Annotated in this window: 60 protein-coding genes and 12 tRNA genes (2 of these 72 only partly in view); 19 read left to right on the top strand and 53 right to left on the bottom strand. The window is 50.2% G+C overall.

Features of this window, described 5'->3' with window-relative positions; all coding sequences use genetic code 11:
* On the bottom strand, positions 1-281 hold the 5' portion of the coding sequence (locus GL2_RS14290; protein WP_232053628.1) for a cytochrome c-type biogenesis protein. The gene continues 247 nt to the left of window position 1, outside the view; the window shows 281 of its 528 coding nt (coding positions 1-281); the start codon lies at positions 279-281; its stop codon lies off the left edge, out of view.
* Between the two features lie 177 nt (positions 282-458).
* Here GL2_RS14290 and GL2_RS14285 point away from each other — a divergent pair.
* The 4 genes from GL2_RS14285 to GL2_RS14270 all read left to right on the top strand — a co-directional run bounded on the left by GL2_RS14285 (position 459) and on the right by GL2_RS14270 (position 1,351).
* A tRNA-Val gene (locus GL2_RS14285) sits at positions 459-534 on the top strand.
* 48 nt (positions 535-582) lie between these two features.
* Positions 583-659, top strand: a tRNA-Asp gene (locus GL2_RS14280).
* A 491-nt stretch (positions 660-1,150) separates the two neighbouring features.
* Positions 1,151-1,226 (top strand) — tRNA-Val (locus GL2_RS14275).
* A gap of 48 nt (positions 1,227-1,274) precedes the next feature.
* A tRNA-Asp gene (locus GL2_RS14270) sits at positions 1,275-1,351 on the top strand.
* A 104-nt stretch (positions 1,352-1,455) separates the two neighbouring features.
* On the opposite strand, the gene GL2_RS14265 is transcribed toward GL2_RS14270, so the two are convergent.
* From GL2_RS14265 to GL2_RS14255, 3 genes are all read right to left on the bottom strand, one after another.
* Complete coding sequence (locus GL2_RS14265; protein WP_143731285.1) at positions 1,456-1,914, bottom strand: GFA family protein; 459 nt, start codon at positions 1,912-1,914, stop codon at positions 1,456-1,458.
* A gap of 148 nt (positions 1,915-2,062) precedes the next feature.
* The gene (locus tag GL2_RS14260; RefSeq protein ID WP_172621158.1) at positions 2,063-2,590 is read right to left on the bottom strand and encodes a GNAT family N-acetyltransferase; all 528 of its coding nucleotides are present in this window, start codon (positions 2,588-2,590) and stop codon (positions 2,063-2,065) included.
* A gap of 75 nt (positions 2,591-2,665) precedes the next feature.
* The gene (locus GL2_RS14255) at positions 2,666-3,553 is read right to left on the bottom strand and encodes a patatin family protein (protein ID WP_143731283.1); all 888 of its coding nucleotides are present in this window, start codon (positions 3,551-3,553) and stop codon (positions 2,666-2,668) included.
* A gap of 187 nt (positions 3,554-3,740) precedes the next feature.
* Between GL2_RS14255 and GL2_RS14250 the strand changes: the two genes are divergently transcribed.
* The 3 genes from GL2_RS14250 (at position 3,741) to GL2_RS14240 (ending at position 5,655) form a co-directional block, all read left to right on the top strand.
* Positions 3,741-4,238 (top strand): PH domain-containing protein, encoded by a 498-nt coding sequence (locus tag GL2_RS14250; protein ID WP_143731282.1) that lies wholly within the window; start codon positions 3,741-3,743, stop codon positions 4,236-4,238.
* A gap of 90 nt (positions 4,239-4,328) precedes the next feature.
* Positions 4,329-5,048, top strand: coding sequence for a triacylglycerol lipase (locus GL2_RS14245; RefSeq protein WP_143731281.1), 720 nt, complete (start codon positions 4,329-4,331; stop codon positions 5,046-5,048).
* 148 nt (positions 5,049-5,196) lie between these two features.
* Positions 5,197-5,655 carry a GNAT family N-acetyltransferase gene (locus tag GL2_RS14240; protein WP_143731280.1) on the top strand — a complete coding sequence of 153 codons (459 nt, stop codon included), beginning with the start codon at positions 5,197-5,199 and terminating at the stop codon, positions 5,653-5,655.
* Between the two features lie 23 nt (positions 5,656-5,678).
* Here the strand turns inward: GL2_RS14240 and GL2_RS14235 are convergent, their stop codons facing one another.
* The 6 genes from GL2_RS14235 to GL2_RS14210 form a co-directional block, all read right to left on the bottom strand.
* On the bottom strand, positions 5,679-7,187 hold the full coding sequence (locus GL2_RS14235) for a PepSY domain-containing protein (RefSeq protein WP_143731279.1): 1,509 nt from the start codon (positions 7,185-7,187) through the stop codon (positions 5,679-5,681).
* Between the two features lie 27 nt (positions 7,188-7,214).
* Positions 7,215-7,802: a hypothetical protein gene (locus tag GL2_RS14230; RefSeq protein ID WP_143731278.1), complete on the bottom strand. Its 588-nt coding sequence runs from the start codon at positions 7,800-7,802 to the stop codon at positions 7,215-7,217.
* Between the two features lie 104 nt (positions 7,803-7,906).
* Positions 7,907-10,123, bottom strand: coding sequence for a TonB-dependent siderophore receptor (locus GL2_RS14225; protein WP_143731277.1), 2,217 nt, complete (start codon positions 10,121-10,123; stop codon positions 7,907-7,909).
* 439 nt (positions 10,124-10,562) lie between these two features.
* Positions 10,563-12,134, bottom strand: a complete 1,572-nt coding sequence (locus GL2_RS14220) for an AbgT family transporter (RefSeq protein ID WP_143731276.1) — start codon at positions 12,132-12,134, stop codon at positions 10,563-10,565.
* A 105-nt stretch (positions 12,135-12,239) separates the two neighbouring features.
* Complete coding sequence (locus GL2_RS14215; RefSeq protein WP_143731275.1) at positions 12,240-13,250, bottom strand: tryptophan--tRNA ligase; 1,011 nt, start codon at positions 13,248-13,250, stop codon at positions 12,240-12,242.
* Positions 13,251-13,352: 102 nt separating this feature from the next.
* Positions 13,353-14,345: a helix-turn-helix domain-containing protein gene (locus GL2_RS14210; RefSeq protein ID WP_232053627.1), complete on the bottom strand. Its 993-nt coding sequence runs from the start codon at positions 14,343-14,345 to the stop codon at positions 13,353-13,355.
* A gap of 171 nt (positions 14,346-14,516) precedes the next feature.
* Here GL2_RS14210 and GL2_RS14205 point away from each other — a divergent pair, with 171 nt between their 5' ends.
* From GL2_RS14205 to GL2_RS14200, 3 genes are all read left to right on the top strand, one after another.
* The gene (locus GL2_RS14205) at positions 14,517-14,930 is read left to right on the top strand and encodes a rhodanese-like domain-containing protein (protein WP_143731273.1); all 414 of its coding nucleotides are present in this window, start codon (positions 14,517-14,519) and stop codon (positions 14,928-14,930) included.
* 93 nt (positions 14,931-15,023) lie between these two features.
* The gene (locus GL2_RS21535; protein WP_172621157.1) at positions 15,024-15,194 is read left to right on the top strand and encodes a hypothetical protein; all 171 of its coding nucleotides are present in this window, start codon (positions 15,024-15,026) and stop codon (positions 15,192-15,194) included.
* Positions 15,195-15,437: 243 nt separating this feature from the next.
* Positions 15,438-16,169: a 4'-phosphopantetheinyl transferase gene (locus GL2_RS14200; RefSeq protein ID WP_143731272.1), complete on the top strand. Its 732-nt coding sequence runs from the start codon at positions 15,438-15,440 to the stop codon at positions 16,167-16,169.
* Positions 16,170-16,190: 21 nt separating this feature from the next.
* On the opposite strand, the gene GL2_RS14195 is transcribed toward GL2_RS14200, so the two are convergent.
* From GL2_RS14195 to GL2_RS14185, 3 genes are read right to left on the bottom strand one after another with little or no spacing between them, the layout of a single operon-like run.
* Positions 16,191-16,709, bottom strand: a complete 519-nt coding sequence (locus GL2_RS14195; RefSeq protein ID WP_143731271.1) for a MaoC family dehydratase — start codon at positions 16,707-16,709, stop codon at positions 16,191-16,193.
* Positions 16,710-16,741: 32 nt separating this feature from the next.
* Positions 16,742-17,269, bottom strand: coding sequence for a MaoC family dehydratase (locus GL2_RS14190; protein ID WP_143731270.1), 528 nt, complete (start codon positions 17,267-17,269; stop codon positions 16,742-16,744).
* Positions 17,270-17,311: 42 nt separating this feature from the next.
* A complete protein-coding gene (locus GL2_RS14185) occupies positions 17,312-18,157 on the bottom strand; it encodes a CoA ester lyase (RefSeq protein WP_143731269.1) in 846 nt (281 codons plus the stop codon).
* 290 nt (positions 18,158-18,447) lie between these two features.
* On the opposite strand from GL2_RS14185, the gene GL2_RS14180 reads away from it, so the two are divergent.
* Positions 18,448-19,647 carry a CaiB/BaiF CoA-transferase family protein gene (locus GL2_RS14180; protein ID WP_143731268.1) on the top strand — a complete coding sequence of 400 codons (1,200 nt, stop codon included), beginning with the start codon at positions 18,448-18,450 and terminating at the stop codon, positions 19,645-19,647.
* On the opposite strand, the gene GL2_RS14175 is transcribed toward GL2_RS14180, so the two are convergent.
* From GL2_RS14175 to ccmA, 8 genes are all read right to left on the bottom strand, one after another.
* Positions 19,648-20,253, bottom strand: a complete 606-nt coding sequence (locus tag GL2_RS14175; protein WP_143731267.1) for a YigZ family protein — start codon at positions 20,251-20,253, stop codon at positions 19,648-19,650. It lies immediately after the preceding gene.
* Positions 20,204-20,788 (bottom strand): DsbE family thiol:disulfide interchange protein, encoded by a 585-nt coding sequence (locus tag GL2_RS14170; RefSeq protein WP_143731266.1) that lies wholly within the window; start codon positions 20,786-20,788, stop codon positions 20,204-20,206. The genes GL2_RS14175 and GL2_RS14170 overlap by 50 nt, the downstream gene beginning before the upstream one ends.
* Before the next feature lie 17 nt (positions 20,789-20,805).
* Positions 20,806-22,791, bottom strand: coding sequence for a heme lyase CcmF/NrfE family subunit (locus GL2_RS14165; RefSeq protein WP_143731265.1), 1,986 nt, complete (start codon positions 22,789-22,791; stop codon positions 20,806-20,808).
* Positions 22,788-23,237: a cytochrome c maturation protein CcmE gene (gene ccmE, locus GL2_RS14160; protein WP_143731264.1), complete on the bottom strand. Its 450-nt coding sequence runs from the start codon at positions 23,235-23,237 to the stop codon at positions 22,788-22,790. Before ccmE ends, GL2_RS14165 begins: the two co-directional genes overlap by 4 nt.
* Positions 23,238-23,338: 101 nt before the next feature.
* The gene (ccmD, locus tag GL2_RS14155) at positions 23,339-23,563 is read right to left on the bottom strand and encodes a heme exporter protein CcmD (RefSeq protein WP_143731263.1); all 225 of its coding nucleotides are present in this window, start codon (positions 23,561-23,563) and stop codon (positions 23,339-23,341) included.
* Between the two features lies 1 nt (position 23,564).
* Positions 23,565-24,308 (bottom strand): heme ABC transporter permease, encoded by a 744-nt coding sequence (locus GL2_RS14150; RefSeq protein ID WP_143731262.1) that lies wholly within the window; start codon positions 24,306-24,308, stop codon positions 23,565-23,567.
* Positions 24,309-24,321: 13 nt separating this feature from the next.
* On the bottom strand, positions 24,322-25,035 hold the full coding sequence (ccmB, locus tag GL2_RS14145; protein ID WP_143731261.1) for a heme exporter protein CcmB: 714 nt from the start codon (positions 25,033-25,035) through the stop codon (positions 24,322-24,324).
* The gene (gene ccmA, locus GL2_RS14140; RefSeq protein WP_172621156.1) at positions 25,022-25,696 is read right to left on the bottom strand and encodes a cytochrome c biogenesis heme-transporting ATPase CcmA; all 675 of its coding nucleotides are present in this window, start codon (positions 25,694-25,696) and stop codon (positions 25,022-25,024) included. Before ccmA ends, ccmB begins: the two co-directional genes overlap by 14 nt.
* A 310-nt stretch (positions 25,697-26,006) precedes the next feature.
* Between ccmA and GL2_RS14135 the strand changes: the two genes are divergently transcribed.
* Positions 26,007-26,714: a 2OG-Fe(II) oxygenase gene (locus GL2_RS14135; protein WP_143731260.1), complete on the top strand. Its 708-nt coding sequence runs from the start codon at positions 26,007-26,009 to the stop codon at positions 26,712-26,714.
* Positions 26,715-27,047: 333 nt separating this feature from the next.
* Here GL2_RS14135 and GL2_RS14130 read toward each other — a convergent pair whose 3' ends face one another.
* A complete protein-coding gene (locus GL2_RS14130) occupies positions 27,048-27,230 on the bottom strand; it encodes a PA3496 family putative envelope integrity protein (protein WP_143731259.1) in 183 nt (60 codons plus the stop codon).
* A 443-nt stretch (positions 27,231-27,673) separates the two neighbouring features.
* On the opposite strand from GL2_RS14130, the gene GL2_RS14125 reads away from it, so the two are divergent.
* Positions 27,674-27,749, top strand: a tRNA-Arg gene (locus tag GL2_RS14125).
* 34 nt (positions 27,750-27,783) lie between these two features.
* Here GL2_RS14125 and GL2_RS21530 read toward each other — a convergent pair.
* The 4 genes from GL2_RS21530 to GL2_RS14110 form a co-directional block, all read right to left on the bottom strand.
* Positions 27,784-27,921 (bottom strand): hypothetical protein, encoded by a 138-nt coding sequence (locus tag GL2_RS21530; protein ID WP_172621155.1) that lies wholly within the window; start codon positions 27,919-27,921, stop codon positions 27,784-27,786.
* A gap of 166 nt (positions 27,922-28,087) precedes the next feature.
* The gene (hdeA, locus tag GL2_RS14120) at positions 28,088-28,507 is read right to left on the bottom strand and encodes an acid-activated periplasmic chaperone HdeA (protein WP_197736460.1); all 420 of its coding nucleotides are present in this window, start codon (positions 28,505-28,507) and stop codon (positions 28,088-28,090) included.
* Between the two features lie 430 nt (positions 28,508-28,937).
* Complete coding sequence (locus GL2_RS14115) at positions 28,938-29,618, bottom strand: hypothetical protein (RefSeq protein ID WP_232053626.1); 681 nt, start codon at positions 29,616-29,618, stop codon at positions 28,938-28,940.
* A gap of 762 nt (positions 29,619-30,380) precedes the next feature.
* Positions 30,381-32,318 (bottom strand): aconitate hydratase, encoded by a 1,938-nt coding sequence (locus GL2_RS14110; protein ID WP_197736459.1) that lies wholly within the window; start codon positions 32,316-32,318, stop codon positions 30,381-30,383.
* 236 nt (positions 32,319-32,554) lie between these two features.
* On the opposite strand from GL2_RS14110, the gene GL2_RS14105 reads away from it, so the two are divergent.
* Positions 32,555-33,130, top strand: coding sequence for a DUF4440 domain-containing protein (locus GL2_RS14105; protein WP_143731256.1), 576 nt, complete (start codon positions 32,555-32,557; stop codon positions 33,128-33,130).
* Between the two features lie 484 nt (positions 33,131-33,614).
* On the opposite strand, the gene GL2_RS14100 is transcribed toward GL2_RS14105, so the two are convergent.
* From GL2_RS14100 to GL2_RS14090, 3 genes are all read right to left on the bottom strand, one after another.
* Positions 33,615-33,875: a hypothetical protein gene (locus tag GL2_RS14100; RefSeq protein WP_143731255.1), complete on the bottom strand. Its 261-nt coding sequence runs from the start codon at positions 33,873-33,875 to the stop codon at positions 33,615-33,617.
* A 279-nt stretch (positions 33,876-34,154) separates the two neighbouring features.
* Positions 34,155-34,242, bottom strand: a tRNA-Ser gene (locus tag GL2_RS14095).
* Positions 34,243-34,383: 141 nt separating this feature from the next.
* Positions 34,384-34,950, bottom strand: coding sequence for a nitroreductase family protein (locus GL2_RS14090; RefSeq protein WP_143731254.1), 567 nt, complete (start codon positions 34,948-34,950; stop codon positions 34,384-34,386).
* Between the two features lie 239 nt (positions 34,951-35,189).
* On the opposite strand from GL2_RS14090, the gene GL2_RS14085 reads away from it, so the two are divergent.
* Positions 35,190-36,584, top strand: coding sequence for an adenylate/guanylate cyclase domain-containing protein (locus GL2_RS14085; RefSeq protein ID WP_143731253.1), 1,395 nt, complete (start codon positions 35,190-35,192; stop codon positions 36,582-36,584).
* A 1-nt stretch (position 36,585) separates the two neighbouring features.
* On the opposite strand, the gene cyoD is transcribed toward GL2_RS14085, so the two are convergent.
* The 17 genes from cyoD to msrB all read right to left on the bottom strand — a co-directional run bounded on the left by cyoD (position 36,586) and on the right by msrB (position 47,950).
* Positions 36,586-36,906, bottom strand: a complete 321-nt coding sequence (gene cyoD, locus GL2_RS14080; protein WP_143731252.1) for a cytochrome o ubiquinol oxidase subunit IV — start codon at positions 36,904-36,906, stop codon at positions 36,586-36,588.
* Positions 36,899-37,531: a cytochrome c oxidase subunit 3 gene (locus GL2_RS14075; protein WP_143731251.1), complete on the bottom strand. Its 633-nt coding sequence runs from the start codon at positions 37,529-37,531 to the stop codon at positions 36,899-36,901. The genes cyoD and GL2_RS14075 overlap by 8 nt, the downstream gene beginning before the upstream one ends.
* Before the next feature lie 8 nt (positions 37,532-37,539).
* On the bottom strand, positions 37,540-39,609 hold the full coding sequence (locus GL2_RS14070) for a cbb3-type cytochrome c oxidase subunit I (protein ID WP_143731250.1): 2,070 nt from the start codon (positions 39,607-39,609) through the stop codon (positions 37,540-37,542).
* A complete protein-coding gene (locus GL2_RS14065; RefSeq protein ID WP_232053625.1) occupies positions 39,606-40,631 on the bottom strand; it encodes a cytochrome ubiquinol oxidase subunit II in 1,026 nt (341 codons plus the stop codon). Before GL2_RS14065 ends, GL2_RS14070 begins: the two co-directional genes overlap by 4 nt.
* Positions 40,632-40,872: 241 nt before the next feature.
* Positions 40,873-41,292, bottom strand: a complete 420-nt coding sequence (locus GL2_RS14060; protein WP_143731249.1) for a hypothetical protein — start codon at positions 41,290-41,292, stop codon at positions 40,873-40,875.
* A gap of 139 nt (positions 41,293-41,431) precedes the next feature.
* Positions 41,432-42,853, bottom strand: a complete 1,422-nt coding sequence (locus GL2_RS14055) for a DcaP family trimeric outer membrane transporter (protein ID WP_143731248.1) — start codon at positions 42,851-42,853, stop codon at positions 41,432-41,434.
* A 221-nt stretch (positions 42,854-43,074) separates the two neighbouring features.
* Positions 43,075-43,905 (bottom strand): NADPH-dependent 7-cyano-7-deazaguanine reductase QueF, encoded by an 831-nt coding sequence (gene queF, locus GL2_RS14050; protein ID WP_172621154.1) that lies wholly within the window; start codon positions 43,903-43,905, stop codon positions 43,075-43,077.
* An 8-nt stretch (positions 43,906-43,913) separates the two neighbouring features.
* Entirely contained in the window at positions 43,914-44,687 is a 774-nt protein-coding gene (locus GL2_RS14045) for an ABC transporter permease (RefSeq protein ID WP_143731247.1), read from the bottom strand.
* Positions 44,684-45,619, bottom strand: a complete 936-nt coding sequence (locus GL2_RS14040) for an ABC transporter ATP-binding protein (RefSeq protein ID WP_143731246.1) — start codon at positions 45,617-45,619, stop codon at positions 44,684-44,686. The genes GL2_RS14045 and GL2_RS14040 overlap by 4 nt, the downstream gene beginning before the upstream one ends.
* Before the next feature lie 211 nt (positions 45,620-45,830).
* A tRNA-Gly gene (locus GL2_RS14035) sits at positions 45,831-45,906 on the bottom strand.
* A gap of 39 nt (positions 45,907-45,945) precedes the next feature.
* Positions 45,946-46,021: transfer RNA gene (locus GL2_RS14030), tRNA-Glu, on the bottom strand.
* 119 nt (positions 46,022-46,140) lie between these two features.
* Positions 46,141-46,216: transfer RNA gene (locus tag GL2_RS14025), tRNA-Gly, on the bottom strand.
* A gap of 34 nt (positions 46,217-46,250) precedes the next feature.
* A tRNA-Glu gene (locus GL2_RS14020) sits at positions 46,251-46,326 on the bottom strand.
* Positions 46,327-46,446: 120 nt separating this feature from the next.
* Positions 46,447-46,522 (bottom strand) — tRNA-Gly (locus tag GL2_RS14015).
* Position 46,523: 1 nt separating this feature from the next.
* Positions 46,524-46,599 (bottom strand) — tRNA-Glu (locus GL2_RS14010).
* 134 nt (positions 46,600-46,733) lie between these two features.
* Positions 46,734-47,540 (bottom strand): DUF1499 domain-containing protein, encoded by an 807-nt coding sequence (locus GL2_RS14005; protein ID WP_143731245.1) that lies wholly within the window; start codon positions 47,538-47,540, stop codon positions 46,734-46,736.
* The gene (msrB, locus tag GL2_RS14000) at positions 47,537-47,950 is read right to left on the bottom strand and encodes a peptide-methionine (R)-S-oxide reductase MsrB (protein WP_143731244.1); all 414 of its coding nucleotides are present in this window, start codon (positions 47,948-47,950) and stop codon (positions 47,537-47,539) included. The genes GL2_RS14005 and msrB overlap by 4 nt, the downstream gene beginning before the upstream one ends.
* Positions 47,951-48,079: 129 nt before the next feature.
* On the opposite strand from msrB, the gene GL2_RS13995 reads away from it, so the two are divergent.
* Positions 48,080-49,294 carry a pyridoxal phosphate-dependent aminotransferase gene (locus GL2_RS13995; RefSeq protein ID WP_143731243.1) on the top strand — a complete coding sequence of 405 codons (1,215 nt, stop codon included), beginning with the start codon at positions 48,080-48,082 and terminating at the stop codon, positions 49,292-49,294.
* Complete coding sequence (locus GL2_RS13990; protein ID WP_143731242.1) at positions 49,294-49,695, top strand: hypothetical protein; 402 nt, start codon at positions 49,294-49,296, stop codon at positions 49,693-49,695. Before GL2_RS13995 ends, GL2_RS13990 begins: the two co-directional genes overlap by 1 nt.
* Positions 49,696-49,717: 22 nt before the next feature.
* Here the strand turns inward: GL2_RS13990 and GL2_RS13985 are convergent, their stop codons facing one another.
* From GL2_RS13985 to GL2_RS13965, 5 genes are read right to left on the bottom strand one after another with little or no spacing between them, the layout of a single operon-like run.
* Positions 49,718-50,656 carry a class I SAM-dependent methyltransferase gene (locus tag GL2_RS13985; RefSeq protein ID WP_143731241.1) on the bottom strand — a complete coding sequence of 313 codons (939 nt, stop codon included), beginning with the start codon at positions 50,654-50,656 and terminating at the stop codon, positions 49,718-49,720.
* Entirely contained in the window at positions 50,657-51,805 is a 1,149-nt protein-coding gene (locus GL2_RS13980) for an ATP-NAD kinase family protein (protein ID WP_143731240.1), read from the bottom strand.
* On the bottom strand, positions 51,796-52,926 hold the full coding sequence (locus GL2_RS13975) for a 4-phosphoerythronate dehydrogenase (RefSeq protein ID WP_143731239.1): 1,131 nt from the start codon (positions 52,924-52,926) through the stop codon (positions 51,796-51,798). Before GL2_RS13975 ends, GL2_RS13980 begins: the two co-directional genes overlap by 10 nt.
* On the bottom strand, positions 52,923-53,816 hold the full coding sequence (locus GL2_RS13970) for a 5'-3' exonuclease H3TH domain-containing protein (protein WP_143731238.1): 894 nt from the start codon (positions 53,814-53,816) through the stop codon (positions 52,923-52,925). Before GL2_RS13970 ends, GL2_RS13975 begins: the two co-directional genes overlap by 4 nt.
* Entirely contained in the window at positions 53,813-54,397 is a 585-nt protein-coding gene (locus GL2_RS13965) for an elongation factor P hydroxylase (RefSeq protein ID WP_232053624.1), read from the bottom strand. Before GL2_RS13965 ends, GL2_RS13970 begins: the two co-directional genes overlap by 4 nt.
* 292 nt (positions 54,398-54,689) lie before the next feature.
* Between GL2_RS13965 and GL2_RS13960 the strand changes: the two genes are divergently transcribed.
* A complete protein-coding gene (locus tag GL2_RS13960) occupies positions 54,690-55,376 on the top strand; it encodes a hypothetical protein (protein ID WP_143731237.1) in 687 nt (228 codons plus the stop codon).
* A 110-nt stretch (positions 55,377-55,486) separates the two neighbouring features.
* Here the strand turns inward: GL2_RS13960 and tusA are convergent, their stop codons facing one another.
* Positions 55,487-55,717 carry a sulfurtransferase TusA gene (gene tusA, locus GL2_RS13955; protein WP_143732900.1) on the bottom strand — a complete coding sequence of 77 codons (231 nt, stop codon included), beginning with the start codon at positions 55,715-55,717 and terminating at the stop codon, positions 55,487-55,489.
* A gap of 113 nt (positions 55,718-55,830) precedes the next feature.
* Between tusA and GL2_RS13950 the strand changes: the two genes are divergently transcribed.
* Complete coding sequence (locus GL2_RS13950; RefSeq protein ID WP_143731236.1) at positions 55,831-56,118, top strand: antibiotic biosynthesis monooxygenase; 288 nt, start codon at positions 55,831-55,833, stop codon at positions 56,116-56,118.
* Here GL2_RS13950 and GL2_RS13945 read toward each other — a convergent pair.
* Positions 56,093-56,642, bottom strand: partial view of an alpha/beta family hydrolase gene (locus GL2_RS13945; RefSeq protein WP_143731235.1) — the 3' portion only. The gene runs 89 nt beyond the window's last position; only the last 550 of its 639 coding nucleotides appear in the window; the start codon falls outside the window, past its right edge; it ends in the stop codon at positions 56,093-56,095. The genes GL2_RS13950 and GL2_RS13945 overlap by 26 nt on opposite strands.

Here is a 56,642-nt window from a genome sequence, read left to right as displayed (position 1 = left end):
TAGCGTGCCACCATGTAGTCAACGATTTCCTTGTCCGAGAACCCCTCTTCCAACAACCGGCGAATCTCCCGGCGCAGGTCTCCCGAGATGGATGCATCCGAATCGGCCAGGTTCTGGTTCTGGCACTTTGGACAGCGCATCTCCTCAATCAGCACCCGATAGCGTGCCTCCAATTCCGGTGAGGACAATTTTTCGGTCTCCACCACTGCCTGAACTGCAACGGACAGGCACAGAGCCGCCATTGCTAAAAGGATTTGGCCCAGCCAACTCTTTTCTCTCACAGCTTCTCTCACGCGTTAATCCATGGGAAATTTGGCTGATTATAACAGTGTCGTCTCTCGCCGGACACGCCCACGATTTCACAGTTAATCGCCTTAACTCATTGAAAGACAAAAAAAAATTCAAAAAAGGCGTTGACGCCGGGAAGAATATCATTAAGATACGCAGCTCCTGACACGGGGTGGTTAGCTCAGTTGGGAGAGCGACGGCCTTACAAGCCGTAGGTCACAGGTTCGACCCCTGTACCACCCACCACTTCTCTTACTCTTGCCAGGCAAGATACTTAAAGAGAAGCAGGAATGCGGACCGGTAGTTCAGTTGGTTAGAATGCCGGCCTGTCACGCCGGAGGTCGCGGGTTCGAGTCCCGTCCGGTCCGCCACATACAGAAAAGCCCTGCTCGAAAGAGCGGGGCTTTTTTGTATGTGAATATAATTTTTATCCCTCCCCCCTTCCTCGACACTGCCGCTAAAACCACACCCAAAAGAAACAAGCTGCGCTAAAGGCTGGCAATCAAAATTTCATACCAAAATAAATCCACTCTCAACGGATGTTAGCTAACCCCACAAATCATTTTTTGATGTTTTTTCCAGCTGTAAATAAATCTACTGCAACCAACAAACACCCAAGAACAATTCGAAATTTAACTTTTATCGTTTTTGAAAATTTTTCCTGCCGTCTTTAAGTATCAGCCTCCCAAAAGCATAAAAAACTCTCACTTTTTCGCCGGAAAATTAGCCAGGCGAATTACCGGTAATTATTTTCTGAACAGAAACTGATGCTTTTTTATTCCATTAATTATTTTTGGTATTTTTTTGTGGAAACCTGTTGACCGTTAAAAAAATATCATTAAGATACGCAGCTCCTGACACGGGGTGGTTAGCTCAGTTGGGAGAGCGACGGCCTTACAAGCCGTAGGTCACAGGTTCGACCCCTGTACCACCCACCACTTCTCTTACTCTTGCCAGGCAAGATACTTAAAGAGAAGCAGGAATGCGGACCGGTAGTTCAGTTGGTTAGAATGCCGGCCTGTCACGCCGGAGGTCGCGGGTTCGAGTCCCGTCCGGTCCGCCACATACAAAAAAGCCCTGCTCGAAAGAGCGGGGCTTTTTTGTATATGTTTAACAGGAAAAACCTCTGTCGGCTTTAATATTTCAAGCGCATTAATACTCTCGCTGTCAGCCTTCAACCAGATCAGTTTCCGCTTTTTCAAGGTCAGCGTGAAGCAAGCGGGTTAACTCTTCAATATCAGGCATCTCCGCAAAACGCTCTCCAGATCCACCAATATCATCCCAAGCCGCCTTGGAATCCACATGCAGGTGAGCAACCACTTGGCTCTCAAGGCCGCCCTCAATTAACCCGGCGGGAACCCAAAAGTGCGTGGTGTTACTCATCAGGTGTGGGACCGTGCTACCGCAGCCACTACAAAAATCTGAGCGATACCCGGTTGCTGTACGGTAAGAGGAAACCTTGTCCAGTCCCCGCACCCAGCGAAACTGGCTACGCTCCACAAACATCGCGGTATCTGATGCAGAACCACTCAACTTTCTGCACAGTGAACAGTGGCACTGATAGAGGCTAGGCACCGGCTCTTCCAGCTGAAACTCGACAGCCCCGCAGAGGCACTTTCCATTCATACCTTCCTCCTTCCCATAAGCTGATGTAATTCAGTATCTTGATTTGAAATCGCAATAGGTTAGCAACAATAGCTCAACACTACCTAAGACTCCTACAATGGAACGAGGAAGTAAATGTCAGCTGGCACTCGAATTACCCTGTAAAAAGCTAGGAGACGCCTCCTCCCTTCACTCGCGCAGCCAAAACATGATCCTCCCAGCAGCCGTTAATCAACAAATAACGCTTTGCAGCACCCTCCACCACAAACCCGAGGCGCTTGAGGAGGGCTGCTGATCGATGATTTTCAGGCATGTAGTTAGCCATAACCCTATTAAGTCCCAACTCCCTGAAGGCGTAAGTAATTACATGCTCACACAGCAGGTGCATAACCCCCCGCCCCTCGAAAGCTCTATCTACCGCATACCCCATATTGCATGCTTGAAAAGGCCCACGAATAATATTTGTCAAAGAGCATGTGGCAACTATGTGGGAGACCTCTGGTAGGGCAACCAGAAAATGGGCCGCCCGCCCCTCTTTGTATTCAAGCTGCCAATCCAACAATCTTTGATACCATGCACTGAAACTATGGTAATCACTACTTCTGGCGGGCTCCCATCGCCGTATATGATCCGCATTCCTATCGTGGAAATCTGAAAGCCCCTGCGCATCCTTCAATGTCACCAACCTAATTTCCACCCCACCTCCAAGCAGAACAAGCAATCGCGAGACCTCATCATTTAAAATCAAGGGAGCACACGCAACCATTTAATCTTATTCTGCTGTAGGCGCCAGGGAAGTCGTGCTCACCCCGCCCCGCAGAAAATGCCAGCCGAGCGATCTGCCACAATCATACCCCTCCTTCAGTAACTCAATTTCCTGGGTAAAACGTTTAACCGGAAAACCCTCCGGTGGCGCAATAGCCGATACACGACAATCTGCTGGCGGTGAATGAATGAAGTCCAAAGCACGGTTGTAACGCTCACCTCTTTCCAATACCGCCTCAAACAATCGGGCATGATCATGGAAAAACTGCTTGATGAATTTTGGCGCAGCCCCAACCGGCTTTCGATAACCCAGCGGGCGTGACAGCACAACAGTGATATCCCTTGCGCCCAGCTCATAAGCGCGAATCACGGGAATGGAGTCCGCAAGTCCCCCATCTGTCATAGGCTCACCATCGACAATGGGAAACTCCCGGTATGCCATCGGAATCGCGCAAGATGCGGGAAACACTTCATGCATATTCTCTTCGGTCACCTGCACATAGTGCGCCTCACCACTATTGATACTGGTAGTTACCGCATAAAGAGGTACAGCACTTTCTATATAATGCTGAATATTCAACGGTACATCCTTGTATGAGGCATGCCAAAGCCAACTGATATCGCAGAAATGCCCTCCTTTCAGGTAGCGTCGCCAATCGATAAAATCACTGCGGCGCGCATGGTCAAGCAGAATCTGACGACTGCGCCCATGATCTCCAGCCAGATACCCGATTAAATTGGTTGAACCTGCAGAGACACCTATTGCGAAATCATAGGGACAGAAATTGGCCTCGATAAAGGCATCCAGCACGCCCGCAGCAAAGATACCCCGCATAGCGCCACCCTCCACAACCAGGGCAGATAATGATTCCCTCTCAGTACATTCACTTGCCATAGGTAAACCACCACAAAGATTCCAAAACTCTACACATTATGGACTGACGTATGGCTTAGCAGTCACGCAATCCTCAAATATCCCACCAGTCCCGATGCCAATGACTTATGACAAGGCCTTTGCCAAGTCGATTCCATCAGCACTATGATTGGACCATTCTGACTATTTGTCTTTCATTGAGTAATTTATGCCATCCGCTGTTTTTCAAGCCCCCTGGAGCCGCCAGCTAAAAATAATTAGCGCTATAAGCGCCGCAATGCTGTTGGCAATCCCCTTATTCCTGATGACCAAAGCTCCACCGGAGCACTCAATACTCTTTAGCATCGCTTTAGCCCTACCACCCACCATACTGCTGCTGGGCGCCCTGTTCATGGTTAGGGGCTATGTCATTCAAAGTAATAACCTGCTTGTCCTTCGCCTGGGCTGGAAAACCACAATTCCGTTACAGGGATTAAATAAAGCTTCAGCAGATCCTGAATCTATGCAAGGATCGGTCCGCATATTTGGCAACTCAGGGCTGTTTGGCTACACCGGCCTCTTCCAGAATAAGAAATTGGGGCGCTACAGGGCCTTCGCCACCGACCAAGAAAAAGCTGTAGTACTGCAATTTCCCACAAAAACGCTGGTTATTACCCCGGACAGACCCGAGCGAATGGCCGAAATGCTGAACCGACACGCCTCCTGACGACAGCGCTGACGCCTCATCTATGATGACTTGGCTTTTTGTAAAGGGGGAAGCATACTCCTGCAAAATGACCCACCTGAAAGAAAATCAATGAAAATATTTGTTGCCACTCTGGCATTTTCGTTGGGCGCCCTGTCAGTAAATGCCCACTCTGCCTGCGTTATATTACTCCACGGCCTAGCCAAATCTGATAGCTCAATGGCCAAGATGGAGCGGGCAATCAGCGCTGCTGGATATAAAACTGTCAACGTCGACTACCCCTCCACAAAATTTCCCATCGAAAAGCTGGCCGGTAAAGCCATTGCACCAGCACTGGATGCATGCAGCGGTGAAGAAGAAATTAACTTCGTCACCCACTCCATGGGCGGTATTTTGGTTCGCCAGTATTTGAGTCAGGTTAAAATTGAAAATCTGAACCGTGTAGTGATGTTGGGGCCACCCAACAAAGGTAGTGAAGTCGTAGATAAATTGGGAGACTTTCCAGGCTTCCAATTCGCGTTTGGCGACGCCGGATTACAGTTAAGCACCGGAGCAATGAGTGTCCCCAACAAGCTGGGAAAAGCTGATTTTGACCTGGGCATAATCGCCGGCACACGCAGCATCAATCTAATCCTGTCACAAATGATCCCCGAGACCGATGATGGCAAAGTCTCAGTATCCAGCACTAAACTGGAAGGCATGAATGACCACGTAGAACTGCCGGTTACCCATGTATTTATGATGAAGGATAAAAAGGTAATCTCTCAAGTTCTACACTATTTGCAATATGGTGCCTTCACCAAAAATAAGAAAAGTATGACGGCTAAATAAAGTGCTCAATGCGGCCAGGGTAGAGTATTTTAAATCCATTAATACCCTACAAAACCTTTATATTTAATTCACTCCTGGCCACAGCAAGGCCCCTGGGCCCACAAATAAGAAAGAAAACATAATCTCCAAAACTGAGGGAGTTAACAAGATGCAATGGCAGTGGTGCAAATTTAATGAACTCTCGATCAACCAGCTCTACGAAATCCTGCGCGCACGTCAGGAAGTTTTTACTGTAGAGCAGGACTGCCCCTATCAGGACGCCGACGGCAAAGACCAGCACGCATGGCACCTGATATGCTGGGACGGGAATAGTGAAGCCCCTTTACTGAAAGCTTATTTGCGTGTTGTGTTTCCCGGGAAAAAATATAAGGAACCCTCAATTGGGCGGGTGCTCACCGCAGAGTCCAGCCGCGGAACCGGCCTCGGCAAAGAACTGATATACCGTGCAGTCCAGCAGATTCCGAATGAATACCCAGATGCAGGAATCCGAATTTCTGCACAGGAACACCTGGCCAAATTTTATGGGGAATTTGGGTTTGAGAAAGTAGCCGGCCCTTACGATGAAGACGGGATACCCCACATAGAAATGCTGCGCCCGGCATCATAATTGATACCGGGCAGCCTTAGTGACTAGCTACTGCTGATCACGCCACTGACCGAGGAGGCAAAATTACTATCACGACGGCGTATCCAGGTATACAGGCAGGAGGCGGTAATACCCGCAGCGGTCAGCAACCATACTGAGTTAGCCACCAGCGAGGCACGTACAAAAGAATCCGCACCAAACATAGAGGCATGTACTATCACAGCCAGCAGACATGTAACGACGGTAGCTACTCTAAGTAACAGGGACCATCCTGCAACAGTGCCCGCAAAGGCGGCAACGACACTTAAAATTAGTGTGGTTAACCAGAACACTTGTACTGCAGACGCTGCAAAAGCTAAATAAGTCACTGCACTTAATGCTATAGCAAAAGGTATACCCCAAACCTGAGCCATCCACACACGCTCAAGTCGCACCGCCGGCGAGCCTCGCTGACGCTTACGCACCAACCAGATATTGATTCCAGAGACCACCAGCACACACATAGCGATCCCCAAGAGAAAATAGGCAATTTTCACCGGGAAGCCGGAGAAGTGGCCGAAATGCAGCCGGAATGTGGAGAGGTAAACCTGCTTGGCGCTATCACCTTCAGACCATCCTTCTTTCTCTATCAGGCTGCCATCTGGATTAAAGTGATAGCGCTCCCCCCAAACAAGGCGCTCTGGTACACGAGTCCAAACCTCTACAGCCTGGCCTTCACGGCCTGGAAAGGCTACCTCCAGCCTGGTTCTTTCCTCTTCCGGAGCTATACGCTCCATTTCTGCAAGAACCGCAGCAAAATTCGGCAATGGAGTTTCAGGAGCACGCTCTTCCATCACCGGATGTTCGCGATACAGAATATGCTCGACTTTTTCCGTATCCCCATCAAAGAACAGGCCCGCAATTGCGAAGGCAGCAACCTGGGAGAGCCCGATAAAGGCACCGGTAACCGCTATTGCCAGATGGAAAGGCGAGGCCCAGACACCTAGCCGGTTATGCAGATCCACCTGCTGCAGGCGCTTGGACCCGGACAGACGGAAAGAGAATGCGTCTTTAATAATTTTTGGATGCGCCAATAATCCAGAAACTATCAAGGCCGTCATCAAAACACCTATCAGCCCAACTAGAGGCACCCCCAAGCCCAAAGGCAGGTTAAGGGCAAAATGCAAATAGGCTAGAAAGTGTGTCCACTCATGTTTCACTTCACCCAAAAGAGAACCGTCTTCGTTTACATAGCGCTCAATATCTCCGACCTCAACAACCAGCCTGGGCATATCTGTATTTGGAATGGTGAATTTTACTGAGTCAAACTCTTCATTTTGCTGTTTTGCCAGCGCAATTGCCTGTTCAGTAGCAGTCTGGTACACAGACGCAGCTACGTTGAGATTTTCCAGTTCGGAGGCTTGCTCCCAACGCTCAAATTCATTGTAAAAAACTGCGAGTGTTCCGCTGACACAAACAATGTATAAGAGTGTCGATATCGCCAGACCGAGAACTGAGTGCCCATCGGTCATATCACGTACAAAAGCCGGCGTCGGCTTAAAGGATAATTTCACGTTAGATCCCTACTCCGGTCCGTTTTACTAGGCTGTTACAGCCGGAATGGCAAGTTTCAATATCAAGCCACTGAGCACTGAAAATGCCAGCAGACCTGCGGAAGGACGCAATAACTTCTTATCGGCGCAAACCCAAACCAATGCCAGAGTCCAAATGGTCACCGTAACAAATGCGCCACCGACCAATCGCCAGCTATCAGAGAAGTCGGTAAAGCCAAAGAAGAGCAATCCGGCAATAAGCCCACTCGCAGTGGGCAAAAGTACGGCGCCTAAAAAACGAAAAATACCCCGCAACCACAATTGGCGCAGGGCCCCAGGTTCCAGGGTATTTCCCGATCGCTGCTTTACTACTGGCCGGGGACCACTGGGCCAATCTCCCGTTAAGGCAAGCAATATAAAGACTGCAACTATTACTATCAGGGTGGCAATGCTGATCCCATACTCCACACCAACTACCGAACTCCAGCCAGCAGCCGAAAGTACCAATATCCCCCAGCCAAGCCACTTGCGCAGTGGCTGGGTACCTTTACTGGACCATGCCAGGTACAAGGTATAAACACCCACCAGGGAAAAAATGCTGGCTAACCCAGCAATGAAATAAAAGGAATCTTGCATAACCACCACACTGGGAAATTCAGCTCCCGGCTGATTGTTAAAACGTAAAAAAGGGAGCCTGCCCACAGACTCCCCCTGCAGACAAACTCCCAGTCTACACTAGCTTAAAAAGTGTAACGTGCCTCAGCAGTTACATAACGGCGCTCACCGTAGAAGCAATCACCACGGCTCAGGCAAGAAGTCGTGTGAATTTCGTCAGTCAGGTTCTTCACATTTAGCTGGAACTTCCAGCTTTCCAGAGTGTAACCGATGGTTGCGTCATATAAGGTGTAAGATGGGTTTTCCGTAGGGAAATCCGCGAAAACATAATCGTAATAAGCTGCCTGCTCAGGATCAACAGCTACGTACAATGCATGTACTTTATCAATGCCAGTATAACTTTCACCAACATGACGAGCACCCACCCCAACACTTAGACCGGGAACCCAATCACTTAAGTCATAGTTCCCCCAAAGAGAGAATTGCTCCTCAGGTACAGTCTCAATTTCAGTACCAACCTCAAATGGATTGCTGCTTTCTAGCACTTCAGTATCCATCTGGCTGTAATTAGCCACTAGTGTCAGATTGCCCCACTGCCCACTGGCCTCAAGCTCAAATCCATCAATCTGCGCCTCACCGATTTGCCGGAAAGTTCCGTCGAGACCGTAAGTTAGGCGATTTTCCTGCTTAATCTCAAAAGCAGAAGCAGTCATCAGAATATTAGTACCTTCTGGCTGGTATTTAATACCGGCTTCAACTTGCTCCCCTTTAACAGGCTCGTAGGCACCGCCCTGGCTATTCGGATCTGCTAAAACAGCCTCAAAAGACTCTGAATAGCTAACATAAGGCGATACACCACTGTCGAAGGCATACATTAAGCCAAATCTTTTAGTGAGTTCCGTCTCTCTCTGCTTGCCACTTACATTTTTAGGAACATTACTTTGTGTTCTCGATGATAATCTATCTTCACGCAAGCCCAAGTTAAAAATAAAGCTGCCAAGGCTAACTTGGTCTTGGAAGTAAATACCTACTTGCTCAGCATTGACATCGGTATTTTCTCTCTCCAGCTCTTCCAGTCCTTCTGGTACATAACCATAAACTGGATCAAAAATATCAACGACACCACCGTAGCCACGCTTTCTCAAAATGCTGTTATCGATTTCTGCATTTTGGCTATCAATACCAGCTGAAATCTGATGCTCAAAAGAGCCAGTAGTCAGCTCTCCAGACAAGCGCAGATCAAAAATCAAAAGGTCGCTTTTCGCATCCTTCATATAGACAGTCCGTGATACTTCACGGAGATCTTTTTGTAAGCGCAGTCCAGAAGTGTAGTCAGCATACATTGAGTTATAGTCGACATCCCCTTTTGAATAGCGGAGGCCTGCATTGATTCCCCAGCTATCATTTAAGCGATGATCAACCCATAAGCTATAAGAGGTTTGCTCAGTGTTGTACTTATCCCAACCTGGCTCACTAATAAATGTATCGGTTGGAATTTCACCATTTATGTTATCAACAATGGTGCCGCCCCAGGGTAGGAAGGCTGCAGTTGTTCCAGTCTTCTCTTCTTGATGGTTTACCAAGAAAGTAATCTCGGTATCCACGTTGGGGCGCCAGGAAATGGAAGGCATAAACAGAGTGCTGTCATCATCGACATGATCAACCTGAGCATCGGCATCGCGGGCGTAACCCACTACACGGTAGAGCCATTCTCCATCACTATCCAAGGCCCCGGTAACATCGCCAGCAATTACTTTGCGATCATAGTCACCGCCCTGCACCATCAGTTCACCACCAAACTCCTCTTTGGGGCGCTTGGTAACCAAGTTGACTATACCGCCTGTAGAGCCCTGCCCATAAAGGACAGAAGAAGGCCCCTTGAGGATTTCCACACGCTCGAAGGCATAAAGGTTTGCACGTGAACCGGTATAACTGCCGAAAGTAGTTTTTAGTCCATCGACAAACATGATTGGCTCAACCGCACGAACGGTAGACCAGTCACCGCGAGCATCAACACCAAATAAGCCACCATTCACACCGGCAGAGTACTGCAGGATATCTTGCACAGACTTAGAGCCCGTAACATCAAAAAAGTCTTTATCACGCAGAGAGATAGAGAACGGCGTCTCATCAACAGGAATATTCTGCTTACCGATAGAAGTTTGGCGGGACAGGTTCAGCTCACCAGTTACATTGACCTCCTCGATACCCTCATTTTTGTCGTCGGCAGCAAAAGCCACAGAGCTACCCGAAGCAATAGCCAGCGCTAACAAGGAACGGCTAAGCCCAGAGAAAACAGGAGTGGCGTTTTGGCGTAAACCTTGGATTCGAGCGGTGCCCATGGAGATCCCTCAAAATTCAGTGGAAGTATTATCTGCCGCAGCAGGCGCTACCGACATAACTGACGCGGATCTTAATAGGAATCGTTATCACTTACAACATTATTAGAACATTTTTTTACTAACGATGTCCGCCCTGTAGCCTTGACCCAAAACAAAGGTGAGTAAACACCCACACTAAATGGCCCGACTGATATCGTTGAAAGGGGGAAAGACAGCCAACGGCGGCATAAAGACCGCGCCAGGCTCTTCGCAGTAGAAAAGAATAGCTACTAAATATTTTTCTATTTAGCTGGAAACCGTAGCTAGAATCACTTAGCGCGCAGATTATTTTTCAACCAGCACAATCAATAAAGACAAGGTGCCTCAAAATCTGAGACACCTTAATGGGCATTGTGAATCTACCTCTTCAAAGCGGGCAGCTCCACATCAGGGCTAACTATTAAGGAGTTGGATAGGTATAGCTGGCCTGAAGGCCGAGGGGCATGCCCAGATTCCAGTAGAGCACCAGGAATATGGACCAGCAGATCAAGAACACCACCGAGTAAGGCAGCATAATAGATACCAGGGTGCCAATACCCGTACCCTTCACGTACCGCTGACAATAGACAACCACTAGTGGGAAGTACGGCATCAGTGGAGTAATGATATTGGTTGAAGAATCACCAACCCGATAGGCTGCTTGAGTCAGGTCTGGGGAAAAGCCAATCTGCATCAACATAGGCACGAAGATTGGCGATAACAACGCCCATTTAGCCGAGGCCGACCCCACAAACAGGTTAATAAATGCTACCAGCACAATAATCCCCATCAGGGTGATCGGGCCAGGAAGGCTCATAGCGGCAAGCAGGCTACCCCCCTCCACCGACAACAGAGTTCCCAGGCCAGAGCGGGCGAACTCAGAAATGAACAGCGCACAGAAAAATGCCATCACGATGTAATAAGCCATGGAGCCCATGGTCTTGGACATCGCATCAATCACATCCTTACTTTTATGGAAAGTACCGGCGGCAAAGCCGAAAATGACTCCGGGAATAATAAATAACAAGAAGATCAATGGCACAATAGACTTCATTACCGGCGCACCAAAAGAGGCGAGCTCCCCTTGGGCGTCACGTAACGCGGAGGTCTCTGGCAGCATCCAGGCAATAAGCCCCACAATCCCCGCAACCATTACAGTAACCGCCAGATACATGGCCTTTTTCTCGCGGACGCCCAGCTCCTGCATTACCGGCATATCTTCTTTTTCGCCATCAATAGCGACATTCTTCAAGCGGGGCTCAATCACCTTATCGGTCAGCCACCAGCCCAACATAGTCACCACCAGACAGGAAGCCGAAGTAAAGAACCAGTTGTTGAGGGGGTTTACTTGAATCTCGGGGTCAACAATCTGTGCCGCGGTTTGGGTGAAGCCCTGAAGCAGAGGGTCGATAGCTGAGGGGACAAAATTTGCCGAGAAGCCACCTGATACTCCGGCAAAGGCTGCAGCAATACCTGCTAATGGATGACGACCAGCCGCATAAAAGATCACTCCCCCCAAAGGAATCACCAGTACATAACCCGCATCTACAGCGGTATGGCTGACAATCGCCACCAGGATCAACATGGGTGTAAGCAGCATTTGCGGAGTCACAGCAAGCAGCTTCTTCAGTACGGCATTAATAAAACCACTCTGCTCAGCCACCCCAACACCCAGCATAGCCACAAGCACTACGCCTAGTGGGGCAAAGCTGGTAAAGGTAGTCACCATACTGGAAAGGAAGCGGGCTAACTCGCCGCCGGAAAGCAGATTGGTAATCTGGATCGCCTCACCTGTTGCCGGGTGTAATGTCTCGAAGCTCATTCCAGACAGCATCCACGACAGCACCCAGATAGCCAACATCAACACAAGAAAGAGCACTGCCGGATCGGGAAGCTTGTTTCCCACTACTTCAATAAAATTAAGTGCCCGGTTGATCCATCCATTCTTGTTGGTATCAGTACCCGCAGCAGGCTCTGCTTGAACATTTTCCATAATGAAGCCCTGTATTTTGGTTATTTTTATATTCGTTTTTTTTATTGACGTTCTTATATATAAGGGACGGCTATGGAAGCCATAGCCTCCCAAATTTTTGAAGCTCTAGCGGCCGATCTTGCGAATACCAACCGCATGACGCAACTTCTCGATAAATGGAGCAGAGTAAGCGCGAGCTTTAGCTGCTCCCTTCTCCAACTCTTCCTCAATCTGCGATGGGTTTTCAAGCAGCTCATTATAACGCTCGCGGGCATCCCCAATCTGCTCACTTACCAACTCAAATAACTGCTTCTTGGCCTCACCCCAGGCGATTCCATCTTCAAACGCTTTACGCATCTCCGCCGTCTGCTCTTCAGAGGCAAAGGCCTGCCAGATCTGGAAGACTGTCGAAGTATCGGGGTCTTTAGGTTCGCCCGGCTCAAGCAGGTTGGTCTTGATCTTATTAATATGCTTTTTCAGCCTCTTCTCAGGCAAAAATAGAGGGATGGTATTGCCATAGCTCTTGCTCATTTTTCGACCATCAAGCCCCTGAAGCACCGCAACATGATCATCCACCACCGCCTCAGGCAGCGCGAAGTGCTCCCCATAGTGGTGGTTAAAGCGCTGTGCGATATCGCGGGCCATCTCAATATGCTGAACCTGATCCTTACCCACCGGTACTTTATTGGCATTGAACATCAGGATATCGGCAGCCATCAGGATGGGGTAGCTGTAAAGGCCCATGGTGACACCAAAATCAGAGTCTTCACCATCCGCGCGGTTGGCATCCACCGCAGCTTTGTATGCGTGGGCCCGGTTCATCAAGCCTTTCCCGGTCATGCAGGTAAGCAGCCAGGTCAACTCAGGAATTTCATGGATATCTGACTGACGGTAGAACACCACATTTTCGGTATTCAGGCCCAAAGCCAGCCAGGTCGCGGCAATCTCCAGAGTAGATTGATGCACCTGCTCTGGGTCCTGGCACTTGATGAGCGCATGGTAATCGGCGAGGAAATAGAAAGACTGGTTATTTTCATCCTGGCTCGCGGTAATAGCTGGGCGGATTGCGCCAACATAGTTACCCAGATGAGGTGTACCGGTGGTCGTAATACCGGTCAATACGCGCTGCTTGGTCATAATTCCTTCGTTATCCGTACTAAATTCAGGCGATAAAGGGCGAATCATAACCTGTTCAGGGCCGCGGTTGTAACAAGCAGAACTCGAGTTGGCGGCCACCAATTAATAATCTATAGCGGTAGCCTGGCTCCCTCCCCCCTCAAGCTCCATATGCGGGGCCCGTGTGCCAAATTGCTGTTGATATTGGCTTGGGGAAATACCAAAGGCTCTGCGGAAATGGTGGCGCAAGGTGACGGCACTCTCAAAACCAGCCAGGTGTGCAACCCTATCAACAGATTCCTTACCAGACTCCAGAGCTTTCTGTGCCGCTCGCAAGCGCTGCTGGATCAGCCATTCCTTTGGTGCAACGCCCATAGACTGGCGGAACTTACGATCAAAGCTACGGCGGGAGAGATGAGCTCGATCGGCCAAATCATCAATTATGATTGGGTGCTGCAGGTTGGCCAGCGCCCAATCCAAGGCACTGGCAAAATGATCTGGACGCTTTGAAACCGGGGCCTCCACAAACTGAGCCTGCCCGCCCTGCCTGTGGGGCGCCATTACAAGACGTCTGGCCACAGAGTTGGCCAACTCAAAACCATGGCGTCGCCGCAGAAACTCTATGCTCAGATCAATCGCAGCGGAGCTGCCAGCAGAACAGGCAAGCGCCCCCTGCCATACATAAAGTACATCCCCCACATACTCCACTGCCCTAAACCGCTGCTTAAACATTCCCGCATAACGCCAGTGGGTAGTGGCCTGCCGGCCATTGAGTAAGCCGATTTCCGCCGGCAGGAAGGCTCCCGAGCAAAATGTCAGTATTTGCCGCCCAGTTGCGGCGAACTCCTCGACTGCCTTATACACAGAGCTTAAATAATCATCCTTTGGTTGAGCGATAGTCGACCAACAGGGAATCACCAATAGTTCATAGTCCAGCAGGCTATTCACCTTCTTACAATTGAGGGAAAGACCGCCTACTGCAGCTGGGGCAGCTTCAGAAAAGGTCACCACCTCTCCTCTATAAAACTCCCCGAGTTCCGGTCGGGGAAGACAGAACAACTCCGCAGCACACCCGAGTTCGAACATCGCTACCTCACGATGTGCAAGGATAGCCACGCTGCCTGACCCTCCCTTTTTGCTCTCAACCCGCCTCATAGACCCAACATTCTCTATTAATGGATTTGGCGTAAAGTTAACGCTAAATGGCCTTTAAGCCAATCGTAAATCAATTACCAAAATAGCAAACTAGTCACGACTCAATACAAACAGAAACGTGTAGGAGCAACCATGAGTTCAATAGTTAGCCGTGTACCTGCCGCCAGCAGTGAAAAGGCCCTGCAGCACTTTGAGGATCTGATGGCTTATGAAACCGACTGCTGGGATGTCCACCATTCCATAACCAATGATCGTAAGGATTTTGTATTACTGGATGTAAGGGGTGAGAACGCCTATCAGAAAGGACATATTCAGGAGGCAGAGTCTCTGCCCTACCAGCGTATCACTGAGGAAAAACTGCTCAATTATGCCGCAGATACCCTCTTTGTCATCTATTGTGCAGGACCACACTGTAACGCCACAGAAAAGGCGGCTATCAGGCTGGCCAAGCTTGGCCGCCCAGTGAAGAAAATGATTGGTGGTATTACCGGGTGGATTGATGAAGGCTTTGCCCTTGAAAAATGTGTAACGGCGAGCACCAATTAAATTTAATGGGGCTGCTGCTGGATTCTTATGGGCATATGAAAGTGTTCTTTTCAATATGCAGCCACTAAAACTATATTCATAGAAATAGAAAATATGCAAATTCGCAAAGCAGCACCCAGCGATAGTTTCCAACCCCTAAAGTTAATACGTGATCTAGCAGAATTTGAAGGTTATCTCCCCAACTTCATGGTCACCGAACAGGAGCTAGAAAACAGATTGCTTAAACGCAATGACTTTCAATGCTTGGTTGCCGAGAAACGCTAGCACCCATAGAATTGTTGTTTCGAACAATAAGTGCAAATTGTAAATCAGGATTGCACTTACTCAGGGTAACGGGATAGAATTTCCATTCGGATTTATTTTTCAAGTGCATAATTAGCTTACTGATAAAACCAATGCAGTACCGACCTGGCATTTAATTTCGAGCACTAACACATTCACTATCCAGTTTACTCAAAATTTGAAAGAACTATTTAGTTAATTTTCTACGATAAAAGCTTCACTCTAATGGCAACAGACATTCCACCTAGTATCGGCTGTGACTCTAAGTTTATTTCAGCAGATCAACCCATTGTTATCCCGGGTCTCCCTGGAATAATTCGTGAATACCAATATTTTCCAGAGCATTATCACGACTCGCTGTTTTGCTCTCTAGGGATTCACTTTCCGGAAGATATACAGAAGGCAGTTACTAAGCGCAAAGCGGAGTTTCTCGCAGGGAGATACTCTGCACAACAGGCCCTACGTCAAATAGGTTGTAGCAATTTTCAGGTCCCCATTGGTACTCAACGTAGCCCTCAGTGGCCAGAAGGCATCAAGGGTGCCATTACCCATTCAGGTAATCGAGCCTTATGCGCTCTGAGCAAAAACTTAGAGCTACTCGGTATCGACTATGAATTGCCAATACCCTCTCCAACGGCCATTGAAATACAAAGAAATATAGTAACTGATAGCGAGGCACAGAGGCTTTCGCGGTTAGACAAAGAGATGAGCCACTGGTTAACTATCGCTTTTTCTATCAAGGAAAGCCTATTTAAAGCTCTACACCCTATTGTTAACCAATATTTTGACTTCCTCGACGCAGAAATTATTGAAGTTATTCCTGAAAGTCAAAGTATCTCATTATCTTTGACACGAACTCTCTGCCCTGAAGCCAAGCGAGGACAAGTATTACATGGCTCCTACCACCCTCATCGGGATGGATTTTTTACACTAGTCGGATACTCTCCAAAAAACTAAAGAGTAACTGGTAGAACTTACTCAATATCCCGCTGCGGAATAAGGCCCGAGGCCTCGACGATACACCAATAATTTTCTCTCGAATGAACAGACCAAGTCTCCCTGCTGGTTTTTCGCTCGGGAGCTGACGTGTAGCAATCCCTGGTCAGGGCGGGATTTTGATTCACGCTTCCCCAAAATTTCAGATTCGAAATACAGCGTTTCTCCAACATAAACAGGTTTAACTTTACAGTCTGTCATGCTCAAATTTGCCACCACCTTGCCAAAGGTTTTAGTGGTCATTGCCATAGCACTGAGCACAAAGGTTTCTACAACTTTTATCCTTTCCCCATAAACTTTTCTTGAAAAGTGCAGGTCTGCACAACCAGGGCTAAGATCAAACCCGTGATTTACATAGTTCAAACTAGCGGCCTCAGTAAAAGTGTGCCCTGGTCGGTGCTCAAATATCTGGCCTACTTCAAAATCCTCAAAATCAACACCATAGGTTTCGATGTAGACGCCCGGTTTATCTTCCCTAAGAAAATGAAATGATTCCTTCACGATCTTTCTCAATCTGCACCCAAGTTGAGAGGTCAGTAATTATTGACTGAAAAAGGAAGTCGATCTCGTTTGTAAATCGACATACTACAGCGCATCTCGCAGGTCTGCTCTCCCCGCTGGTTATTACTCCGAACAGCCACTTCGATCATTCCAGATTCAGAGTCTCTAAAATCACTATCGACCGATAGCACCTCACTTTCTGCATACAAAGTATCTCCGCCATAGACCGGCAACAACATGTCAATACATCCCCACTGCAAAATACTTTTCCTGCGGTTGTACGTTTTCCAGGTCATTCCCATCAGGCGTTGTACTATCAAAGTGGTATCTATTAGCGGCTTTTTAAACTCTGTTTGTGCGGCGTAATGGTTATCGAAATGAATCATTGCCTGGTTATAGGTATTGATACATTCTTCAACATTATCCTGCTGACTGATAGTAACCCCAGGCCGGTGATGAAATACTTGTCCGGGTTTAAAGTCCTCAAAATTTAGGCCATAGCGCTCCCTATAACGGTTATCACCAACTTGGATATAGGCACTAAAACAGAAGCGGGACATTAATACTCCTTATTTTAAATTCCTTTAAGGGACCTTTCCAATCTAACGTCTGCCTGCCAATTCAATCAGTCTTTGCGCTCTCTCTACTACGGGCATATCCACCATCCTGCCATCTACCACCAATACCCCATCCTTATTGGCTCTATACGCATCCACAATCCTTCGCGCTCGGTTAAGAGCTTCTTCCGAAGGAACAAACCCTTTGTGGATCCACTTCAGCTGCCGAGGGTGCAAGGCAATTTTTCCACTAAATCCCATTGCTGCCGCCCGACGGGTATCTTTAAGTAGGCCTTTGTCATCATCCAGCTGTAACCAGGGTCCATCCACCGCGGCAATATCGGCATAGCCAGCTGCTTGCAGGATACGCCCCCTTGCGTATATCAATGATTCCCAACTCATATCCGCCCCTACATCAGCCGCGTAATCAGCTGTACCAAAACCGATTGCCCGCACATTTGGCGCCCTGGCAATGTCGATGGCGTTTTGTAATCCTTTAGCGGTTTCAATCAAGGGGATTAAACTGACAGGCCGATCAATGGAGGCTGTCACCTCATTAAACCAAGCAATCTCCTCTGGTGATTCCACCTTCGGGATTAGAACGATATCCGGCAACTGCTCCAAAGCCAATACCAACAGCATGTCCTCCAGGCCCTGTTTACAGGCCAGTTGATTAATACGCAATGCGCGCTGTAGAGGAGTGGTAACAGGCATTTTAAAAAAATCGGTAACTATTTCACGCGCCACATCTTTCTGATCTGGCGCCACAGAATCCTCCAAGTCCACACATGCGACATCAGCCCCACTGCCCAAGGCTTTCTCGTACCTGTCTGAACGCGTAGCGGGTAAAAATAAAATACTGCGAAAAATATTAGCTTTCTCGCTCTCCATTATCTCCACCACCAACCTGCCAGAGGCACTTTATTAGTTATTTGGCTATTTCTTTTGCAACACACACGCACAATTAATTCACCCAAGCATATTAGCAGCCATTTATAACCTGAAATCAGATACCTATAAAAAGTTTGAAATCCGACCCCAAAAAACAATTGGCATAGCATTAAGGGGGGAGGTGAATGAACCTTAAAAATCTACAAACAAGCTGCTTTCCAATAACACCCACTATCTTTATCTGTCCTAAGATTGGTGATAATAGAATACAGTGACTGGTAGTTTATTTTATGCTCCCTCTATCTGGCGTACGAGTGATTGCTGTCGAGCAATACGGCGCAGGACCATTTGGAACTTTATTCCTCGCCAACTTAGGCGCTGAAGTCATAAAAATTGAAGATGTTTCCCATGGTGGAGATGTATCCCGCAGTGTCGGCCCATATTTCCTGCAAGGCGAGGAATCCGATAATCACAGCCTCTTCTTTCAGGGGCTTAACCACAATAAACGCAGTCTGTCCCTTAATCTCACGACAGAAGAAGGACAGAAAATTCTTCATAAGCTTGTTGAAACCGCTGACGGCCTGACTGATAACCTGCGTGGTGATGTACCAGAAAAATTGGGAATAACTTACCCAGCTCTGGAGCAAGTCAACCCGGCAATTGTCTGCGCACATCTTACTGCCTTTGGCAGAAGTGGAGAGAGGGCAACCTGGCCAGGTTACGATTACCCGATGCAGGCAGAAGCCGGTTACTTCAAGTTGACCGGAGAGCCAAGCGGCCCCCCTGCCCGCTGTGGTTTGTCGCTGGTAGACCTATCGACCGGAGTGGCCATGGCTCTCGGGCTGGTATCAGGCATTCTCAATGCCAGGAAGACAGGTAAAGGGAGGGATATCGATGTCAGTTTATTTGATAATGCACTGTATAACCTGAACTATGTAGCAATGTGGCAATTAAATGCCGGGCACAACCAGCAGCGACCACCTCGTTCCGCTCACTTCTCTTTAACTCCCTGTCAATTATATAGGACCAAGGATGACTGGATTTACCTCATGTGCAATAAGGAAAAATTTTGGACGGAGTTATGTAAGATTATTGGACGTTGCGAATTGATAACTGACCCCAGATTTTTAACCTTTAAGTCGCGCCTGAAAAACCGCGATCAACTCACTGAAATTCTGGACATAGCTCTCGCCGGAAAGACTACTGATGAATGGCTTGAGGTGTTTTCCGGACGTGTACCATCCGCCCCCATTTATGACGTTGAGCAGGCATTAACAAACCCTTTTGTCACAGAAAACGGGAGGATTCAGTCTATATACAGGAAAAATGGCGAGGAAATTAAAATTCTCAAACCGCCGATTCACTGTGACAATGAGTTACCGGAATTTAAACAGGCTCCAGAAATGGGTCAGGACAACTACAACATTCTCTCCGAGCTAGGATATTCTGCAGCAGATATTAAACAGTTGAAGAGCAATGGGGTTATTTAATTAGTCCAGTATGTCAAAGCTTTCAGCCTTAAGCTGAATTCGCAGAGACCGCCATTCATTTCTCGGTAGGGAGATAGGAACAATTACTTTAGTCGCATATTCCGCGACTCCACAATTGCCCTGATGCCGCCCAACCAGAAAGCGCAGGCGGGATTCCTGGGCAAAATCACAGCCGACAGAAACATTCTCCAGCGGTACATAGGTTTCGAGATTCACTTTCTGCAGAGCCATGCCCACAGAGCCGCGATAGGCCCGCATCAAACCGCCTACCCCTAGCTTGGTACCACCAAAATATCGGGACACTATTGCCCCCACATTGCCGATACCCTGTTTGAGTAACAGCTCCAGCATCGGGCGGCCCGCACTGCCACCAGGCTCACCATCGTCATCTGCCTGCATCACTTCCGGGTTGTCAGGGTTACCGATAACAACTGCCGTGCAATGGTGGCTAGCATCGGGGTATTTACTGCGAATCAGGCCGAGCTGGCCTTGAAAATCCGCCTTATCTTCAATTGGCCCTAACCAACAGATAAAGCGGCTTTTCTTTTCTTCAGTCTCACTGACAACGGGAAATGAGGGAATCTGATAAGTCACCGGCAAATTCATCCCAACGCTGGCTCTTCAGCCTTTCGTAAAGTGGCTGCAGCTTGGTTTGCCACACTTTATTATCCACCACCCCCACATGCTTACAGCGGATTGTGCCCTCGGCATCTACCAGGAAAGTTTCCGGAGCACCGAAAACACCCAAGTCGAGGGCCAGGCGCCCTTCCCTATCGGCGAGACTATAGAGATAAGGATTGTGGAATTTATCCAACCACTTGATCGCAGCATCATCCTCATCCTTCATATTGATCCCGATGATAGGGACGCCCTGTTCCGCCAAGGCATTCAGGTAGGGGTGTTCCACTCGGCAAGCTACACACCAGGTTGCCCAAACGTTGAGCAGATGAGGCCCCTTGGGCAGGTCGCCTTTTTGCACCAGCTGGCTGTTATCAGCAACCTTCTCAAGGGAAAAGTCTGGCACCGGCTTATTCAGCAGTGCCGAGGGCATTTCCTGTGGGTTCAGGTACAGGCCACGCCAAAAGAGCGTGGCCAACGCAATAAAAATAATCAGCGGCAAGAACAGTTTCAATCTGGACATAGCACCTATCCCAAAAACTACGCAGTAGCTACATTGCTTGAAATCGGCACCTGGCGAGCCGCTTTGGCCTTACGGTAGCGCTTATCCGCAACTGCAATACCACCGCCAATAGACATCAGCATGGCACCGAGCCAAATCCACACAACGAATGCCTTATATTGCAGGCGCACAGCCCAATCTCCACTGGGATTACTGCGATCCATCGGTTCACCCAATGCTACGTAAATATCGCGAAACAGGCCGGTATCGATAGCCGCTTCCGTCATAGTGTTGCCACCAGAAAAATAATTGCGCTTTTGCGGGTGCAATTCGGCTACAGGCTCACCGTTTTTACGGACGTGCAGTACTCCCTCAAAGGCACGGTAATTGGGGCCCTGGGCCAAGCGCACGCCGTCAAACCGGAAATCGTAACCAGCCATTTGGTAGCTGTCGCCGGCCCCCATACGCAGGTCCTCTTCCACACTGTATACCGTGGTCAATACAACCCCGAGTACCGCTACAGCCAAGCCGATATGAGCGAGGTGCATACCGTAATAACTGGCGCGCTGACGCCCTAAGCCGGCAACAAAAGATTTTGCATTGCGGGTCTTGGACACGATGTCGGCGAGGCTTGCACAAAATACCCAGGCGCCGACAAAAATCCCAAACACTGCGCCCCAATGATAATGATCAAACGCCAATGGCCAGACCAGGGCGATTACCAACGCTGCCAGGAAAGGCAAACGCCATGTGCTCAACAGTTTGTCCCAACGGCTGTCTTTCCAGTTTGCATGTACTCCCATACCCAGCAGTAAGCACAAGGCCACCATTAAGGGAACAAAGAACAAGTTGAAGAAAGGCGCTCCCACACTGATCTTGCCCAGGTTCAAGGCGTCCGCCACTAAGGGATATAGAGTACCGGTCAGTACCATCCCCATAATCAGGATCAGCAAAATGTTATTGCCGAGCAGGAAGGTCTCCAGGGAACGGAAGGAAAATACGCTGCGTGCGCTGACAGAAGGAGCACGCAGGGCAAACAACAATAAAGAGAGACCGACAACCAACGCCAGGAATCCCAGAATAAAACTGCCGCGCAGCGGGTCGGTCGCGAAGGCGTGAACTGAAGTAATAACACCGGAACGCACCAGGAAAGTACCCAGCAGGCTCAGGCTGAAGGCGAATATCGCCAATAAAATGGTCCAGCTCTTGAACAGGCCACGTTTCTCTGTCACAGCCAGGGAATGCAGTAGAGCTGTACCCACTAACCACGGCATCAGGGACGCATTCTCCACTGGGTCCCAGAACCACCAGCCTCCCCAGCCAAGTTCGTAGTAGGCCCACCAGCTTCCAAGGGCAATACCCAAAGTAAGGAATGCCCAGGCCACTGCTGTCCAGGGTCTGGCCCAGCGAGCCCACACTGCATCCAGCTGCCCTCCGAGCAAGGCCGCGATAGCAAAGGCAAAGGCAACCGAGAATCCCACATACCCCATATACAATAGAGGTGGGTGGAAGATCATACCGGGATCCTGCAACAGCGGATTCAGATCTGAGCCCTCCATTGGTGGGAATGGCAGGGTGCGGTCAAACGGGTTGGAGGTAAGCAGAATAAACAGGAAGAAGCCGATCAATATCATGCCCATCACAGACAGCACCCGAGCGGACAACTCTGGCGGCAACTGGCGGCCAAACATCGCAACTGCTGCCGCCCAACCAGCCTGAATCAGGAGCCATAAAAGTATAGAGCCTTCATGGCCACCCCAAACTGCGGTTACTTTATAGTAAACAGGCAGGATGCTATTGGAGTTCTTGGCAACGTAATTAACCGTGAAATCGCTCTGTACAAAGGCAACGGTCAGGCAGGCAAAGGCGATCAATACAAATGCAAATACCCCCAATGCCAAAGGACGTCCCGCGTCCATCCACAGGGGGCGAGAGGTGTAACTGCCGGCTATGGGCAAGGCCGCCAGGGCAATGGAAAGCAGCAGGCCTGCAACCAGTGCAAAATGGCCTAACTCAGGAGTCATATTTTCGCTCCATCAGTGCAGCCCTTGTGGGAAACCATACTTTCCGCAACTTCTGGCGGAGTATAATTTTCATCGTGCTTGGCCAGCACCTGGTCTGCACGCATAGTACCGTTCTGCATCAGCTGCCCGGTAATAACCGCAGCCTCACCTTCGGCAAACAGGTCCGGCAGGATCTTGTCGAATACAACCGACAACTCAGCTTCACCATCGGTAATAACAAACTGCACATCCAGGCTATCATCAGAGCGCTGCACACTACCCGGTACCACACAGCCACCCGCGCGAATACGCTTCTCAAAGGGTACTTCCCCGGCCGCAAAAGCGCTTGGCGCATAGAAATAATCCATATTTTCACGCATCGCATAGGTTACAAAACCCACTGCGACACTAGACAAGGTGACCAGGACAAGTACCAGGATCAGGCGTTGCTTGCGTACAGGATGCATTGTCTTAGTTGAACTCCATAAATTTAAGTTTTGATCTTGTTAGCTGGGTTGCGGTTTCGACCGGACAAACAACTAAATCTAAAACTGCGAGGCGGCACTGCCTATGCCGTCTCCTCCACAACTTGCCGTTCCTCTTTCATCCTACGACGGCGCTTCGCAATACGCTGCTGGTACTGCAACTCCCGCTGCAGGCGACGACGGGTAAGCAGAGGGTAAAGAGCCATAGCGGCAAGCGCGGAAAAAGTGATGGCGTAGGAAACCCACACATAGATGCCGTGCCCATCCATCGCCATAAAATCTGCAAAACTGGTAAATTGAAACTGCATATTATTTTCCCCCTGCCAGTTCCTGCTGTACCCAATTAGTGCGTATCTCACGACGTAGCAGCAGGGTGCGGGTGTGGGTCAGCAAGATCCAGGCATACATACAGTAGAAGCCGATAATCATTGTCAGCAGCGGATAGAACATGCTTGGGTCAATGCTGCTGGACTCTGTCAGGCGGATAGTGGCGGGCTGATGCAGGGTAAACCACCAATCCACCGACTTGTAGATAATCGGGATATTGACTGTGCCGACCAACGCAAGCAGCGCACAGGCTTTGTCAGCCACTTGCTCGCGGCTGACTGCCTGGGACAGTGCCATTACGCCGATATACAGGAACAGCAGAATCAACATCGAGGTGATACGTGCATCCCACACCCAGTAAGTACCCCAGGTGGGCTTACCCCATACGGCACCGGTAAAAAGGGAGATAAAAGTTAGCACCGCGCCGATAGGCGCTGCGGCCCGCATCACAGCAAAGGAGAGTTTCATCTTCCAGATAAGGCCAATAGCCCCACTGATCGCCATGATGTAATAACCGGCCAGGGCCAGGAAGGCAGCTGGGACATGAATAAAAATAATGCGGTAGCTATTGCCCTGCTTGGCATCTTCCGGAGCAAACCCGAGCCCCCACACAGTACCCACTGCCAACAGTACAACACTAGCCAGTGCCAACCAGGGAAGCCATGCACTGGTCTTCTGGTAAAACCAACGCGGCGAACCTAAACGGTGAAACCATTGCCAAGCCAAGAAGACCTCCGAATCAATTATCCAGGCTGATACGTATTGCCCCAGCAGCAGCGAGCGGGGCCAGAGCCGCAGCAGCAGCCAGTAGGGCCGCCAAAATCGCCAACTGTGCGCTGTAGGCATAGCCATCAATAGCCGCCTGTACCGCGCCGGTGCCGAAGATTAGCACGGGCACATACAAGGGCATAACAATTAGCGCCAGCAGTAAACCGGGGCGACGCAGAGCCACTGTAAGCGCCGCACCAATTGCACCAATCAAACTAAGGCTCGCCGTCCCCAGGAACAGCGAAATAAACAGGCAAAAATACCCCTCAGCGGGGAGGTTCAGCATCAGAGCCAACAAAGGCGACAAAAGTGCCAGGGGCAAACCGGTGGCTATCCAGTGCGCCAAGGACTTCGCCAACACGGCGAAATACAGCGGCTGTGGCAGCAGGGTTAGCTGCTCCAGAGTCCCATCCTCAAAGTCTCCGCGGAACAAACTTTCCTGGGAGAGCATGGTAGCGAGCAGGGCCATCACCCAGATCATGCCGGGGGCCATCTTCGCCAATAATTCGGGCTCCGGTCCTACCCCCAGGGGCAGAAGCGCAAGCACTGTGACAAAAAACAGCAGGGGATTGGCAATATCTGCCCGCTTGCGCAGGGCCAATAGCATTTCAATCCTGAAAAGAGCAATAAAGCCAGGGCTTATACGGGCACCACTCACCGGGGATTGGACATCAGTTGAAGACATGCGCTCCCCCCATATCGGCAAAAGATTCCTCGACCAAAAAGTCAGAAAGGTCAACGAAATCAAGCCCTGCCAAAGCCAAGGGCTGGTGAGAGGTCAGCAGGATGGAACCACCTTTTTCGATATGTGCGGACATCTGTTTTTCCAGCGCCGCCACCCCGGCAATATCCAATGCTGTTAAGGGCTCATCGAGAATCCACAGGCACGGCGCCTGCGGCAAGAACATACGCGCCAAAGCCACGCGACGATTCTGGCCGGCAGACAGGCTGTGGCACAGGCTATGTTCAAAACCGAACAGGTCTACTCTGTCCAAAGCCAGCAGGGCTGACTCATGATCCGCACCATACCAGGTGAGGTTCTCCAGGGGTGTCAGCCCCGCCCGTATACCACCACGATGGCCGATATATAGCAGGGACTCGCGCATGCTACGCAATGCCGTTGGGAATGGATTACCACACCAGAGTATCTCACCACTGAATTCACTGGCACTGCCAATCAAGGTGCGCAGCAGCGTAGTTTTGCCCGCGCCGTTACTGCCTTTCACCTGAATTGCAGCCCCTCCAGGGAGTGAGAAATCAAGGCCCTCAAACAAACGCCGGCCATCCCTTTCACAGGCGAGGTCGCGCACTTGCAATACAGCTGGGGACTTGGGAGTCACAGACATTGCTTAGATAAAACCACTCTGACGAAAATCTGATCGGCATTATACCGGCACTTGCACCAATTGCATGGTATTCAACACAACCTATCTCACAGGCTGTTGATTTCAAGCAAGGCCAAGCCTGAAATTGGACAGATATTTGTACGCTGGTATTGGCCCCGGTGCCTACCTCTGATATTTTCACACTGTCGTGAGGCGGTACCAAGTGCCGTATGCCCGGACGGATAAGGGCTGAAACTCTGCGGTCGACATCATAAGAAACTTCGATGTGATTCGGTGGCCAAACCAGCCCCGTTTGTAAGGATGCACGATAATGACTAGCCCTGCTGCTGAAGCCAGCCGCTGGCTCAATGCCAGCTCTCTGACCGGCGAAGATATCCTGATTAACCGCCAGCCCTTCCCATTCTTTGTAGCCCGGAAAGTTTTGAACGAGGAAATGATGTCCTCATTCATTGAGGACTTCCCTCATCTTAAGGGTGCTGGCTACTTACCCCATGAAAAGGATGAGTGCGGGGCTTCCATTAACTCTTTGATTACCCAATTTACCGACCCGAAATTTGCCGATACTATCGGTGAAAACCTGGGTATTGAAAAGCTCTCCCAATACCCGACTTATGTCTCCATCAGCCGTACTTTGAAGAAGCGCCACGGCAGGATACATACCGACGGTAAATCAAAAATCGCCACTGCCCTACTCTACCTCAACCCTGAGTGGACTGTAGATGGGAATGGCTGCCTGCGCTTTCTGAAGCGCATCGACGATTTTGAAGATACCGTTGCCCCTGAAGTCTCACCTGTTTACGGGACCCTTGCAGCCTTTAAGCGCGCGGAAAACTCTTTCCACGGCCACTTGCCTTTCGAAGGCCAACGATTGGTTATCCAGGTAGCTTGGTTGGTGAGTGCTGCCGACATGGAGAGGAAAGCCAAGCGCGGCAAATTGTCCCACAAGCTAAAGCAACTGCTTGGTTGGTTTGGTGGTAGACAAGGAAAAGATGCCGAAGGCACAGCTGGCCAGATGTAGCTGGCCTTCCGGAAAGCGGCCCCAGAGCCGCTTTCTGTCCACTGCGATCAACAATGAAATTTTTATCTTCACGCTTAAAGATAAAATTAAGCCCCATTCTCAAAGGCATAAACACTTCTGTCTTTTAGTGAAGGAAATTAAAATGCCCTTCCAGCTGGAATAAGCATCAATATACTTGCTCACCAACCAGCTCTTGTTACAGCTGCCCCTGAAAACACTTTTCGAGAAAACTATCTAAAGAAAGGAAACCAGGCAGGTAATTTTCCAGTCAGGTTGCACGGAGCATTATCAAATACCCCGTACACCCCTTAAAGCTATCAACTATTTATAGTTCTAATTTTCAAATTCATAATCCATTAACTCTCGCCTCAAGCGTATCTCCTCCAGTTTATCCTCCACCATCCTGCGCGCATCGCGCGGCGGCTGCGAGGTAGCCTGCCGTAGTACTTCAGTTGCAATTTGTGGAATGTCCACATTGTCAAAATCCATGTACTTTTCGTTAACGTTACCGCTCATACGAAACTCCATAATCTTGATCCGCGAAAGCAGAAATTTCCTTATTGCACTCAAGGTGCATCCGCAGATTAGCGATGTAAAACAACCGTGGTCAAGCAGAAATTTACACCTGAACAATGACAAATTGACTTCAATCAGAATTGAGCCTGGCAAGCGCAAAAGCATCCGCCAAATAGAACTTTCCCAATAGGAATCTAATAGGCCAGCCCCTTAAATTTATGAAAAAATTTCGGAAAAAGGCCAAACTAGAAACAGCGAGTAAAGTGGTAACTAGATAGCTTTCCTGTTACCTAGAGTGACAAGCTAAATGCCTCTGGCCGACATGGAATGCAGTTGGGAAAGGAAAAATTTACAAAGCAGGATGGCATGACATTTGTCGCCATACCGGATAGAATGGCCGCCCTCCACACCACAGTCAGCCATACAGCTCGACCAAAGTGCATGCCCCCGTCGGTTAACAGGATAAACCACGGACCTCCTAAGTCCGGACTGGTGGTTCGAGTCCACCCGGGGGCGCCATCTCCCAACACCCCGTGAGAGCTACAGGAATGCCTTACAGAGTAAGTGCTTTAGCCGAATGCATAAATAGCGCCAGGAACAGGCCCGCCAACAGCACCCCACCCCAAAACAGCCTAGCCTGACGGTTGATGTTCCGCCCGCGCTTTACACCTTCCCTAACAGCCTTTCCCATAGTACAACTCCTTTTGACTACCTGATTACCCGGCAACGATAGCAGCTTAGGCTCAAGCCGGCCTGAAACTCACCAATAGCTTATCGTCCGCCACAGGCAAGCTTCAAGACCAGAATAGACGAAGCCCGGCCAAAGCCGGGCATCGCCTATAGAAATGCAGTTACTGTTACTGCTTCTGCTTTTGTTTCTGCATATTACTGTTGCCATTGGTGCCGCTTTTATTGTCGCCACCTTGCATATTCATCATCTGTTTCGCCTTATCTTTGCCATGGTGACGTCCCATTTTATGCCACTCATCCTTAAACTTGGCCCAGAAAGACTCTTTAGGCGCATTGGTGCAGGCGGTGATAATCATTGGTGTCACCTTCTCGGTGCCTTCAATGTCCAACATATCCCCTTCTTCCTTACCTCGCTTTGAATATGCTGCAGCCCAGTAAACCGCTTTAGGCTTGATTTCATCATCTATGGCCAGGAAGTCTGCACAGGTCCAGTCCTTAGCTGGCTTCTTGGGATGGGAATCCGCAAGGGCAGCAGAAGCAGCAAGACTGGCAATTACCAAAGGAAGGATGTACTGCTTGCTTTTCACAATAAGATCTCCAAGGTATCCAGGGGTGTAACCCTGTGAATCAACTGCAGGTAATGTGCAATCCGCTCGCTTCCCAGGAGCTGGCAAGCTGAGACCAGCAATTCACAGCCCAGACTCAGCAACACCAGGCATTTCATGAACCCAGTCTCTAAACCAGTCCTATGACAGCGGAAACGCTAACCAGGGCACCCGATCAAAGAGTGCCTGGCCCATTGAAAGAATAGACGCATTTTTCATTTTTTGGCGCAAAAACGAAAAAACACCCACATCAACTGTCAACCAACCTCGATGAAGCCAAAGCCTAAGATAAGGGTTACAAACCAACGCTTAAATCGACATTAATTGCGGAAGCAGAAAGAGATATCGATTGCATACACTCCCTATAGGAGAATTCACCTACTCACTTTAACTGTTAATAGGCGCTATCAAGCTATTCAGTAGCCCTGTATATTGAATTTGTAGCCTCCCAGGACTGACTGCTACTTTCACCCCGCAAAAAGGAAACACCAATCCAGATAAACCATCCTATTTGTGTAATGCCAAATATTTCTGTGAAAATGTCATCTGGATAGATAGTTGCAATTCCAGCCATCCCCACTAACAACCCAAGAAAATTTAATGGGCGAGGAAAAACCTTAGCCTGCAATCCCACAATGCTGATCAAAAGAACCCAAAGTCCTCCCGCCAACTCATTACCTCCCCCGAGACTCTCAACCATCAGGTAAATAATTCCCCAAGCATCAAAAGCTTTTTCCAAACTGACTTCCATAATATCTATGACATAGGAAAGGCCAATATTTGCAATCATACCGCTCGCAACCACTAAGCCGACCCAAACAGCTCCAAACAGGGAACCTACGGCAGTAATAGCCCTACTCCTTCTCTTAAGCTTCTCATGTAAGCCAACCACTAAACAGCCAAGAAAAACTGCAAACACCAGATACATAAAAGTATAAACCACACTAAATTGAATCTGGTTCCCCTCCAGAAACATCATTTTTTCAGCGGGACTCCCTCCTGATGGAAATGCCCAAAAAAAACCAAAAAATAGAAATGCAGCAATATATAGAAAACCCATACATATTGCTGAAACCCCAGCAACCCTATCCATACTCTTCACCTATTTGCCTCAAAATAAATAAAAATACTTCCCCTAACCCAAAAACATCAAACAATTATCGAGCTGGTTCAATTATGCAGCCTAAATATCATCACTTGACAGCATCCTACCTCGGTGACAAGTCAAGTGGCCGCAGGAATAAACATCCATACCAACAAACAAAAGGCACAACCTGTACCATTGTTGATATTAGCGTCAAAACCCTAGAACCCTGCACTCCTCATGAGTCAAGCCGGATCCACCATAATGACCAACCCACGTTTCTGGCACAATTTATTCAACTTTTAGGCCCGAGGCCCTCCGTATAAACTTGCCACTAACTATAGGGAGCTACCAATAAATCCGAAATCACCTTACAGCTATCCTTATCAAGGACCGTAACTGGTGTAAGGTAGGGGTGGATTAACAGTTCTCGGTAGATACTTTCACAACTTCCAGTAGTCACATCCCCCCTCAGGCACTCTCCCCATGACTTTCTGGATGGGACGCAACCCCATAGCAACCATTAAGAGAAAAATATTAAAAAGACCGGAGTAAGGTGAAACACCATAGAGGGTTTCGACTACAGCTAACGAATAATAGCTTGAGGTAAAGATTAAACTATGACGACTATTTGATTCGAAAAAAATACAACCTTTATATGCTGTGCATTTTTTAATGCTGCCTATGCAGGCTCAATTTTTAAACTCTAACCACTACTGTTTTAAAACGAGGCATTCAACTTAACCATTAGCTTAAATTGGCCCCACATCCTCATGTGAACCCACCCATAACACTTTTCATATAATTAACCCTCCCCCCAAACTTTATTATTTCTACCTCCCTATCAGAAAGATCATTTCTCAACCATATAGTCCTATTTTTGGTAAGATTCCTAAGCTCCAAAAACTCATTATCTCCGGTGCAACTCATGAGATCAAAAAACTGAAGCTTATCCCCCTCACTAAACACGTCATAGTCGCCTTGGCTTCCCAAAGTTAATATCAAAACCCCATGGTCAATAAGATTTTTTCGATAATGCATAGTTACACTTTTTGCAATCACACAACGCACACCCAAAAAGCGCAATGTAATAGCCGCATGCTCTCTCCCAGATCCATACCCCAAGTTATCCCCCGCAACAAGGAAAATATCCTCTTCAACTTCCTGTGCCCGGTCATAAAAGGTGTCATCAATCCGGGACAATGCATGGCGACTCAGTTCTGGCACATTTGACCACAAGGGCAGCGCCTCAGCACCACCGGGGATAATATCATCCGTAGAAATATTATCTTCCAGCTTTAACAATACTGGCCCAGCAATAACACTGAGCATTTTACCCAAAACAGGTAGTGACTTAATATTAGGCCCTTTCTTCAACTCTACTTTTACCGGAATTTCCTGAGGAGGCTCCATTAGCGGCCGCATATCCATTAAAGTTTCCGGCTCTTCGAAGTCAGGATAACTCATATCCAAACTTCTGGGATCAATAATTTTCCCAGTGAGAGCACTTGCAGCAGCGGTTTCTGGACTACACAAGTAAACCTGATCCTCCTTTGTACCAGAGCGACCAGGAAAATTGCGTGGTACCGTTCTAAGGCTATTGTGCCCACTTGCCGGTGCCTGCCCCATGCCAATACAGCCACCACAACCGGTATCATGCAGATGCGCACCCGCGCCAATTAATCTTTCAAGGTCACCACTTTTAGTCAACTCATGGAGTACCTGCCGTGAGGAGGGGTTAATATCAAAGGACATCTCGTCCGGTACATATCGCCCCCCAACTATACGTGCTGGTATAGAAAAATCACGCAAGCCCGGGTTTGCCGAAGAGCCAATATAACTTTGGGAAACCGGTCTTCCACTTACCTCTCGCACCTTGACCACCTTATCTGGTCGCGAGGGGCAGGCAATCATTGGCTCAATCTCAGACAAATCAATAAATTCCTCCTCATCATAAGTAGCCCCCTCATCGGCGCCTAACTCGATGAAATCCTCCTCCCGAGACTGCTGACGAAGAAAAGACCGGACCTGCTCATCAGAAGGGAACACACTGGTAACTGCACCCATTTCATGGCCCATATTGGCGATTACATGCCGATCCATGGCTGTTAAGCTCTTCAAGCCCGAGCCACGATACTCAACGATTTTATTCCAGCAGCCTTTAATCGTATATCTTCGCAGCAATTCTAGAATAATATCCTTTGCGCTAACCCAAGGCTGCATCTTTCCATCTAAATACACTCCTAAGATTTTTGGCATCACTAATGTAAGCGGGCAGCCCATCATGGCTAAGGCAACCTCGATACCACCCGCGCCCATTGCCAACATGGAAAGGGAACCCGCAGCACAAGTGTGACTATCAGCCCCAAGCATCGTTTTTCCTGGAATCCCAAAACACGACATATGCACTGGGTGGCTAATCCCATTCCCTGGCCGGGAATACCAAATACCAAATTTTCGACATGCACTATGCAGGAATACATGATCATCCCCATTCCTATGATCTGCTTTTAAAATATTATGATCTATATATTGAGCACAGAGTTCTGCTTTTACGGACCGCGCCCCTAAAGCTTCAAGCTCCAGCATGACCAAGGTACCAGTAGCATCCTCACTAAGAACCTGATCAATTTTAAGCTGTAAGACCTCCCCTGGAGCCATTACTCCACTAACCAAGTGGCTTTCAATCAATTTTTCAGCAAGATTCATCCTGCTCATATTCCTATTCCCCACCCTAAAAAAACCTACAATCTTAATTGGAGAATAAGCTCTTTAAAGAAAAACCCCTCATTAAATAAAGAACGTTAAAGCATATAAAAATAAAATTGTGGACAAATCTACATATACAGAAGCTCCTGTACCCACCCCATAAAAACCAAAAAGGAAATAATTCTAAATTACCTTGGTTTCGGAAAATAAGTGCAATTGGTAAAAGAGTGATCAGCTTGAAGACCGAAGGGGCCACCAGAAACTACGGCGTCTTGCTGGGTAACGAAGGGCCCCGCGCTGGTTCCTACTACTGTACCTCAAAGTTAATCCTACGCGGCGCTGCTAAACTGGTGCATGAACTGTTCGCAGAGCCAGACAGGAGGCTCACCTTATCAGTGGCGGACCCATTTCTCGACAGCTTCGACTCAAAGGTAGAGATCATGGATATGAAGAAAGTACTAGAAGACTTCGACGCTGGATACAATGAGGCCTTCAACCGAGGGGATGCTACGGCGTGCGCCGCATTCTTCACTGAAGATGTCATCTTGCTGGCACCTGAGCAGCCGATGACACGCGGCAGAAACGCATTTGAAGAGACTTACCAATCTCGAATGGACGAAAGCAGAGGTGGCATTCATAGTAACAGACTCGTGGAATATGGCGTTGAGGGTGACCTCGCCTATCAGATAGGAACCTTCTCCATTGCGGACACAAACCCGCCCGAGCAGGGTAAATTCGTCAACATTTTGAAGCGTCAAGCCGACGGGACATGGAAAGTTGCCGTTTCCATTTTCAATAGCGATAAGCCCTAGCAAAATGCATTACTGCTGCCACCAAATGCGCCACAGAGGACCGAAGCTTTATTACCTGTGACGGTTAAAAGCCTTCATTGATTAGTAGCCCCAACAATTTTGCATTGTACTCTTGAGCAAAACACTTATTGTACTGATGAAGCCCTATATCTAACACGACATCTTTTTATAATGCCCCCACTGCCACAGAAAACGCAATATTTGGAGCGAACACCTCTAACTCCCCCTCTAGAGGATACTCAGGTTTTCCAGGAACAACACATCCCTCTTCAGGAATACAAACTTCTACCAGCTGAAACTACCGGATCATTGGCTATCGTAATCGACTTGTTACTTTTAGACACCTCGCCCCAATCCCATGCAACAGCTCCGGTAAATAAAGAAAAACCCAAGAAAAATTTACTTCTTATGCCGGTGTTCTTTATTGCCCACGCCTTTGATTATTAAATTTCATACTCGAACCGGCTGCCAGCACTTGGCGACACTAGGAGGGTTTGATTACCACTCCGCCTTGTGTACCAGAATCATCGCAATACGAACAGTATTTTGTACTGAACAATAACCCGGAAATACTACTGTAGTTATTACTGACCGTGGTAAAACTAAACTGTGCAGTGATGGTTATTTTCGCCGTGCTGTCGTCAGCAGAAGCGAATAGAGTGGAGCTGTTTGGAAGGCTGGTGATACCGAATTGATTCTTGGGCAGGCTGTGTAGACCCTGTACTTCGACTAAATCGGTTTTCACGCATTTAGCTCTTACCCTGCCGTTTTCATTTTGGAAATTATCGACAATAAGCAGCGCAAAATAATGATTGCCCCGCTGTAATAAATTTTTCCTTTAGAACAGTTGTAGCTGTTAACCAGCAATTCAATATCACTTCCCCCGGCAGGGATCTGGCTATAGGCGCGAGCTGCCACGAGCTTCTTTGCCCAGCACAAACCAGCTAGGCGTATTTCTTAAAAGATAGTGGGAGTAGATAGGCTGGAAACAAAAAAGCCCGGCATAAACCGGGCTTTTAGAAGATGGCGGTGAGGGAGGGATTCGAACCCTCGATGCCTTTCGACATACACACTTTCCAGGCGTGCTCCTTCGGCCACTCGGACACCTCACCAAATTGTTACCCTTGAGGAGGGTAATCCGCCTTACAGCGGGTCTCTCTCATTTGCTAAATCTTCAAGGAAATCAGGAAGATAGCTTCTGTCTCGTCGAAAGAGCGCGCACTTTACCCAAATGTTTCCCCATGTGCAAGCCCTTATTGTGCATTCCAAGTCGAAAAATACTCATCAACCTGTAAATCCGGCGCCTCGCGGGGAGCTTTGCCTGGGGTTCCACAGTAGATAAAGCCATCTATTTGCTCATTTTCACTGAGACCAAGCCCCTCAGCTACCACAGGGCTACCCCCCAGGGGGCCTGTACGCCAGTAGATACCAACACCTTCGGCATAGGCGGCAGTGAGCATTGCCTGTACAGCACCTGCGGTGGACATATGTTGCTCCAAAGGGGGGACTTTGGGGTGCTCCTGCAGGCGAGTGATCGCGACAATGATTAAGGGAGCACGCAGTGGCATGGCCAAAGTGCGCTGGCGCAGGGCCTCAGACAAGGGAATATCCTCAGCCTGCTCAGCCGCCTTTAGGAAGATCTCTCCCAGGCGATTGCGTTCGTCGCCCTCAATTAATAGGAAACGCCAGGGGCGAAGGCCGGCGTGGTCCGCTGCACGCAAAGCAGCGCGAAAGATGTTCTGGCGCTGCTGCTCACTTGGGGCTGGCTCAGTTAGCTTACCCGTTGAGACTCTGTTATGCAGGGCGGTCAGGGCATCCATCGTTATCTCCAGTTAAAGTCCAAGCGCGGAGTGTACCCTAACCAGCGCGTATAGCGCATACGCGCACCCGGTATAAAACCCCACTAAAAACATCGGTTTTTTAGCAATCTGGCTTTTGGAGGAGTACACTTCGCTCAGTAAACCACTGCGCAGCCTACGGACCCAGCGAAGATTGGGCCATCCTATCGCCTGCTCGCGGTATGTATACTTCTGCTACACGGACAAAAAGATAACCACAAATGCAGGACCAGATTGAGGGGAACACAGATCGGGGGATCAGCCCCCATTACTCTACTTATTTCCGTACCTTAATTTGTTTTGCGGCTACGGGCACCCTGGTCAATACTGTCGACTGGTCCTCTCCATGGCAGCTGGACAAGCTGCTTACCGCTGGCACAGCTGTATTATTGCTCGTGTACTGTGCGTTTGCCCAATTCCTACTTTATAAATCTCGCGATAAAAAAGCTTATAAAACCCGACGCTGCCTCTCATTTATCGATACCATTTTTGTCGGGATTACGATTGCACTGGCCAATTTCAGCATGCTGCCGTCGTTGCTATTTGTCACTGTGGTGCAGCTCAATGCCCTTACCCAAGGGGGTGGGCGCAAGTGGTTCGAGCACAATACAGGCCTTTTGGTTGGGGTTGTGCTCGGGTACCTGATGCACAAGCCGGCATTGCTGATCAACGCAGATCTCACTATAAGTACAGTAAGCTTGATAGGTATCCTCGCCTATTTGTGTGCCTATGCATTTTTTACCCACCGACAAATTAGCCAGCTCAAGGAAGCTAATCACACGCTGACTACGGAGCAACGCATAAATAAAGTACGCTCCTACAAGCTTTCCAAGTACCTGCCACAGCGCTTATGGCGTTCTGTAACCACTGGCGATGAAGAGGCGCTGACCACGCAACGCAAGCTGCTGACCGTTTTCTTTTCCGATATCAAGGATTTCAGCCAGCTTACCGAAGAGCTGGAGGCTGAAACCTTTACCTTATTGCTCAACAATTACCTCTCGGAAATGGCCCGTATTGCAGGCCAATACGGCGGTACTATCGATAAATTTATCGGTGATGCAGTTATGGTGGTATTCGGGGATGATGAGAGCAAAGGACCTAAATCCGATGCTCTGCGCTGTGTAGCCATGGCCCTAGCAATGCGCAAGCGGGTTCGTGAGATGAAACAGGAATGGTACAATAAAGGAATCTCACGGCCACTGCAGGTTCGCATGGGGATAAATACCGGCTATTGCACCGTGGGTATTTTTGGTACCGCAAACTATCAGTCTTATACCGTGATGGGGACCCATGTAAACTTGGCTTCACGCCTGGAGGGCGCTGCCCAACCGGGGGAAATCCTGATTAGTCACGAGACCTGGGCCATGATTAAACACACAGTTATGTGCCGGGACAAAGGCCACATCACAGTGAAAGGTATCAGTACACCGGTCAAGGTTTACCAGGTAACTGACTTGCGTAAAAACCTCGGCGGCCAACAGAGTTATCTGGAAGAGCACGCCCCCGGTTTTTCCATGCATCTGGATCTGGATAAGATACGCAATTACGACAAAAATAAGGTGCTGCAATCCCTGGAAAAGGCAACCTCCAACCTCAAAAGCAAAGTCATTATGTAAATTACATGGTGGTATGCATGCGTATAGCCAGGTTGCCCATGATCCACGCAGTACCCACCACAATAATTAGCAGAATCAGCGTAGAAAAAAGAATCAGGGCCAAGTTATCCCGCCCTTCCCTTCGCGTGGTGACATTCAGGAAACACTTAAGCTGCACCGCCAATTGAGCCACTCCGAGCAAGCCAACCAATAACAGCACACTTTTGTTTTCCCGTCCCACGGCAAGGACTGCCCAGAACGCAGCGAGCGTAAGCACTACCGATAACACATAACCGGTCAGATAAGTACGCAAATGGGCAGCATAACCAGATTTTTCAGCCATATACCCACCCACCGAAATAAACTATGGAAAAAATTCCAATCCAGATCAGGTCCAGGAAATGCCAAAACAGGGCTAAGCGTAGGAAGCGCAGTTTTATAATATCCAGCATACCCTTTTTCCATACCTGCGCAATCAGCACCAGCATCCACAAACAACCGAAACTGACATGCAGGCCATGCAGCGGCACCAGACCAAAGAATGCGGAGAGATAACCACTGCGCTGGGGTACCCCACCCTTCTCCGCCATTTGCGAGAAGTCATACAATTCCAATGTCAGGAAGCCAAGCCCCAGAAGCAAAGTAACCACCACCCAGAAAAGAAAGCTGGCTTGGCTACGCTGGTGTTTCATGGTAACTGTGGCAATACCCACGGTGAGACTACTGGTAAGGAGCAGCATTGTTTGCGCAAACAGGCTGCCAAAATCGAATAGCTCCCTGGGCCCCGGCCCACCTGCTGTCGCACCAATCATAGTGATGTAAATAGCAAAAACGACCCCAAAGAAAATCAGGTCGCTCATCATAAATACCCAGAACCCGAAGACCACCATATCCGGGTCTTTATGGATCGCCCCAGGCAACTGACCTGGGTTTACATTTGGGTTACTGGTTGAAGGATTTCCGTTCATTTGTCAGCCTAGTGCTCCAACTTGGCATACCCAACATTGGCCGGGGTGTTTTCGAGATCCCTGCCAATCGCCCGGCTCTTTTTCACCTGCTCCAGCCACTTTTCCGTATCTTTCTGTACTTGGCTCGCTGGAATAACCCGTTCACTGTCCCAGCGGAAAGTGGAGGCTATTACTGCAACAATAATGGCCAGGGCCGATACCAGAGCCAGCCACCAGATATACCAGACCAGGGCGAACATCAGGATGCCGCTCAGCACGCAGAGGATAAATCCGAGGGGATTGTTCTTCGGCACCTCGATATCACGGTAAACTTTTGGAGGCAGATAGGCCCGCCCCTGCTCCTTGGCCTCGGTAAATTCATCCCGATCAGTAACCCTGGGCAATTCGACAAAGTTATATGAGGGTGCCGGTGCCGGAATCGACCACTCCAGGGAGCGACCATCCCAGGGATCCCCAACTGGAACACGATTTTTATCCCGGTCTTTCAGGCTAACTACCAGCTGAACCACTAAGCTGATTAACGCGCACAAAACCACCATAGCGCCAACAAACGCCACCAACATATATGGTTTGAAGGTGAGATCCATATAGCTAAACGAGCGCCTTGGCATCCCCAGTAAGCCAGCACCATAGAGCGGGAAAAACGTCAGCATAAAACCGAGCACCCAGAGAAATGCGGACCAGCGCCCCAACCTGTCATTGAGACGAAAACCAAATGCTTTTGGGAACCAATAGTTATACCCGGCAAGCAGTCCGAACAACACTCCCGGAATTAGCACATTGTGGAAATGCGCTACCAGGAACAAGGTATTGTGTACTTGGAAATCCACTGTAGGGTTGGCCAGGATCACACCAGATAATCCGCCAATCACGAATAAAATCAAAAATCCGATGGAATAAATCATCGGCGTCGTAAAGCGAATTCGCCCCCGATACATGGTCGCCATCCAGTCATAAACCTTTACGCCAGTGGGCACCGCAATCAACATGGTGGCAATCCCAAAAACGATATTGATCGTGGGGCTCTGGCCCATAGTAAAGAAGTGATGCAGCCATACGGTAAAACTCAATACGGCAATACTCATAGTGGCAATTACTAACGATTTATAGCCATAGAGTCGTTTTGCGGAAAAGGTGGAGAAAACCTCAGAGAAAATCCCATAAGCCGGAAGTACAAGCAGATAAACCTCGGGATGCCCGAACAGCCAAAACAGGTTGGCATAGTTCATCATATTTCCACCAAGGTCATTGGTAAAAAAGTGGAAGTCGAGGTACCTATCGAAACCGAGCATCAGCGCCGCCACGCTAAGCGGTGGCATAGCAAATATCATCAGGATGGAGGAGCAGAGTACCGTCCAGCAAAACATCGGCATCCGGAAAAATTTCATCCCGGCAGCACGGCACTTGATAATCGTTACTGTAAAATTAATACCAGTCAGGGTGGTACCCGCCCCTGAAAAAACAATGGCCCACACCCAGTAATCCGGTCCTACACCGGGATTAAAATCTGCGCCTGTATAGGGCGGGTAGGCAGACCAACCGCCTGTGGAAAACTCCCCTACCACCAAGGAGACCATCAAAAGAATCCCGGATGAAACGGTGACAGCCAAACTGATCTGGTTGAGCACCGGAAAAGCAACATCCCGAGCTCCAATTTGCAGTGGCATTACAAAGTTGACCAAGCCAACTACAAAAGGCACAGCAACAAAAAATATCATGATTGTGCCGTGGGTGCTGAACAACTGGGCAAAGTGGTCAGCGTAGAGGAAACCATCAGGAGCAGCGGCCTGCTGTGCCCGCATTACCATTCCCTCCAGCAAACCACGGGTCATCATCACCAGTGCGAACACAATATACATGATGCCGATTTTTTTATGGTCTGTGCTGGTCAACCACTCAGACCATAGAGGCCCCCATGCCCGGAACCAGGTCAGCAAACCAAGAATTGCGACAGTTGCGATAATAACAATGCTACCCGCTGTACTGGCAACGGCCTCACTAACAGAGGGATCAGTAATCAGTTTGCTAAAGACGAGGGAGTCCCAATCCAGTTTCCCCAACCAGCCGTGCTCATTCATGGCTGCGCTCCCTCCACTTCCTTCTCCCGCCCAAATTTCTCAGTACCGGGCTGCTCCTCAATACTGAGTGGTTTACCGGAGTGGTAGCGCATCACAATGTCATGGAAAAGCCCGGAGTCCGGAAGCGTGAAATATATGGCCTGGGCGGGCATTTGTGCTGTCGCCAATTCTTTGTGTGCCTCCTCACGGGTGGTACGTGTGGCCAGGCGATTGTAAATATCCATATCCAGCGCAATACCTGCGGAGCGTACCTGTGACACCCAGGCCTGAAAATCCGCGTCATTCTTGATCAGTACATCAAATTTTTGATCAGTAAATCCTTTGCCGGTGAATTGGGTATTTTCTCCCTGGGTTTTACCGGTTTTGGTGGCAATAAAATTGAGCTTGGTGGTCATTCCTGGCATCACATAAATTTGACCCGCCAATGCCGCAATAAAAAATGACTGCATCACCGTATCACTGGTCAGGGTCATAGATACTGGTGTGTGCACCGGAATGACCAGTTCCCCCACTGTGGCGATTTTCAGCTCGGGATAAATAAACAGCCATTTCCAGTCCAACCCCACCACTTCCACCCTGACCGGCGGTACTACCCCTTCAATTTCCTTATAAGGATCCAGGCTAATTGTAGCGCGCCAAAGCATCACGGATAGAACCAGGATCACCAGAAAAGGGACACCCCACATAACCACTTCCAGTGGGCCATAGGACTCCCACTTAGGCGTATAAATACCGCTGCCTTTCTTGCGCCGGTATTTTATGAGAATAATTGGGACCAGGATAAAAACCGGCAGGACAGCCACCATGGTGAGAGCTGTAGCCCAGAAGAAGTGGGTTTTCTGTTCGTGGGCCACCGGGCCCAGGGGCATCAGGAAGCTTTCTGCGGCAATGGCTGAATTTGTACACAGCATACCCAGGAGCAAGACAGAAAGGCCAAATACAAGCCAAGGCAATAGGCGGAAACCCCATAACCATTTCCGCTTTTGCGGTAGCCCTACGAGCACATCAACTTTCCAATCCATTGTAAAGCCTACCGACGATAGGATTTCGCTGGCACCCACATCAGGCTACCGGCTATACCAGACCCGCTACTCACTCATCGCATTTATAAAACAAAGTACTTCCAGTACTTGCAACGTGATGCTTTACGGCTCGTCTCACCAGAATAGCTGAAGAAACTGGGCTTTAACTTCCAGTACTCTCCCACTGGACGAAGTTTCTGGCGGACAATTACATTTATTCTGCAGCGGTAGGTGATCTACCTTAGAAAACACCATCCTTCATCATTTCCTGAATCACTGTCTCAATATACTCTCGCGCATCTCCCTCCCGTGGCCGGCGTATTTCTCCATCTACATAGTTAACCAGGAAAGTCTCAGACTGTATTGACCAATACAGCTCTTCGCTCGGGGATATATATAAACGGGTTTCCACTATGGCAACTTGGGAGTTGGATATGTTTCTGTTCGGTCGTTTGAACTGAATCAATTGAGTAATAAGCAGAGTATCAAATTGATATGCCGCCAGCACCTGGGCAATCTCTTTCATGGATGGAATATTTTCTCCTGTCGCGAAATCGCTCCATGCGTAAGCCTCCAGCTCATAGCGTCTCAATTCCTCTACCCACACATCCTCAACATAAATCCCGACAATTGGGCGAGGCTCCAGGGTATAGGCCAGCACCAGAGTTTTCCCCAATGGACGCCAAGAAATATGAGGCGAGTGCCAAGTATGAGTGACAACTGTCCTGGCTGGATGGCAACCATACAAACTAAGACAGAATAGAAGGAGCAAGACTACCCGGGAAGCCATCATCTCTACCCTAAAACGAGATACGACTGGTGAATTGAGTGCGCCAAACCGAACCATAGGCCCCATCCTTATCCTCCCGAGTGCCATACAGGGCCTCCACACCAAATAACCACTGAGGCGTTGGGGTCCAGGTCAGGTTAATACTGCTGTATTGGGTTTCCCGGAATGCGAAGCCAGGTTGAAAATCGAAATTATCTTGCTGTACCAGTCCATAAGTGGCAGCGGTATATAGACACGGGGTCCACCAGTGCTGGTAACCGATATACCAGGCAAGTGTGGGAATAGCCTCCAGCCGGTTTTCATAAAAATCGTAAGAGGCATCCGCAGGAAAATCATTCAGAATTCCCCCATACCCCGCTCCATAACTAACAGAATATGAAATAAAATCGGGGGCTAAGCGCCCAGGCAAATCTATAGCACCGCTTAAATTTACTCCCCATCCGGTATCTGAAACAGTGGACTGTGGTTCTCCACTACCACGTAAATCCCGCAATATAAAACTGCCTTGAAAATTTATGTGATCTGTTTGAGAGATAACGGCGACTACGGCATCGGGCCAACGCGAAACCTCCACAGCCCCCTCAAAAACCCGCTCATCGGGCGCTTCCAGGGCAACCTCCAAAGTGAGTGTCGGATGGTAAACTCGCTCCCAACGTACAATTGGGTGTCGTAAAGAAGGCAGTGAGTTTGGCCCCTCATAATCCAGTGTATTTGGCCAGGAATTGAGATTAGTAAATGTGGACCAGTCCTGACCGAGCAGTAAGCTCCCTCCAAGGAAGATATCACTTACTCGCCCATAGGCCTTACGCAACTGTAATATTGGTTCTGCAACGCTAAAATCCCGCAGGAAATCCATTGTCATTTCTGTGCTGATTTTCCGCCCACCCCAAGGAGTGCGTGTCTCAAATTTCAACCTCGACACCTGCACAGAAACGTTGGTTTGGCCGTCCTCCCCCTCTGCAGCGGTGCGGTCGCTGGTAACAATCGCACTGGTGATGAACTCTGCCGGGCTCACAATAGCGCCGGTATCATAATTCGCATCCAGCTCCGCAAAGCCACTAATTTTGATCCTTGTACCCCGTCCCGTTACCTGGATAGAGCCGGGCCAGTCGGTTGGTGCTTCTGCAATTGCAGACTCCAGTTCGCTTGGAGATATCTCGGGGTGATGATCCTTTAAGCGCGGCGGTAGGGATGGGTCTTCCGGTATGGCACGGCGCAACTCTTCAACCTGCTGCCGCAGGGTATCAAGAGCCGCTTTTTGGCGTTGTATTTGCGCCTCTTGTTCTTCCAGCTGGCGCTGCTGGTCTTCTATAACACGCAGCAGCTGGTCGGCTTCAACATAGACTTGAGTAAAAGAGGGCTGGGAAAAAAAGGTCAGGATCGCAAACACAATCGCAGTAGGAACCGCAGGGGATTGTGTATTGATTTCCATGTATACGGCTTGACTCCATCTCCCTAGGGGCCGGCCTGCTCAAATTTCAGCAGTTAGTAAATTTCCCACAGTTTGATTCAAGAAAGGGTAGTCCAAGACTTAGCGGCACTGTTAATCACCCGCTATTAACCTTAATACTTCCGGGTAAAAATCAGTAAAAAAAAGAAAGCTGCGTCACATATTGACCCGACAGATGTCGGGCCAAAGCAAACCGAAAAATACTATTGGCGGGCAAAACGGGGGGGCAGCGGTTTCTCGATCCGGGTGGAGCGTAACGGGTTGATATCCAGGCCACCACGGCGGGTATAGCGGGCACATACAGTCAGCTCTGAAAACTCCGCCAATTGCTGCAGATCGCAAAAAATCCGCTCGACACAATGCTCGTGGAAATCCTGGTGTTCCCGGAAAGAAATGATATAGGCGAGTAGCGCCTCACGCTTCAATGCCGGCCCCCTGTACTCCACCATTACAGTAGCCCAGTCCGGTTGACCGGTAACCGGGCAGTTGCTGCGCAACAGGTGGCTATAGAGTATCTCACTAATATCCTCCTCACTCTCGTCCAGGGCAAGCAGGGATGGATCCGGCTGGTATTGCTCCACCAAAATATCCAGGTCATCCAGGCAATAACCCTGGGGCCTTTCTACCGCTAGGGCGGCATCCTCCACATCCAGCAAATTCACCTCGACTGCAGTGCCAACAGCGGCACCCAGATCCCGCGCCAGGGTGTCCTGTACCAGGCGCCAGGATTCAAACTTGCTCTGGTTGAAAGAGTTCAGGTAAAGCTTGAAGGATTTGGACTCCACCATGCAGGGGCTTTCTGCTGGAAAACTGAAGCGCGCCACTGCAACCTGTGGTTTGCCCTTCGAATTCAACCAGGACAGCTCAAAACCCCACCATTCATCCTCCCCAAAAAAAGGCAAGGCGCCGGCAGACAAGCCCAACTGTGCGCGGGAGATAGAGCGCTGGATCGGGTGTAGCAACTGCGGGTTGTAAGTGGACTCATAAGTGGTCTCCCGACCCAGCGGGAGGTTCTGCCAATCTTCTCTGTTCATAATCAACCTCAATGCCTTAATCGCTTGCCGTGGCTCATCAGGTAGAGCCCCCAGCTGGCGAGAAGTGCAATAAATGCCAAAACCCCAACAAACGCCCAAGCCACACTGATATCCGAAACCCCAAGTATCCCATAGCGAAAAGAATTCACCATATAGAGGATTGGGTTGAGTTTCGACAGTCCCTGCCAAAACGGCGAGAGTAGCTCAATAGAGTAGAAAACACCCCCCAGGTAGGTCAGCGGGGTCAGAACAAAAGTGGGAATAATTGAAATTGCATCAAAACTATTGGCATAGATGGCGTTGATAAATCCCGCCAACGAAAAAAGCACTGCGGTCAGAAATACGATAGCCATGGTAACGCCAACATGCTCGACACTCAGCGAGGTAAAAAACATCGCCACCAGGGTAACAATCAAACCAACAATCAAGCCCCGCGCCACACCACCGAGTACATATCCGGCCATCACTGCCCAGTTGGGCGTGGGCGACACTAAAAGCTCCTCAATACTGCGCTGAAACTTGGCACTATAAAAAGAGGAGACTACGTTGGCGTAAGAATTGGTGATGACCGCCATCATAATCAGGCCCGGCACCACAAATTCCATATAGGGGTAACCGCCCATATCTCCGATCCGGCTTCCAATCAGGGAACCAAAAATCACAAAGTACAGGGACATGGTAATAACCGGTGGCACCAACGTTTGTGGCCAGATACGCATAAACCGGCGTATCTCGCGGCGTAAAATCGTACTGAATGAAATCCAGGTTAATTTGCCGCTCACTCGTCCACCCCCTCCATTTTTTCCTCGGACAACATGGAAATAAATAGCTCCTCCAGGCGGTTGGCACGGTTGCGCATACTGGTCACAGTAATGCCCTGGGATTTCAACTCAACAAATACCTCTGTCAGGGACTGCCCTTTCTCCACCGTGATTTCCAGAGAGTGATTATCCAACAGACCACACTCAAACCCCTGAAGCCCTGGCGCCTTATCCAGGTATTCACTGCAATCGAGGATGAATGTCTCACGATTGAGGGTTTTCAACAGAGACTTAATTGAGGTATTTTCCACAATAGTGCCCTTGTCGATAATGGCGATATTGCGGCACAGGCTCTCAGCCTCCTCCAGGTAGTGAGTGGTAAGAATAATGGTGGTGCCCTGAGCATTGATCTGTTCCAGAAAGGCCCACATAGAGCGCCGTAACTCAATATCTACCCCTGCAGTGGGTTCATCGAGAATCAATAGTTTCGGCTCATGAATCAACGCTCGCGCAATCATCAGGCGGCGCTTCATACCTCCGGACAACATACGTGCCTGGGTGGCCCGCTTGTCCCATAATCCCAGTTGCTTGAGGTACTTTTCAGTGCGCTCTTCCGCCAATTTGCGCGGCATCCCATAGAAGCCACCCTGGGTAGCAACGATATCAAACACCTTCTCAAACTGGCTGAAGTTGAACTCCTGTGGCACTACGCCAAGCAGTCGCTTGGCGGCTGGGAAATTACTATCGATGTCGACCCCGAAGATAGAGACACTACCCGCAGTCTTACGTACCAGCGAGCAGATAATACCTATAGTTGTGGACTTACCTGCACCATTGGGGCCCAGCAGGGCGAAAAAATCCCCCGGCTGTACTTCAAAGCTAATGCCCTTCAAGGCTTGGAATCCGCCCTCATAGGTTTTTTGCAGGTTCTGGATAGATAGCGCGGCGGTCATTTCTCACTCCTGTTGCTGGAGGCGCCATTCAACGCGCTTGCCCAATTGAATTCAACCAGTAGGAAGACAGGGATTTGACAGTGTGGCCCAGCCTGGCAACAGCCGAAAGTCCGGGCGCACCTATAGTCCCGGATGCACCGGCGCAAGCGATAGGCTTAGAAGCAATATACCGGAAAATTAAAAAGCCGCTCGATTGAGCGGCTTTTTAATTTGGAGCGGGAAACCGGGTTCGAACCGGCGACCTCAACCTTGGCAAGGTTGCGCTCTACCAACTGAGCTATTCCCGCGCTTTGGGTTGGCCCGGCAGCAGTGCTGCCGGGCCATATTGGCATCCCCAAGGGGAGTCGAACCCCTGTTACCGCCGTGAAAGGGCGGTGTCCTAGGCCTCTAGACGATGGGGACAGAAACTTGCACTACAACCTGCCGGTCCCGTGCTGCCATGCTGTCCATGGCATTGCCACTGGGTTTCCAGTGACTTCACCTCGAAGAAATGACCTGAGGTCATCCTGCAAAGCAAAACTTGGAGCGGGAAACCGGGTTCGAACCGGCGACCTCAACCTTGGCAAGGTTGCGCTCTACCAACTGAGCTATTCCCGCAATTTGACCCGACAGCGACGCTGCCGGGTCGTATTGGCATCCCCAAGGGGAGTCGAACCCCTGTTACCGCCGTGAAAGGGCGGTGTCCTAGGCCTCTAGACGATGGGGACAGAAACTTGCACTACAACCTATCGGTTCCGTGCTGCCATGCTGTCCATGGCAATGCCACTGATTTCTCGGTGACGATACTTCCCGAGAGGACTAGAGATCATCTCGTGAAGCATAAAGTTTGGAGCGGGAAACCGGGTTCGAACCGGCGACCTCAACCTTGGCAAGGTTGCGCTCTACCAACTGAGCTATTCCCGCGTGGCATCCCCAAGGGGAGTCGAACCCCTGTTACCGCCGTGAAAGGGCGGTGTCCTAGGCCTCTAGACGATGGGGACCCAGAATAACCCCTGTCGTCATCGCTGCGTTTTAAGTGTAGCTCTGCGTCAGAAGTGGGGCGCATTCTATGTACCACCCGGGGTGCTGTCAACACCCGAGTTAAATTTTTTTTCTTTTATTGTCAGGCACTTACCTAACCCGGTGGATTCCGGGAGCCGGATTTCGAACTCCCAGCCGCTGCGTTGTTCGCTGCACTGATGGCATGCAGGTGCAACTCTTCGAGGAATTCGCGAATGCGCTTTCCATTGGCGCCCAAATCACTTACCCCGACCCGGGAACTGGAGCGGACATCCACCCGCGAACCACGATCACTGTCCGGCCGTACCCGCACCACTATGTCATCAGTGAATCCCAGTAACAGTGTTCGGTCCACCGCCTCCAGATGACCAGCTCCGGGTTCATAGGAGATGATTTTCCAGCCCAACTCTTCAGCCACTTCCGCGGCCAGTTCGGTGGTACGCTCAACGGGCAGGTTTACATGCAAGGGATAGATATCGGCATAAACATCGGACTCCCGTTGCAACTCCGCGACCTGTTCACCTGCGTATGTGGCGCTATTATCACCTGGCTTACGCAGCTCCAGCACCGCGCGATACTGGGGCGGATTACGGGTGTCCGTAGTGATATCGTGGATTCTGGGCACGGCAAAATTGTCCTTACCCACCGTGATCAATGGAATGGCCACAGGCAGCAGGCCTAGCACTACAGCCCAAAGGGCATTGCTACGGGTTTCGGCACTGCGGCTTCGCACACCCCAGACAAAGATCAGCAGACTGACCAAGGCAATGACCAGGGCCGCGGCACCGGCATAGGTAAACACTTTGAATGCCACACTGTAATGCAGTAATCCGAATCTCAGTGCCAACCCCGCCAGGACAATCGCTGTAAGCAGAGCCCATTGAATCCACAGCAACCATCGGCTCCAGTGTGTCTCAGTCACTCGTCTTCCCCTTCCTCACTGCCTTCTTTATCCAGAGTTACCGACAGGGAGTTCACGCAATAACGCAGGCCGGTATTGGTGGGACCGTCGTCAAAAACATGCCCCAAGTGGCTTTCACACTTGCTGCAGAGAATCTCAACTCGCTGCATACCAAAGCTACTATCTGGAAGTTCGCGAATAATGCCCTCCGCAATTTCCGCATCGAAACTGGGCCAACCGCAAGAGCTCTCAAATTTTGCCGCTGAGTCAAACAAAACTTCGCCGCAGCACCTGCAACGATAGACACCTTCGTCAAAAACATCCCAATATTCGCCAGTAAATGGTGGCTCTGTCCCACCCTTGCGGCACACCTCAAACTCCTCATCTGTCAGCTTATCTCGCCAGTAGTTATTGTCTTTTGGTTTTGACATACTCTCTTGTTCCATTTTTTCCAGTTCCCGCAGGAGCGGCGCCCGCCGCCAGTGGACTTCCCGGCTTTCGCGCTGCTCGCACGCGACCCAGGACCGCTCCTGCCAAGCTTACAGGGCGGCCGAACCACCATGAAGGACATACATAAATCTGAAAAGCTGCACGGCGTCTGTTATGAGATCCGCGGACCAGTGATGGAGCAAGCCTATCGCATGGAGGAGGAAGGCCACCGGATTCTTAAACTGAATATCGGCAACCCCGCTCCTTTCGGTTTCGATGCCCCGGATGAGATTATCCAGGATGTCATCCACAATCTCTCCCAAGCTCAGGGCTATGTGGAGTCCAAGGGCTTATTCGCGGCGCGCAAGGCCATTATGCAAGAGTGCCAGACTCTGGGTATCCAGGGTGTGGATATTGACGACATTTACCTGGGCAACGGTGTCTCCGAGCTGATTTCCATGGCCACCCAGGCGCTACTTAATAATGGCGATGAGCTGTTGCTACCCATGCCCAATTACCCCCTGTGGATGGCAGCAGCCAATCTCGCCGGCGCCAACCCGGTACTTTATCGCTGCGATGAGGAGTCTGGCTGGCTACCGGATATCGAGGATATCAAGTCAAAGATTACCCCACGCACCCGCGGTATTGTGGTAATCAACCCCAACAACCCTACCGGCGCCATTTACCCGAGGCAACTGCTAGAGGATATCGTTGAAGTGGCGCACAGCCACAATCTGGTGATCTTCGCCGACGAAATTTACAGCAAGATCCTCTACGACGATGCCGAATTTACGCCGATGGCCAAACTGGCCCCAGATGTGCTCTGTCTCAGCTTCAATGGCCTGTCCAAGTCCTACCGCCTGGCTGGGTTTCGCTCTGGCTGGATGATAGTCGGTGGCGCAAAGCACCGCGCTAAAGGGTTTATTGAAGGCATGGATATGCTCGCCTCCATGCGCCTGTGCGGTAATGTACCGGCGATGTTCGCCGTACAAACAGCACTCGGCGGCTACCAGAGTATCAACGACCTGATACTGCCCGGCGGGCGCCTTCGCCAACAGCGAGATCTGGCTCATCGTATGTTGAACGATATCCCCGGTGTCAGTTGTGTTAAGCCCAGCGGCGCCATCTATCTATTCCCCAAACTAAGCCTGGACCACCATAAAATAGAAAGCGACGAACAACTGGTACTGGAATTCCTGCGCCAGGAAAAAATCCTGTTGGTACAGGGCAGCGCTTTCCACTGGGATACACCGGACCACTTGCGTATAGTCTTCCTGCCAAGGGTGGACGACCTATCACATGCTATTACCCGCCTGGGTTATTTTCTGGAGCGCTATTCCCGCTGATGTTGGACGATCTACACATTCACGATTTTTACCGAGATGCCGGCAGAATTTTGCTGGCGCTTTTCGGCCAGTTTCCTGTGCCCTCAACTCTTTATATCGAGGATATCGCCGGGCCCGATAACCCTGACGAATTCGGGCTGCACTCACCACGCCACTTGGCTTGCCTGGGTGCAGTCAGCTGGTTAAAGCAGAGTGGCTATATCAGTTTTTCTCAACTGGTACGCCAGGAGGCTGCAGAGGAAGCGGTGTTGAGCCACCGCGGTTTCCTACTGCTTATCAATTCAGAAGCAGAATCCGGCCAGAGCAACGCACAGTTGCTTAACAGCACGGTGCGCAGCGGTTCGTCCCCAAAACTACAGGCACTAATGGAGCGCCTGATGCGGGAATTTGCCCCACTCTAAAATTCCCGAAAAAAACACGCCGCTATTTCTGGCGGCGGTATTTAACGTGCAGCATCTTTAATGCGGCATCCGGGTCCCGGTCGGGGAAGTCCGGGTTCTGTGCCAGACGCTGCACCACCTCATAGCCGCTGTCAGCACCGACGATCATTTCACGAAAATGCGCTTCACTATGACGTGGTGAATTGATCACCATCAATAAATCCGCTTCGTCCGCGAGGCAGACCGGCAGTTGTCGCAGGAGTTTTTCGTAATTTTGGCTTACATCAAAACGACCTTTCTGGCGGGTAGGCGGATCCACCACCCCCAGCTGGAAAGGGCCACGACGGTCAAAGCGCTTGAACTGGCGCAATGCATCGAATTGCAGGAACTGAATTCCTCGAAGAGATAAACCATTCACTTCATGGTTTTCACGGCCGCGATTTAATACTCCGCGATTCACGTCCACATTGACGATCTCAATATCCCCTGCGGCGCGAGCAACTGCAGAGAAGGCACAGGTAAAGGCAAACAGGTTGAGCATTTTCACTGGCCCCTGCTCCACCTGGGCACGAACCTGCTCTTCCAGCCAGGCACGCCCCGGCTCTATATCTAGAAAAAACCCGACATTCTGCCGCTCAAAGGTCAGTGGAAATTTCAATCCTCCACGCTGGGCTACCGGGTCCATCACAACTTCGCCACACTGCCATTCTATCGGGGCACCTGACTGATAACGACGCTGCGTGGCAATACCGAGATAACTGTGTGACTCTGCTATTTGCCAGAGTTTCTTGCACAGTTCATCCTCATCTTCATACCCTTCAAAAAACGTTACCAACAACGCTGGAAAAAAACTGTCGACACAAACCTGCTCCAGCCCTTCGTAGCAACGGCCACGTCCATGAAACAAACGCCGGCTGTCACTACCACCTTGCCTCAACTTGTATTCAACCTGCTCCAGCAGTTGCTGCCAATCGGTAGACACTCAAACTTCTCCGTTACTTAATGGATAAAGGATCGCATCACGGTAACCGGTAACAACCCGGATAAAACCGCTCCACTGACGATCCAGCTCTGGATCACCGCTGTCCAGCAACAGTGGACAGCCTCCCAGTTCGGTTATTTTGGTTTTAGTAGCGACAACTATTAAATTATCACGGCCAACTTCGCGCAGTACTTTCGGGGAGAACTGCTGATTACCCCGGCCGATAAGGTGACCCTGGCCACCGATTGCAGTGAGCAAAATTTTTACTGGCCCACTGTGCCCGGCAATTGCTGTTTCAATCTGCGGAGCACTCACATCCGCCTGCAGCAGAGCGCCATCGCAAAGCAAGTCTACTCCCAGCAAAGTCCCCTCACAGCCCAGATCATTCAATATTGCCAAAGTGGTGGAACCTGGGCCAACGATATACAAAGTATCCGGGTCCAACTCTTCCGTGATTTCAGCGGCGATATCTGCCACCGCCAATTCTTCCACTTCGCGCCCGGCATTTTTAACGGCCTGTAGGAAATGTCCTTCCTGGGGCACCAACAGCTCGCCGTAATAGCGCGTACTCACCCTGCCCTGGCGAAAAGACTGCTCATTTATATCCCGCACTTCGCGCTCGCCCAAATCCACCAGTTGCCCGGTCATCAAGCGCCATAAAACCTCGCCACCAGCCTTGGGGGAAATAGCAAAACAGGCGGAGTGCATTTTCACCCCGGCGGGAATACCCAGCACCGGAAAGTTATTTCCCAGGGCATTAACGATATTGCGCGCGGTGCCATCTCCACCGATAAAAACAATCAGGTCAGCCCCGGCATCACGGATAGTTCTGGCTGCTTTTTCGGTATCTGCGGGTGTCGAGGGAAAAGAGTCGGCGACGCCTACTTCGCAAACAGAAAATCCCAATGTCCTGGCTGTGGTCGCTCCCATGTCGCCAGCAAAACACAGGATTTCCAGCTGATCCCGAAAGGGATTCAATGCTTCAAGGGCAATAGCGGCTCGCTTGTGAGACTGCGGCTCTATACCAGCTGCCAGGGCCTGCGCCACTGTTTCAGCACCGTCACTACCCTTTAGCCCAGCTGGGCCACCGATGCCGGCCCAGGGGTTGATAATCAGCCCGAGCTTTTTAACCTGCTTACCTAGTTGCACGAGAGCCCCAACACCGAAAGTTGTCCTTTATCATATTCACTAAAGTGATGCGCTGACGCGCTGTAATGGGAGAACTCCAAGCGCTCGGGATATTCTCGGCGCAGGCGATCAAAGGCTTTAGCCATTGGCTCAGTGCCTTCCGCAACAGCGCGCAAGCGACTATCGTCATTGCGAGGATCGTACATTTGCAATAGTAACTCTGCCGGGGTTACACCAGATCCAACTTGTTGCTTTGCAGATTCATCACGTCCGCCCCCATCCACTACCGGCAGTGCCAAATCCAGTGCACTGGATAGTGCTTCACGAATCATACGGGTACCGGCAAGCTTGCCATCCAGGCTATAGCCGGCGATATGCGGGGTGCCCAAATCTACTAATTTCAACAGCTCCTTATCGATACCCGGCTCGTTTTCCCAGACATCCAGCACGGTGCGAAAACGTCGCTCTTTTTGCAGGAGTTGAAGAAGTGCGCGATTATCAACCACCGCGCCGCGCCCGGCACTAATCAGTACGGCTCCATCGCGAATATGTGTCAACTGCTCCTCCCCAATCATATGCAGACTGGGGTATTGCCCACCTTTCACCAGTGGCGCATGCAGGCAAACAATATCCTGGCTAAGAACTTGCTCTAGAGAACCTGAGTCTGGATTATCGGGCAGCCAGGGGTCGTAAACGGCACAGGTCTCGTCAAGGCTATGCAGCCGTTTCTGCAGAAGGCCGCCCACATTGCCGCAACCGACTATTCCAAAACTGCGCCCCCGCCAGTCCATGCCCAGTCCCGCCAGGGCACAAAAGACATACTCCACGACCGAGTTGGCATTACAGCCTGGCGCCGCACTCCAGTAGATACCGTTGCGTTCCAGCCAATCAATATCCAAATGATCCGTGCCGATTGTGCAGCTACCTACAAAGCGCACCGGGGTACCCTCAAGCAAACTTTGGTTCACCCTGGTAACCGAACGAACCAGAAGAATATCCGCATCCGCCAATTGCTCTTGAGTCAAGGTTCGGCCTGGATAGCGCACCAGAGTACCCAGGTCGCCAAAATAGTGCTCAAGCGCTGGTATGTTCTCATCGGCAACGATCTTGAGGTCGGCACCCGATAAAACGTTGTCGGTCATACAGTTTCTCCATCTGCGCGACTCAGGGTGCGCTCAATTTTTCCAGTCAGGCCACCAATACCAAACTCCTCCGCCAGGGCCCTGGCCAGATAGATATCCACCGGTTGCGGCTGCAGGTCAGCGGCCTTGAGGTCAAGAGGGATATCTTCCGCTAGGCTGGTCAGGCGTTTGGCCAGGCGCAACTGTTCTTCAAACTTATCAAGTCGCAGGGCAACCCCCTTAGCGCCGCGGATAGGCAGAGACGCCACCTTATCGAGTTCAGCCAGAAGCACCTCGATATCATCAAAGACTGCCAGTAATCGCGCAGCCGTCTTGGGGCCAATACCTGGGATACCGGGAATATCGTCACTGGTATCTCCCACCAGGGCCAGATAGTCAGGAATCTGTGCTGGGCGCACACCAAACTTGCGCTCCAGAGCATCGCTATCCATATGCCGATCCGCAGCAAAATCCCATAGGGAGGAGGCACCACGGGCAAGTAGCTGCCCCAGGTCCTTATCGCGACTCACCACAATCGGTTTGTGCTTATATAGTTTGCGGGTCAGGGTGGCCAGGATATCGTCTGCTTCATACCGTTCACTGGAAAAGCTGGCGATACCCAGCGCCTCCGCCATCTCCCGGCAGGCCGCCAGCTGGAAGGCCAGAGCCTCATCAGGCAGGGCGCGACTGCATTTATAGTCCGGGTAGAGTTCATTGCGGAAGCAGCTGCCCAGGGATTCATCGAATGCGCAGGCAATATGGTGCGGTTTTCGCGCCAGCATATCCAACAGGAAATTGGTAAAGCCGTAAACCGCCTCGGTGGTATAGCCACTGCGGCTTTCCCAATTGGGCGGCAGAGCGAAGTAATAGCGGAAGATATAGACGGAGGCGTCGATTAGGTAGCTGCTCACGATAACTCCACCAATCGGTAAGCTTTGGCATTGAGGGGGTCCGGCTGACCAAACTCCCCCGCCAGGTCCAATGCGAAAGTATGGGCGCGGGCATTGGGGCCTTTGGCACAGTACTCTTGCACTTGTTTCCATATCGCGGCTTTGAAGTTGTCACTGGCCCCCAGACCGCTCTCCAAATTATCGGTACTGACCCGGAACTTCAGGCCACAGGCGCGGGCAAATATCCACTCCAGGGCCTGGGGCTTGACCTCTACAAGCTCAAACCTGGCCTGCTGTCCAGCCGTGCGCCCATCTGGCGCATACCAATAGCCGTAATCCGGCATCTGACGACGCTCCGCTCCCGCCACGCACCAGTGGGCCACTTCATGCAGCGCGCTGGCTGGGTAGTCACGGGTAAACTCGACTAAATGGTGACTTTGCGCTCCTCCTGCGGGCCGGTAAAAGGGCTCGGGAAAACCGCCGCAAAGTCGGGTATTGAGCCCTTCGGGGTCGGAAAAACAGCGATTAAATACCTTGGCGATACGCTCTGCCAAGGGCTCGACTGTAGAAACTGGAGCCATTTCTAGGTTAGGAACGGGCAAGGTGTTCTCCGCGGTACCGCAAAGGCGGGGACTATATCAACGCGGGCGCCCCGATCAAAGCCACGCCCCCTTAAAGCCGCCTGACGCGGCTGGTTGTATTTCCGCAAATCAACATATACCTTTACTGACAGGGATGCCGCCAGGGCAACGACCCTTGCAGCGGACTCCCCGAGGAGGGATAAAGCACTCAAATACCCTCCTGCCCCGGTCTTCCTTCAGAAATAGGGCATTGGCAGTCGCACCTTTGTCTGAGTGGAGACGGTAAACAACCGGCCCTGCCAGGAGGTGTTCCATGACAGACCACAGCAACAACAATGTGGTTGACCTCTTCACCGGCGAGCCGATCGAAACTTCTGCGGACAGGCGCTTTATCCGTCTTTCGCCGGAGCTCGACGGCTTGGAAATGCTCTACTCAAACAACTCCAGCGGAACAGATCTCTACAGCCTGAAAGTGCTGTGCTGGGGACTCAAAGCGAACGGCGAGGTTGTAGGCCTCGTCCCCTGGTTAAACTCCATAGTGGCCTGTCCAGACATCAAGGACCCTTTAGACGGACGATTTGAGGGCTACTACGATCCCGGCATTGAGGAAATATTTCACCACCCCCCCATTCACAAAGTCGTCGAGCTGGAGACTGCGGCGGAGTACTTTGAGTATGAAAGTAATAAAGCTGAGGAAGTACTGCAGGAAATACCCGATACCATTGGCACCCATGCGGTATTTATGGACGAGGACCGGGAGAACCTGACGCTGATCGAGGTCATCAGCTGGCGCCTGCACGCCGACGGCATCATCCACGGTATGCTGATCGACCATGATATTGTCGAGACAACCCCGGTTCTACCGGGTGACCATTGCCTATACCCTGCGCAGGAGAGTGTGGGCTTTCGCTACTTTTTCCAACATCACATCGCCAACAAAATCAAATCCGAGGATCCGGAGGCATTAGCCGCTATCGCCGCTCTGGTAACGGCGCCATAACCTATTCGACCGACCAGTTAGTCGGCAGAGGTTGAGTATTGAAGCAGGAGTGTGTTGTCGTCCCACCCGGTCGTTGCGGGGCTGGGGCGGCAGCAATCAATTGCGAATCACTATTCCGCTTTCCTGATCCAGTAAACAAATTCGTCATTTTCCTCCGCGTGCTGGACCAACTCATAGCCGAGAAACTGACAGAACTTAGGCACATCCCTCTGGGTAGAGGGGTCTGTGGCAAGCATTTTCAATACTTCCCCATCGGTGACATTACGCACCGCTGAGTGCAGCATCATTACGGGCTCCGGGCACAAGAGGCCACGTGCATCGAGGATGTGATCAAACTTCATATGAGTAATTGTGCGCAATTTAGAGGATTCCGTCACCTGAAAACTGGCAGCGGCCTCTTTCCCTGGCAGGCGCGCTAAAATCCACTAAGGCCCTATCGCGGTTTGAGTACACAATGATTTACGTTTTGATTGAGCGGGAGATCGCTGCCGAGATGCAAAGTAGCTACGAGGAGGCGGCGCGCAAGGTGCTGACCTGCGCCTACCGCACCGTTGGCTTTATCGAAGGGCAGACCTATATCGAGAAGGGCAACCCCCTGCGCCGCTTCACCTTGTCAAAGTGGCAATCTGAGCTGCACTGGCAGCATTGGTACACTAGCGAGGAGCGCCGCGCGCAAATGGCGATGCTGAGCCCCCTGTTGGTTCAGGAGGAGCGCGTTACAGTCTTGGAGACCGCAGCATAAATCGCGCCACCACTTCTACCGCGGACTGCCAGTGCCCCACTTGGGTAAAACCACTTGCGCGACGGGGCTTAAAGTCGTGGTCACCATCCTCCAGCCATTCAATCTCAATAGCATCAGCCAACCCGTAAGCTTCTACTTCTACACGATTGCCGAGCGGGTCCCTGTCTCCTTGTACAATCAGCACCGGGCAGGAAATATCCTTAAGGTGCTCTGTACGCAGCTTGTTCGGTTTTCCCTGGGGGTGGAATGGGTAACCCAGGCAAGTAAGCCCCACGATCAAATCCTCGGCAAAGCACTCTTCGGCAAGCAGGCTCGCCACACGCCCCCCCATGGACTTACCACCAATGAACAGCGGCAAATCACCAGAAAAGCGCTCGATCTGCTTGCGGAAACACTCCTGTAGCTGGGGCATTCTGTCTGGTGGACGTTTGCTGCCGCCAGTGCGACGCTGGGCCATATAGGGAAATTCGAAGCGCACCACTTCTATACCCTGTTCACACAGTCCCTTGGCCAGTGCTTGCATA

This window comes from Microbulbifer sp. GL-2 (genome assembly GCF_007183175.1).
In the GTDB taxonomy this organism is placed as follows: Bacteria; Pseudomonadota; Gammaproteobacteria; order Pseudomonadales; family Cellvibrionaceae; genus Microbulbifer.
Note: the sequence above shows the minus strand (reverse complement) of the source record. Positions and strands in the feature narration are given on the sequence as shown.

Coding starts and splice junctions, on each gene's coding strand:
- GL2_RS13950 (WP_143731236.1), top strand. CDS start 55,831: ATGATTTACGTTTTGATTGAGCGGGAGATCGCTGCCGAGATGCAAAGT.
- tusA (WP_143732900.1), bottom strand. CDS start 55,717: ATGAAGTTTGATCACATCCTCGATGCACGTGGCCTCTTGTGCCCGGAG.
- GL2_RS21530 (WP_172621155.1), bottom strand. CDS start 27,921: ATGGGAAAGGCTGTTAGGGAAGGTGTAAAGCGCGGGCGGAACATCAAC.
- GL2_RS14245 (WP_143731281.1), top strand. CDS start 4,329: ATGAAAATATTTGTTGCCACTCTGGCATTTTCGTTGGGCGCCCTGTCA.
- GL2_RS14085 (WP_143731253.1), top strand. CDS start 35,190: ATGCAGGACCAGATTGAGGGGAACACAGATCGGGGGATCAGCCCCCAT.
- GL2_RS14190 (WP_143731270.1), bottom strand. CDS start 17,269: ATGTCCCGCTTCTGTTTTAGTGCCTATATCCAAGTTGGTGATAACCGT.
- GL2_RS13995 (WP_143731243.1), top strand. CDS start 48,080: ATGAAGGACATACATAAATCTGAAAAGCTGCACGGCGTCTGTTATGAG.
- GL2_RS14110 (WP_197736459.1), bottom strand. CDS start 32,318: ATGAATCTTGCTGAAAAATTGATTGAAAGCCACTTGGTTAGTGGAGTA.
- GL2_RS14265 (WP_143731285.1), bottom strand. CDS start 1,914: ATGAATGGAAAGTGCCTCTGCGGGGCTGTCGAGTTTCAGCTGGAAGAG.
- ccmD (WP_143731263.1), bottom strand. CDS start 23,563: ATGCAGTTTCAATTTACCAGTTTTGCAGATTTTATGGCGATGGATGGG.
- GL2_RS14115 (WP_232053626.1), bottom strand. CDS start 29,618: ATGGATAGGGTTGCTGGGGTTTCAGCAATATGTATGGGTTTTCTATAT.
- GL2_RS14255 (WP_143731283.1), bottom strand. CDS start 3,553: ATGGCAAGTGAATGTACTGAGAGGGAATCATTATCTGCCCTGGTTGTG.
- msrB (WP_143731244.1), bottom strand. CDS start 47,950: ATGTCAAAACCAAAAGACAATAACTACTGGCGAGATAAGCTGACAGAT.
- GL2_RS14180 (WP_143731268.1), top strand. CDS start 18,448: ATGCTCCCTCTATCTGGCGTACGAGTGATTGCTGTCGAGCAATACGGC.
- GL2_RS14220 (WP_143731276.1), bottom strand. CDS start 12,134: ATGGAAAATGTTCAAGCAGAGCCTGCTGCGGGTACTGATACCAACAAG.
- GL2_RS14075 (WP_143731251.1), bottom strand. CDS start 37,531: ATGAACGGAAATCCTTCAACCAGTAACCCAAATGTAAACCCAGGTCAG.
- GL2_RS14065 (WP_232053625.1), bottom strand. CDS start 40,631: ATGGATTGGAAAGTTGATGTGCTCGTAGGGCTACCGCAAAAGCGGAAA.
- GL2_RS14070 (WP_143731250.1), bottom strand. CDS start 39,609: ATGAATGAGCACGGCTGGTTGGGGAAACTGGATTGGGACTCCCTCGTC.
- GL2_RS13990 (WP_143731242.1), top strand. CDS start 49,294: ATGTTGGACGATCTACACATTCACGATTTTTACCGAGATGCCGGCAGA.
- GL2_RS14165 (WP_143731265.1), bottom strand. CDS start 22,791: ATGACTCCTGAGTTAGGCCATTTTGCACTGGTTGCAGGCCTGCTGCTT.
- GL2_RS14225 (WP_143731277.1), bottom strand. CDS start 10,123: ATGGGCACCGCTCGAATCCAAGGTTTACGCCAAAACGCCACTCCTGTT.
- GL2_RS14250 (WP_143731282.1), top strand. CDS start 3,741: ATGCCATCCGCTGTTTTTCAAGCCCCCTGGAGCCGCCAGCTAAAAATA.
- ccmE (WP_143731264.1), bottom strand. CDS start 23,237: ATGCATCCTGTACGCAAGCAACGCCTGATCCTGGTACTTGTCCTGGTC.
- queF (WP_172621154.1), bottom strand. CDS start 43,905: ATGAACAGAGAAGATTGGCAGAACCTCCCGCTGGGTCGGGAGACCACT.
- GL2_RS21535 (WP_172621157.1), top strand. CDS start 15,024: ATGCAAATTCGCAAAGCAGCACCCAGCGATAGTTTCCAACCCCTAAAG.
- GL2_RS14135 (WP_143731260.1), top strand. CDS start 26,007: ATGACTAGCCCTGCTGCTGAAGCCAGCCGCTGGCTCAATGCCAGCTCT.
- GL2_RS14040 (WP_143731246.1), bottom strand. CDS start 45,619: ATGACCGCCGCGCTATCTATCCAGAACCTGCAAAAAACCTATGAGGGC.
- GL2_RS14090 (WP_143731254.1), bottom strand. CDS start 34,950: ATGGATGCCCTGACCGCCCTGCATAACAGAGTCTCAACGGGTAAGCTA.
- GL2_RS14200 (WP_143731272.1), top strand. CDS start 15,438: ATGGCAACAGACATTCCACCTAGTATCGGCTGTGACTCTAAGTTTATT.
- GL2_RS14185 (WP_143731269.1), bottom strand. CDS start 18,157: ATGGAGAGCGAGAAAGCTAATATTTTTCGCAGTATTTTATTTTTACCC.
- GL2_RS13960 (WP_143731237.1), top strand. CDS start 54,690: ATGACAGACCACAGCAACAACAATGTGGTTGACCTCTTCACCGGCGAG.
- cyoD (WP_143731252.1), bottom strand. CDS start 36,906: ATGGCTGAAAAATCTGGTTATGCTGCCCATTTGCGTACTTATCTGACC.
- GL2_RS14240 (WP_143731280.1), top strand. CDS start 5,197: ATGCAATGGCAGTGGTGCAAATTTAATGAACTCTCGATCAACCAGCTC.
- GL2_RS14170 (WP_143731266.1), bottom strand. CDS start 20,788: ATGTCCAGATTGAAACTGTTCTTGCCGCTGATTATTTTTATTGCGTTG.
- ccmB (WP_143731261.1), bottom strand. CDS start 25,035: ATGTCTTCAACTGATGTCCAATCCCCGGTGAGTGGTGCCCGTATAAGC.
- GL2_RS13975 (WP_143731239.1), bottom strand. CDS start 52,926: ATGACCGACAACGTTTTATCGGGTGCCGACCTCAAGATCGTTGCCGAT.
- GL2_RS14130 (WP_143731259.1), bottom strand. CDS start 27,230: ATGAGCGGTAACGTTAACGAAAAGTACATGGATTTTGACAATGTGGAC.
- ccmA (WP_172621156.1), bottom strand. CDS start 25,696: ATGTCTGTGACTCCCAAGTCCCCAGCTGTATTGCAAGTGCGCGACCTC.
- GL2_RS14205 (WP_143731273.1), top strand. CDS start 14,517: ATGAGTTCAATAGTTAGCCGTGTACCTGCCGCCAGCAGTGAAAAGGCC.
- GL2_RS14215 (WP_143731275.1), bottom strand. CDS start 13,250: ATGACCAAGCAGCGCGTATTGACCGGTATTACGACCACCGGTACACCT.
- GL2_RS14230 (WP_143731278.1), bottom strand. CDS start 7,802: ATGCAAGATTCCTTTTATTTCATTGCTGGGTTAGCCAGCATTTTTTCC.
- GL2_RS14175 (WP_143731267.1), bottom strand. CDS start 20,253: ATGAATTTGCCGGTGACTTATCAGATTCCCTCATTTCCCGTTGTCAGT.
- GL2_RS14055 (WP_143731248.1), bottom strand. CDS start 42,853: ATGGAAATCAATACACAATCCCCTGCGGTTCCTACTGCGATTGTGTTT.